The 56,437-nt window shown below is 71.1% G+C and carries 56 protein-coding genes and 2 riboswitches (2 of these 58 cut by a window edge); of the genes, 38 read left to right on the top strand and 18 right to left on the bottom strand.

Going from position 1 to position 56,437, the window contains the following annotated elements; all coding sequences use genetic code 11:
* The 3 genes from BM339_RS32605 to BM339_RS32615 all read left to right on the top strand — a co-directional run.
* Positions 1-145, top strand: the final stretch of a protein-coding gene (locus BM339_RS32605) for a DUF6286 domain-containing protein (RefSeq protein WP_075023353.1). The gene continues 470 nt to the left of window position 1, outside the view; the window shows 145 of its 615 coding nt (coding positions 471-615); its start codon lies off the left edge, out of view; it ends in the stop codon at positions 143-145.
* Between the two features lie 2 nt (positions 146-147).
* Positions 148-699 (top strand): hypothetical protein, encoded by a 552-nt coding sequence (locus BM339_RS32610; RefSeq protein ID WP_021594867.1) that lies wholly within the window; start codon positions 148-150, stop codon positions 697-699.
* Positions 700-1,188: 489 nt separating this feature from the next.
* Complete coding sequence (locus tag BM339_RS32615) at positions 1,189-2,751, top strand: FAD-binding oxidoreductase (protein WP_075023354.1); 1,563 nt, start codon at positions 1,189-1,191, stop codon at positions 2,749-2,751.
* Positions 2,752-2,830: 79 nt separating this feature from the next.
* On the opposite strand, the gene BM339_RS32620 is transcribed toward BM339_RS32615, so the two are convergent.
* On the bottom strand, positions 2,831-4,204 hold the full coding sequence (locus BM339_RS32620) for a cation:dicarboxylate symporter family transporter (RefSeq protein WP_075023355.1): 1,374 nt from the start codon (positions 4,202-4,204) through the stop codon (positions 2,831-2,833).
* A 291-nt stretch (positions 4,205-4,495) separates the two neighbouring features.
* On the opposite strand from BM339_RS32620, the gene BM339_RS50900 reads away from it, so the two are divergent.
* From BM339_RS50900 to BM339_RS32650, 5 genes are all read left to right on the top strand, one after another.
* The gene (locus tag BM339_RS50900) at positions 4,496-6,430 is read left to right on the top strand and encodes a sensor histidine kinase (protein WP_218163817.1); all 1,935 of its coding nucleotides are present in this window, start codon (positions 4,496-4,498) and stop codon (positions 6,428-6,430) included.
* Complete coding sequence (locus BM339_RS32640; RefSeq protein ID WP_075023356.1) at positions 6,427-7,098, top strand: response regulator; 672 nt, start codon at positions 6,427-6,429, stop codon at positions 7,096-7,098. Before BM339_RS50900 ends, BM339_RS32640 begins: the two co-directional genes overlap by 4 nt.
* Positions 7,099-7,145: 47 nt before the next feature.
* Entirely contained in the window at positions 7,146-7,307 is a 162-nt protein-coding gene (locus BM339_RS50240) for a hypothetical protein (protein WP_021594862.1), read from the top strand.
* A gap of 377 nt (positions 7,308-7,684) precedes the next feature.
* Positions 7,685-8,848 (top strand): thiolase family protein, encoded by a 1,164-nt coding sequence (locus tag BM339_RS32645; RefSeq protein WP_075023357.1) that lies wholly within the window; start codon positions 7,685-7,687, stop codon positions 8,846-8,848.
* A gap of 17 nt (positions 8,849-8,865) precedes the next feature.
* Positions 8,866-9,312 carry a winged helix-turn-helix transcriptional regulator gene (locus tag BM339_RS32650; protein WP_021594860.1) on the top strand — a complete coding sequence of 149 codons (447 nt, stop codon included), beginning with the start codon at positions 8,866-8,868 and terminating at the stop codon, positions 9,310-9,312.
* 341 nt (positions 9,313-9,653) lie between these two features.
* On the opposite strand, the gene BM339_RS32655 is transcribed toward BM339_RS32650, so the two are convergent.
* A complete protein-coding gene (locus BM339_RS32655; RefSeq protein ID WP_083598242.1) occupies positions 9,654-10,238 on the bottom strand; it encodes a CGNR zinc finger domain-containing protein in 585 nt (194 codons plus the stop codon).
* A gap of 176 nt (positions 10,239-10,414) precedes the next feature.
* Between BM339_RS32655 and BM339_RS32660 the strand changes: the two genes are divergently transcribed.
* The 4 genes from BM339_RS32660 (at position 10,415) to BM339_RS32675 (ending at position 12,863) form a co-directional block, all read left to right on the top strand.
* On the top strand, positions 10,415-10,864 hold the full coding sequence (locus tag BM339_RS32660; RefSeq protein ID WP_075023358.1) for a VOC family protein: 450 nt from the start codon (positions 10,415-10,417) through the stop codon (positions 10,862-10,864).
* A 46-nt stretch (positions 10,865-10,910) separates the two neighbouring features.
* Positions 10,911-11,801, top strand: coding sequence for a pyridoxamine 5'-phosphate oxidase family protein (locus BM339_RS32665; RefSeq protein WP_075023359.1), 891 nt, complete (start codon positions 10,911-10,913; stop codon positions 11,799-11,801).
* Positions 11,798-12,001: a ferredoxin gene (locus BM339_RS32670; RefSeq protein ID WP_021594856.1), complete on the top strand. Its 204-nt coding sequence runs from the start codon at positions 11,798-11,800 to the stop codon at positions 11,999-12,001. Before BM339_RS32665 ends, BM339_RS32670 begins: the two co-directional genes overlap by 4 nt.
* A gap of 667 nt (positions 12,002-12,668) precedes the next feature.
* Positions 12,669-12,863, top strand: a complete 195-nt coding sequence (locus BM339_RS32675; RefSeq protein ID WP_075023360.1) for a hypothetical protein — start codon at positions 12,669-12,671, stop codon at positions 12,861-12,863.
* A gap of 226 nt (positions 12,864-13,089) precedes the next feature.
* On the opposite strand, the gene BM339_RS32680 is transcribed toward BM339_RS32675, so the two are convergent.
* On the bottom strand, positions 13,090-13,710 hold the full coding sequence (locus BM339_RS32680; protein ID WP_024935453.1) for a LysE family translocator: 621 nt from the start codon (positions 13,708-13,710) through the stop codon (positions 13,090-13,092).
* 386 nt (positions 13,711-14,096) lie between these two features.
* Here BM339_RS32680 and BM339_RS32685 point away from each other — a divergent pair, with 386 nt between their 5' ends.
* The 3 genes from BM339_RS32685 to BM339_RS32695 are packed head-to-tail and all read left to right on the top strand — an operon-like array spanning position 14,097 to position 17,024.
* Positions 14,097-15,500: a hypothetical protein gene (locus BM339_RS32685; RefSeq protein WP_075023361.1), complete on the top strand. Its 1,404-nt coding sequence runs from the start codon at positions 14,097-14,099 to the stop codon at positions 15,498-15,500.
* A 38-nt stretch (positions 15,501-15,538) separates the two neighbouring features.
* Positions 15,539-16,624 carry a vWA domain-containing protein gene (locus BM339_RS32690; protein ID WP_143118701.1) on the top strand — a complete coding sequence of 362 codons (1,086 nt, stop codon included), beginning with the start codon at positions 15,539-15,541 and terminating at the stop codon, positions 16,622-16,624.
* A 25-nt stretch (positions 16,625-16,649) separates the two neighbouring features.
* The gene (locus tag BM339_RS32695; RefSeq protein WP_021594852.1) at positions 16,650-17,024 is read left to right on the top strand and encodes a hypothetical protein; all 375 of its coding nucleotides are present in this window, start codon (positions 16,650-16,652) and stop codon (positions 17,022-17,024) included.
* Between the two features lie 45 nt (positions 17,025-17,069).
* On the opposite strand, the gene BM339_RS32700 is transcribed toward BM339_RS32695, so the two are convergent.
* The 6 genes from BM339_RS32700 to gcvT all read right to left on the bottom strand — a co-directional run bounded on the left by BM339_RS32700 (position 17,070) and on the right by gcvT (position 22,552).
* On the bottom strand, positions 17,070-17,531 hold the full coding sequence (locus BM339_RS32700) for a pyridoxamine 5'-phosphate oxidase family protein (RefSeq protein WP_075023363.1): 462 nt from the start codon (positions 17,529-17,531) through the stop codon (positions 17,070-17,072).
* A 158-nt stretch (positions 17,532-17,689) separates the two neighbouring features.
* Complete coding sequence (locus BM339_RS32705; RefSeq protein WP_021594850.1) at positions 17,690-18,181, bottom strand: hypothetical protein; 492 nt, start codon at positions 18,179-18,181, stop codon at positions 17,690-17,692.
* A gap of 147 nt (positions 18,182-18,328) precedes the next feature.
* Positions 18,329-19,702, bottom strand: coding sequence for an L-serine ammonia-lyase (locus BM339_RS32710; RefSeq protein WP_075023364.1), 1,374 nt, complete (start codon positions 19,700-19,702; stop codon positions 18,329-18,331).
* A gap of 56 nt (positions 19,703-19,758) precedes the next feature.
* Positions 19,759-21,015 carry a serine hydroxymethyltransferase gene (locus BM339_RS32715; protein WP_075023365.1) on the bottom strand — a complete coding sequence of 419 codons (1,257 nt, stop codon included), beginning with the start codon at positions 21,013-21,015 and terminating at the stop codon, positions 19,759-19,761.
* Complete coding sequence (gcvH, locus tag BM339_RS32720) at positions 21,012-21,401, bottom strand: glycine cleavage system protein GcvH (RefSeq protein WP_024935452.1); 390 nt, start codon at positions 21,399-21,401, stop codon at positions 21,012-21,014. The genes BM339_RS32715 and gcvH overlap by 4 nt, the downstream gene beginning before the upstream one ends.
* Before the next feature lie 56 nt (positions 21,402-21,457).
* On the bottom strand, positions 21,458-22,552 hold the full coding sequence (gcvT, locus tag BM339_RS32725) for a glycine cleavage system aminomethyltransferase GcvT (protein WP_075023366.1): 1,095 nt from the start codon (positions 22,550-22,552) through the stop codon (positions 21,458-21,460).
* Positions 22,553-22,625: 73 nt separating this feature from the next.
* A riboswitch (glycine riboswitch) is annotated at positions 22,626-22,713 on the bottom strand.
* A 4-nt stretch (positions 22,714-22,717) separates the two neighbouring features.
* A riboswitch (glycine riboswitch) is annotated at positions 22,718-22,813 on the bottom strand.
* 169 nt (positions 22,814-22,982) lie between these two features.
* Here gcvT and BM339_RS32730 point away from each other — a divergent pair.
* Complete coding sequence (locus tag BM339_RS32730; protein ID WP_075023367.1) at positions 22,983-24,281, top strand: M50 family metallopeptidase; 1,299 nt, start codon at positions 22,983-22,985, stop codon at positions 24,279-24,281.
* A 63-nt stretch (positions 24,282-24,344) separates the two neighbouring features.
* On the opposite strand, the gene cds1 is transcribed toward BM339_RS32730, so the two are convergent.
* Positions 24,345-25,442: an L-cysteine desulfhydrase Cds1 gene (gene cds1 / locus BM339_RS32735; RefSeq protein ID WP_024935451.1), complete on the bottom strand. Its 1,098-nt coding sequence runs from the start codon at positions 25,440-25,442 to the stop codon at positions 24,345-24,347.
* A gap of 88 nt (positions 25,443-25,530) precedes the next feature.
* Here cds1 and BM339_RS52530 point away from each other — a divergent pair, with 88 nt between their 5' ends.
* Positions 25,531-26,727 (top strand): hypothetical protein, encoded by a 1,197-nt coding sequence (locus tag BM339_RS52530; protein ID WP_075023368.1) that lies wholly within the window; start codon positions 25,531-25,533, stop codon positions 26,725-26,727.
* Between the two features lie 155 nt (positions 26,728-26,882).
* On the opposite strand, the gene BM339_RS32745 is transcribed toward BM339_RS52530, so the two are convergent.
* On the bottom strand, positions 26,883-28,409 hold the full coding sequence (locus BM339_RS32745; protein ID WP_075023369.1) for an ATP-dependent DNA ligase: 1,527 nt from the start codon (positions 28,407-28,409) through the stop codon (positions 26,883-26,885).
* A gap of 123 nt (positions 28,410-28,532) precedes the next feature.
* Here BM339_RS32745 and BM339_RS32750 point away from each other — a divergent pair, with 123 nt between their 5' ends.
* Entirely contained in the window at positions 28,533-29,270 is a 738-nt protein-coding gene (locus BM339_RS32750) for a hypothetical protein (RefSeq protein WP_021596439.1), read from the top strand.
* A gap of 564 nt (positions 29,271-29,834) precedes the next feature.
* Here BM339_RS32750 and BM339_RS32755 read toward each other — a convergent pair.
* Complete coding sequence (locus BM339_RS32755; RefSeq protein WP_021596436.1) at positions 29,835-30,695, bottom strand: SDR family NAD(P)-dependent oxidoreductase; 861 nt, start codon at positions 30,693-30,695, stop codon at positions 29,835-29,837.
* Positions 30,696-30,736: 41 nt separating this feature from the next.
* The gene (locus BM339_RS32760; RefSeq protein WP_075023370.1) at positions 30,737-31,843 is read right to left on the bottom strand and encodes a ferritin-like domain-containing protein; all 1,107 of its coding nucleotides are present in this window, start codon (positions 31,841-31,843) and stop codon (positions 30,737-30,739) included.
* Between the two features lie 119 nt (positions 31,844-31,962).
* On the opposite strand from BM339_RS32760, the gene BM339_RS32765 reads away from it, so the two are divergent.
* On the top strand, positions 31,963-32,622 hold the full coding sequence (locus BM339_RS32765) for a TetR/AcrR family transcriptional regulator (protein WP_021596434.1): 660 nt from the start codon (positions 31,963-31,965) through the stop codon (positions 32,620-32,622).
* On the opposite strand, the gene BM339_RS32770 is transcribed toward BM339_RS32765, so the two are convergent.
* The gene (locus BM339_RS32770; RefSeq protein WP_235206432.1) at positions 32,576-33,220 is read right to left on the bottom strand and encodes a TetR/AcrR family transcriptional regulator; all 645 of its coding nucleotides are present in this window, start codon (positions 33,218-33,220) and stop codon (positions 32,576-32,578) included. The two genes, BM339_RS32765 and BM339_RS32770, sit on opposite strands and share 47 nt — an antisense overlap.
* A gap of 83 nt (positions 33,221-33,303) precedes the next feature.
* Here BM339_RS32770 and BM339_RS32775 point away from each other — a divergent pair, with 83 nt between their 5' ends.
* Together BM339_RS32775 and BM339_RS32780 are read left to right on the top strand one after the other, a co-directional pair.
* The gene (locus BM339_RS32775; RefSeq protein WP_075023371.1) at positions 33,304-34,788 is read left to right on the top strand and encodes a flavin-containing monooxygenase; all 1,485 of its coding nucleotides are present in this window, start codon (positions 33,304-33,306) and stop codon (positions 34,786-34,788) included.
* The gene (locus BM339_RS32780) at positions 34,785-35,165 is read left to right on the top strand and encodes a nitroreductase family deazaflavin-dependent oxidoreductase (protein WP_218163818.1); all 381 of its coding nucleotides are present in this window, start codon (positions 34,785-34,787) and stop codon (positions 35,163-35,165) included. The genes BM339_RS32775 and BM339_RS32780 overlap by 4 nt, the downstream gene beginning before the upstream one ends.
* 25 nt (positions 35,166-35,190) lie before the next feature.
* Here BM339_RS32780 and BM339_RS32785 read toward each other — a convergent pair whose 3' ends face one another.
* On the bottom strand, positions 35,191-35,838 hold the full coding sequence (locus BM339_RS32785) for a TetR/AcrR family transcriptional regulator (protein WP_021596430.1): 648 nt from the start codon (positions 35,836-35,838) through the stop codon (positions 35,191-35,193).
* 107 nt (positions 35,839-35,945) lie between these two features.
* A complete protein-coding gene (locus BM339_RS32790; protein ID WP_075023372.1) occupies positions 35,946-37,178 on the bottom strand; it encodes a PucR-like N-terminal domain-containing protein in 1,233 nt (410 codons plus the stop codon).
* 476 nt (positions 37,179-37,654) lie between these two features.
* On the opposite strand from BM339_RS32790, the gene BM339_RS32795 reads away from it, so the two are divergent.
* From BM339_RS32795 to BM339_RS32875, 17 genes are all read left to right on the top strand, one after another.
* The gene (locus BM339_RS32795; protein ID WP_024935445.1) at positions 37,655-38,668 is read left to right on the top strand and encodes an ABC transporter ATP-binding protein; all 1,014 of its coding nucleotides are present in this window, start codon (positions 37,655-37,657) and stop codon (positions 38,666-38,668) included.
* A gap of 53 nt (positions 38,669-38,721) precedes the next feature.
* Positions 38,722-39,510 carry an MlaE family ABC transporter permease gene (locus BM339_RS32800; protein ID WP_075023373.1) on the top strand — a complete coding sequence of 263 codons (789 nt, stop codon included), beginning with the start codon at positions 38,722-38,724 and terminating at the stop codon, positions 39,508-39,510.
* Between the two features lies 1 nt (position 39,511).
* Positions 39,512-40,348: an MlaE family ABC transporter permease gene (locus tag BM339_RS32805; RefSeq protein ID WP_021596426.1), complete on the top strand. Its 837-nt coding sequence runs from the start codon at positions 39,512-39,514 to the stop codon at positions 40,346-40,348.
* Between the two features lies 1 nt (position 40,349).
* Complete coding sequence (locus BM339_RS32810) at positions 40,350-41,627, top strand: MCE family protein (RefSeq protein ID WP_021596425.1); 1,278 nt, start codon at positions 40,350-40,352, stop codon at positions 41,625-41,627.
* Entirely contained in the window at positions 41,624-42,682 is a 1,059-nt protein-coding gene (locus BM339_RS32815) for an MCE family protein (protein ID WP_075023374.1), read from the top strand. The genes BM339_RS32810 and BM339_RS32815 overlap by 4 nt, the downstream gene beginning before the upstream one ends.
* Positions 42,679-43,788: an MCE family protein gene (locus BM339_RS32820; protein ID WP_083598284.1), complete on the top strand. Its 1,110-nt coding sequence runs from the start codon at positions 42,679-42,681 to the stop codon at positions 43,786-43,788. The genes BM339_RS32815 and BM339_RS32820 overlap by 4 nt, the downstream gene beginning before the upstream one ends.
* Before the next feature lie 40 nt (positions 43,789-43,828).
* Complete coding sequence (locus BM339_RS32825) at positions 43,829-45,043, top strand: MCE family protein (RefSeq protein WP_256255563.1); 1,215 nt, start codon at positions 43,829-43,831, stop codon at positions 45,041-45,043.
* A complete protein-coding gene (locus BM339_RS32830; protein ID WP_075023375.1) occupies positions 45,043-46,272 on the top strand; it encodes an MCE family protein in 1,230 nt (409 codons plus the stop codon). The genes BM339_RS32825 and BM339_RS32830 overlap by 1 nt, the downstream gene beginning before the upstream one ends.
* A 1-nt stretch (position 46,273) precedes the next feature.
* A complete protein-coding gene (locus BM339_RS32835; protein ID WP_075023376.1) occupies positions 46,274-47,524 on the top strand; it encodes an MCE family protein in 1,251 nt (416 codons plus the stop codon).
* A complete protein-coding gene (locus BM339_RS32840; protein WP_075023377.1) occupies positions 47,521-48,078 on the top strand; it encodes a hypothetical protein in 558 nt (185 codons plus the stop codon). Before BM339_RS32835 ends, BM339_RS32840 begins: the two co-directional genes overlap by 4 nt.
* Positions 48,075-48,689, top strand: coding sequence for a hypothetical protein (locus BM339_RS32845; RefSeq protein ID WP_021597363.1), 615 nt, complete (start codon positions 48,075-48,077; stop codon positions 48,687-48,689). The genes BM339_RS32840 and BM339_RS32845 overlap by 4 nt, the downstream gene beginning before the upstream one ends.
* Positions 48,690-48,709: 20 nt before the next feature.
* Positions 48,710-49,495 (top strand): hypothetical protein, encoded by a 786-nt coding sequence (locus tag BM339_RS50245; protein ID WP_177287843.1) that lies wholly within the window; start codon positions 48,710-48,712, stop codon positions 49,493-49,495.
* 13 nt (positions 49,496-49,508) lie between these two features.
* On the top strand, positions 49,509-50,060 hold the full coding sequence (locus tag BM339_RS32855; RefSeq protein ID WP_083598248.1) for a hypothetical protein: 552 nt from the start codon (positions 49,509-49,511) through the stop codon (positions 50,058-50,060).
* A gap of 305 nt (positions 50,061-50,365) precedes the next feature.
* Positions 50,366-51,013, top strand: coding sequence for a hypothetical protein (locus tag BM339_RS32860; protein ID WP_021597360.1), 648 nt, complete (start codon positions 50,366-50,368; stop codon positions 51,011-51,013).
* Positions 51,014-51,091: 78 nt separating this feature from the next.
* Positions 51,092-53,215: a hypothetical protein gene (locus BM339_RS32865; RefSeq protein ID WP_075023379.1), complete on the top strand. Its 2,124-nt coding sequence runs from the start codon at positions 51,092-51,094 to the stop codon at positions 53,213-53,215.
* Positions 53,216-53,416: 201 nt separating this feature from the next.
* Complete coding sequence (locus BM339_RS32870; RefSeq protein WP_143118703.1) at positions 53,417-53,926, top strand: hypothetical protein; 510 nt, start codon at positions 53,417-53,419, stop codon at positions 53,924-53,926.
* A gap of 201 nt (positions 53,927-54,127) precedes the next feature.
* Positions 54,128-54,946 (top strand): MDR/zinc-dependent alcohol dehydrogenase-like family protein, encoded by an 819-nt coding sequence (locus tag BM339_RS32875; protein ID WP_075023381.1) that lies wholly within the window; start codon positions 54,128-54,130, stop codon positions 54,944-54,946.
* Positions 54,947-55,138: 192 nt separating this feature from the next.
* Here the strand turns inward: BM339_RS32875 and BM339_RS32880 are convergent, their stop codons facing one another.
* A complete protein-coding gene (locus BM339_RS32880) occupies positions 55,139-55,414 on the bottom strand; it encodes a hypothetical protein (RefSeq protein WP_075023382.1) in 276 nt (91 codons plus the stop codon).
* Between the two features lie 236 nt (positions 55,415-55,650).
* Positions 55,651-56,437: the 3' portion of a hypothetical protein gene (locus tag BM339_RS32885; protein WP_075023383.1), read on the bottom strand. It continues 107 nt past the right edge of the window; 787 of the gene's 894 nt are visible here — the last part of the coding sequence; its start codon lies off the right edge, out of view; its stop codon occupies positions 55,651-55,653.

Raw genomic sequence — 56,437 nt, forward strand, 5'->3', positions numbered from 1 at the left:
CGTCGTCGTCCGGGCGGCCACCGGGTACCGGAACCCGGCGAACATCGCCGATCTCGTCCGGGCCGCGATCGAGGCCCGGCTGGACGGGATCGAGCCGATGCGGCGGCCGGACGTCGACGTCCGGCTCCGCTGGCGGAAGGACTGACGATGAGGATCGCGATCGCAGCCACCGGGGCGGTGCTGCTGCTGGCCGGCGCGTCCGCCCTGGCCGCCGGCCTCGGCGCCTTCGACGCCGTCGCGGAGCGCCCGCTGCTCGACCCGGCGCTGCACCGCTTCGCCGCCGACACGGGATGGTTCCTGCCTGCCGCGGCGGGCGTGGCCGAACTGCTCGCGCTCGCCGGCCAGCTGTGGCTCGTCATGCAGTGCCGCGCCGCCGTCCACCATTGGTGGCCGGACCTGGACCCGGAGACCCGCGCCCGCGCCCGCGCCGCCGCGGACGACCTGACCCGGGACGCGCGCGGGCTGCCCGGCGTCCGCGACACCCGCGTCCGCCTCACCGGGACGGCCGACCGGCCGCGGCTCCGGCTGACCGTGTCCTGCGCGGGCGACACCCTCGTGAGCGAGGTGTACGGGGAACTCGGCGCGGGCCCGGTCGAGCGCTACCGCGACGCGGTCGGCATGCCCGACCTACCGGTAGTGATCCGCTTCCACCCACAGACCAGACGCCGGCACCGCCGCCCCCACCCCGAAACCGCCTAAACCCACCCCCACCGGTCGATATCCACACCCGAGGGACACCTGTGCCCACCCGGCGGGTGTCCGTGCCCGTCCGGCTGGTGTCCCCGAGCCAGCTCGGCCGGTCTTCGTGCCCGCCCGCAGGGCATCTGGGCCCGTCCAGGAGGCACCTGTGCCCGCCCAGCGGGCATCCGCGCCCGATCGGTCGGTTTCCGCGCCCGTCCGGCCGGTATCCGTGCATGCCGCCGGTGTCCGTCCCCGTCCGGCTGGTGTCCGTGCTCGCCCTGCTGGGCATCTGTGCCCGTCCAGGAGGCACCTGTGTTCGCCCGGCGGGCATCCGTGCCCGATCGGTCGGTGTCCGCGCTCGTCCGGCTGGTATCAGCGCCCGCTCAACATTCGTGGGCGCGGCGGCGAGGGAGGGCGCTTGGAGGCCCGGACGGGTGTCCGTGGCCGCCCGGTGATGCTGTCGGCCGGCGCCGGGGACAATGGCCCGGGGCGGAGGAGGGAGCCGGGATGGTGCGGTCGTGGTGGGGATGGGGCTCGGTCGAGGACGCGGTGCGCGGGGCGGAGCTCGACGCGCTGCTGTCCCGGGTCCGGGCGCTGACGTCCGGCGAGCTGACCGGCCACGAACCTCCCGGGATCGGCGAGCTCGGGCTGTCGGATCCGCGCGTCCGGGCGCCGGACGCGCTCGCCGGCCTCTGCTCGGCGGATCCGGAGGACCGGGCCGCGCACGCGCACGGCAAGGCGTTCCGGGACGTCGTCCGCAACCTGCACGGAGACCTGCGGCACGTGCCGGACCTCGTCGCCCGGCCGCGGGACGAGCGCGACCTGGTCGACCTGCTCGACTGGTGCGGCGCCGCCGGCATCGCCGTCATCCCCTACGGCGGCGGCAGCTCGGTGGTCGGCGGCGTCGAGCCGCGGTTCGACGGGCCCGCGGTCACCGTCGACCTCGCCCGGCTGGACCGGATCCTGGAGATCGACCCGGTGAGCCGCGCGGCGCGCGTCCAGGCGGGCGTGTTCGGCCCGCGGCTGGAAGAGGGGCTCCGGCCGCACGGGCTGACGCTCCGGCACTTCCCGCAGTCGTTCGAGTTCTCCACGCTCGGCGGCTGGCTGGCGACCCGGTCCGGCGGCCACTACGCGACCCTCTACACGCACATCGACGACCTCGTCGAGTCGATGCGCGTGGTCACGCCGAGCGGGACCGGCGAGTCGCGGCGGCTGCCGGGCTCCGGCGCCGGGCCGTCCCCGGACGGGCTCTTCCTCGGCAGCGAGGGCACCCTGGGGATCATCACCGAGGCGTGGATGCGGGTCCAGGAGCGTCCCACCCGGCGGGCGAAGGCGGCCGTCCGGTTCGCGGACTACGGCGCCGCGGTGGCGGCCACCCGGGCGGTCGCGCAGAGCGGGCTGAACCCGGCGAACTGCCGGCTGCTCGACGCCGCCGAAGCGCTGATCAACACCGGTGCCGGGGTCGGCGGCGGCCTGCTGCTGCTCGGCTTCGAGTCAGTCGGCCCGCCGGTGCGCGCGTCGCTGGACCAGGCCCTCGACCTGTGCCGCGACCACGGCGGCGAGGCGCCCGAGGAGTCCGCGGGGGAGGGCGCCGGCGACACCTGGCGGGCGTCGTTCCTGCGGATGCCCTACCAGCGGGACGCGCTGGCCCGGCACTCGATGATCGTCGAGACGTTCGAGACGGCCTGCACCTGGAACCGGTTCGAGGAGCTGCACCGCGCGGTCACCGGGGCGGCCCGGCGGGCGATCCGCGAGGTCGCCGGGGACGGCGTCGTCACCTGCCGGTTCACCCACGTCTACCCGGACGGCCCGGCGCCCTACTTCGGTGTCTACGCGCCCGGCCGCTGGGGCTCCACCGTCGCCCAGTGGGACGAGATCAAGACCGCCGTGTCCGAGGCGATCGCGGCGAGCGGCGGCACGATCACCCACCACCACGCCGTCGGCCGGGACCACCGGCCCTGGTACGACCGGCAGCGTCCCGGCCCGTTCGCCGCCGCGCTCACCGCGGCCAAGGCCGCCCTCGACCCGGCCGGCATCCTCAACCCGGGCGTGCTGGTCCCTCCCGCGTGAGACCCGTCCGGCGCCGGACGGCGGAGGCCGCCCAGCGCCGGGAGCGGGGTGCGTGCGCCGGCGCTGGACGGCCGGCCCGTCAGGCCCGGGCGCCGTCCACGACGGTGGCGGCGGGCCGCGGCTCGGGCACCGGCTTCTCGGCCGGGCCGTGGTGGTCGTCCAGCATGGTGGCCTCGTTGAAGGGGTCCTCGCCGGACAGGACGCGGCTGGCCTGCTCGGCGTCGAACTCCTTCGTCCACGTCCCGATCACCACCGTGGCGACCGCGTTGCCGGCGAAGTTGGTCAGGGCGCGGGCCTCGGACATGAACCGGTCGATGCCGACGATGAAGCCTACGCCGTCCACCAGTGCGGGCTTGTGCGACTGGAGCCCGCCGGCGAGGGTGGCCAGGCCCGCGCCGGTCACGCCCGCGGCGCCCTTCGACGCGACGATCATGAAGAGCAGCAGCGGGATCTGCGCGCCGATCGACATCGGCTGGTCCTGCGCGGACGCGATGAACAGCGTCGCCATCGTCAGGTAGATCGCGGTGCCGTCCAGGTTGAAGGAGTACCCGGTCGGGACGGTGATGCCGACGACCGGGCGGCTCACCCCGAAGTGCTCCATCTTGGCGATCAGCCGCGGCAGCGCCGACTCCGACGACGACGTCGACAGGATCAGCAGGAACTCGCGGGCCAGGTAGCGCAGCAGCGCGAACACGCTGATCCGGCTGACCGCCCACAGCATCGCGCCGAGCACCACGAACACGAACACCACGCACGTGGCGTAGAACCCCAGCATGATCACCGCGAGGCTCTTCAGCGCGTCCCAGCCGCTGGAGCCGACCACCGCGGCGATCGCGCCGAACGCGCCGACCGGCGCCGCCCACATGATCATCCAGAGGATGCGGAAGACCAGCCGCTGCAGATGCTCGATGCCCCGCAGGATCGGCGCGCCCGCCGGGCCGAGCCCCTGCAGCGCGAACCCGGTGAGCAGCGCGACCAGCAGCGCCTGCAGCACCTGCCCCTCCGTCAGCGCCGACACCAGCGTGGACGGGATGATGCCGAGCAGGAAGTCGGTGGTGCCCTCGCCGCCCTCGGCCTGCTCCTTGGCCTCGGCGACCGACGACGGATCCAGGTGCAGGCCGTCGCCCGGGTGCAGGACGTTGCCGACCGCGAGCCCGATCGCGAGCGCGAACGTCGACATCACCATGAAGTAGACGATGGTGACCAGGCCGACCTTGCCCACCTTCGCCGCCTTGGTCACCGACCCGATGCCGAGCACGATCGTGCAGAAGATGATCGGTGAGATCATCATCTTGATCAGGTTCACGAACGCGGTGCCGACCGGCTTCAGCTCCTGCGCGAAGTCCGGGGCGACCAGCCCGACGGCGGCGCCGGCGACCACCGCGGCGACCACGGCGAGGTAGAGGTAGTGGACGCGGTCCTTCTTCGGACGGGCGTCGGCGGTGTCGGACACGGGGTCTCCTTCCGTCCACCGGAACGGCGCCCGTCCGCGAGGGCGGCGCCCGGCCGGGACCGGTGAGGCACGGGTCCCGGCCGGGGCGACCGCCGCCCCGTCGGGCGCCCCTGCGCCGCTGGGGCCGGCGCAGGCACACGATGGGCGCCCGAGTTCGGTAAGGCTCGCAGGTCAGGCGATGGGTCGGCGGGGGGTGGGGTGTGCTGCACCCGTGACTATGCGCGGTTCTGTGACGGGGGTCACCCTTGTGTACATTTCGTTCACGGTGGTGTCCGAACGGAGAGAGGGCAGATGCGGCGTCCCCGATGGGCGATGCCGGGCCGCTGGAGCCTGGCGCGGCAGTTGCTCGTGCTGCAGGCCGCGATCGTCGGGCTGCTCGTGGCGGCCGGCGCCATCCTGGCGTACCTGGACTCCGGCCGCGCCGCCGACGACACCGCCCGCCAGACGGTGACGGCGCTCGCGTCCAGCATCGCCGACTCGCAGAACGTGCAGGCCGCGCTCGCGACCCCACAGCCGAGCCGGCTGCTGCAGCCGTACGCCGAGCGCGTCCGCCACGACACCGGCGTCGACTTCATCACGATCATGACCCCGGCCGGGATCCGCTACACCCACCCGAACCCGTCCCGGATCGGCGGCACGTTCGTCGGCAACACCGCCCCCGCCGTCGCCGGCCGCACGTTCTCCGAGACCTACACCGGCACGCTCGGCCCGTCCGTCCGCGCCGTGGCCCCCGTCTTCGGCGAGGACGGCCGCGTCGTCGCACTGGTCTCGGTCGGCATCACCATCCGGGCGATCTCCGCTGAACTGCGCCAGCGCCTGATCTCCCTCGCCGTCGTCGCCGCCGTCGTCCTCGCCGTCGGCATGGCGGGCAGCTACCTCGTCTCCGCCCGCCTCCGCCGCCAGACCCGCGGCGTCGCCCCGGACGAGCTGCGCCAGATGTTCGACTACTACGAGGCCATCCTGCACGCCGTCCGCGAGGGCCTCCTCATCCTCGACCGCACGGGCCGAGTAGTCCTCTGCAACGACGCCGCCCGCGACCTCCTGGACCTAACCCCCCACCCCGCAAACCCCACCGCACCCGCGAGCGCGACGCCTGCGAAACGGCGCGCTACAGCACCCGCGACGAAGGCCCCCACGAACCCGACCGAGGGGCCAGTGAAAAAGAGCGGCGCGCTGCGTGGGACGAAGACCGCCGCAGAGCCCGGCGTGGAGCCTGCAGAACGGCGTGATGTGCCGTACGGAACTGGGGCCGCCGCGAACCCAGGCGGGGAGCCGGTGGAACGGCGTGGTGTGGTGCGTGGGGCTGACAGCGTTGCGAAGGGGCGTGTGGGGGGTCGTTCGGAGCGGGTTGAAGGGAGGACGCGGGGGGTTGTGGCCGCGGGTGATGTGCAGGGGCGGTTGGTGACCGAGTTGGGGTTGCCGGAGGAGCTCGTGGCGACCCTGATGTCGGCGGAGCCGCGGTCGGACGAGATTCACGTGGGCGACACGCGGGTGCTCGTCGTGAACACCTCGCCCGTCAGGTCGCGGGACCGGGCGATGGGGAATGTCGTCACGCTTCGCGACCACACGGAGTTGCAGGGGTTGACGGGGGAGCTGGACACGGTGCGCGGGTTCGCCGAGTCGCTGCGCTCGCAGGCGCATGAGGCGGCGAACCGGCTGCACACGGTGGTGTCGCTCGTGGAGCTGGGCCGTCCGGAGCAGGCCGTGGAGTTCGCGACCGCCGAGCTGGAGACCGCGCAGCGGCTCACCGACCGGGTCGTCGGGTCGGTCACCGAGCCGGTGCTGGCCGCGCTGCTGCTCGGCAAGTCCGCGGAGGCGGGGGAGCGCGGCGTCGAGCTCGTCATCGCCGAGGACGCCGTGATCGAGGCCGTGATCGAGCCCCGCGACCTGGTCACGATCCTCGGCAACCTGATCGACAACGCGGTGGACGCCGCCATCGAGGGCGCCGTCCACCGGCCGCCGCGCGTCGTCGTCGCGGCCCGCGAGGAGGAAGGGGAGCTGGTCTTGGAGGTGTCCGACAGCGGGCCGGGCGTGGACCCGTCGGCCGTGCCCGCGATGTTCCGGCGCGGCTGGACGACCAAGTCGTCCGGCGGACCGGTCGGGCACGGGCTCGGGCTCGCGCTGGTCGGCCAGGCCGTCCGGCGGCACGGCGGCGAGGTCGCGGTCGGCGCCGGCCGCGAGTCCGGCGCCGTCTTCACCGTCCGGCTGCCCGGGGACAAGCGATGATCAGGGTGCTCGTCGTCGAGGACGACCCGGTCGCCGCGGAGGCGCACCGCACCTACGTCGAACGCGTCGCCGGGTTCACGGTCGCGGGGGTCGTCCACTCCGGCGCGGACGCGCTGCGGTTCTGCGAGCGCACCCCGGTCGACGTCGTGCTGCTGGACTTCTACCTGCCCGACACGCACGGCCTCACCGTCTGCCGAGCGCTGCGCGCCGGGGGACGGGACGTGGACGTCATCGCCGTCACGTCCGCTCGGGACCTCGCGGTGATCCGCACCGCCGTGTCGGTCGGGGTGGTCCAGTACCTGCTCAAGCCGTTCACGTTCGCCTCGCTGCGCGACAAGCTCGTCCGGTATGCGCGGTTCCGTGAGCAGGCGGTCGGGACGGGCGAGGTCAGCGGGCAGGCCGACGTGGACGGGATGCTCGCCACGCTCCGCACCCCGGACCACCGGTCGCTGCCCAAGGGCATGAGCGGCGAGACGCTCCAGGCCGTCACGGACGTGCTGGCCCGCGCCGGCGACGGCCTCTCCGCCGCGGCCGCCGCCGACCTCACCGGTGTCTCCCGTGTCACCGCGCGCCGCTACCTGGAGTACCTCGCGGAGAACGGCCTCGCCTACCGCAAGCCCCACTACGGCCAGGTGGGACGACCGGAGGTGCGCTTTTACCCGGGGTGAACGGGGTACCTATGGGACGACAGTGAACCGACATCGGGGGAGTTGTCGTGAACGACAAGCCTGGTAAGCCCGGCGAGACCGCGGGCAAGACGGAGACCGAACGCGATCGCGAGAGGCGGCCGTCCAGCGCCGAGGAGGCCCCGGGGAAGGGGCAGAAGAAGAAACCGGGCGATGCCGCCCGCAAGATGCGCGAGATGTTCAAGGGCTGATCGGGAAACGGTCGGGCGACGCCTTCGATGCTTGACGGCCCCTTGAGATGCTGTTTGGGGTCTATGTCGGTATGCGCCGCTAGTGTCCGAAGTGAATGTGACGTCAAGGAGACCGAGGAGGCGCGCTTGTCCGATCGTGCAGGTCCGGGCGGCTACGCCGAGGGGCTCTTCGACGTACGGAAGGAACAGACGGACCACGGCATGGGCCCCTACCGCTGAGCGGCCCGATGGCCCGGGGGGCGTGGCGATGCGTTGCGGCCCCCGGGTTCTTTCTGCTTCGTTGTGTTACCCAACTCACTAGGCGCAGTGGGTTGTGTTTTCCAACCTTCTAGCCGGATACTGCGAGAGAGAGTTGGAGAACACAACGGAGGTGGGTCATGCGGGACGCGGTGATCGTGGAGGCGGTGCGCACGCCGGTGGGCAAGGGCAAGCCGGACGGGGCCCTGCACGGCGACCACCCGGCCGACCTGCTGGCGCGGACGCTGACGTCGCTGGTCGAGCGCGCGGGCATCGCCCCGGCGACGGTCGACGACGTCATCGGCGGCGTCGTCACCCAGGCCGGCGACCAGGCGCTCAACATCACCCGCACGGCCGTCCTCGCCGCCGGGTTCCCCGAGAGCGTGCCCGCCATGACCGTCGACCGGCAGTGCGGCTCGTCCCAGCAGGCCCTGCACATCGCGGCGCAGGGCGTGCAGAGCGGCGCCTACGACATCGCGATCGCGTGCGGCGTCGAGTCCATGTCCCGGGTGCCGATGGGGTCGAGCGTCCTGCCCGGCAGCGACCCGTTCGGGACGCTGCTCGCCGACCGCTACCCCGACGGCCTCGTCGGACAGGGCATCAGCGCCGAGCTGATCGCCGCCCGCTGGGACCTGGCCCGCGAGGAACTCGACGCCTACGCCTACGAGTCGCACCGCCGCGCCGCCGAGGCGTGGAAGAACGGCGAGTTCGACCGGGAGGTCGCCTGGACGGGGCAGCGCGACGAGACCGTCCGCCCCGGGACCTCGCCGGAGATTCTCGCCCGCCTCAAGCCCGCCTACTACGACGAGCGGACCGCCGAGCGCTTCCCCGAGATCGGCTGGCGGATCACCGCGGGCAATGCCTCCCCGATCAACGACGGCGCCGCCGCCGTCCTGGTCATGGGCGCGGACGTCGCCGAGCGCCTCGGCCTGCGCCCGCGCGCCCGCTTCCACGCGTTCGCCGTGACCGGGGACGACCCGCTGCTGATGCTCACCGCGATCATCCCGGCGACCGAGAAGGTGCTGAAGCGCGGCGGCCTCACCCTCGGCGACATCGACCTGTTCGAGGTGAACGAGGCGTTCGCTCCGGTCGTCCTGGCCTGGCAGCGCGAGACCGGCGCCGACCTGGCGCGCGTCAACGTGCGCGGCGGCGCGATCGCGATCGGCCACCCGCTCGGCGCGAGCGGCGCCCGCATCATGACCACGCTGCTGCACGCTCTCGAAGACCGCGGCGCCCGGTTCGGCCTCCAGACCATGTGCGAGGCGGGCGGCCTGGCCAACGCCACGATCGTCGAGCGGCTCTGACGACTAGGCTTCCCGGTATGCCGAAGGACGCCGACCCGCGCGAATGCTCGATCGCCGACACCCTCGACCTGGTCGGCGAGCGCTGGAGCCTGCTGGCGATCCGGGAGCTGAGCTACGGCGTGCGGCGCTTCGACCAGATCGTCTACAACACGGGGGCGTCCCGCGACATCCTCACGTCCCGGCTCCGCAAGCTGGAGGCGAACGGCATCATCCGCCGCGAGCGCTACAGCGACCACCCGGCCCGCTACGAGTACCACCTGACGCCCGCCGGGGTGGAGCTGTGCGACGTCCTGCTGGTCCTGATGGCCTGGGGCGACCGGCACCTGCATCCGGACGACCCGCCCGTCCAGTGGCAGCACTCCTGCGGCGAGCCGGTCAACCCCCTGGTCATCTGCCGCTACTGCGGCAACGAGGCCCGCCAGGGCGCCCACTCCCCAACCGGCCGAGGCGCCCGCACCGCCTAACCCCACACCAGACCGCCGCGCCCAACAGGCCCCGTGCCCAACAGGCCCCGTGCCCAACAGGCCCCGCGCACGTCCGGCAGGCCCCGCGCATGTCCGGCAGGCCCCGCGCATGTCCGGCAGGCCCCGCGCATGTCCGGCAGGCCCCGCGCACCCTCCGGTGCGCGCCCGGCGGCGGGATCGCCCTGGACGTCCGCCGCCACGATGGCCCCTAGAACTGGGATCGGCGTTCCGCTCCGAGTGAGGTGGGCGCCAACGCTCTCGCGGTCGGTGAAGTGGGCTGGCGCGTTTGCGGGCGTCGTCCCGCGGGCGAGCGTGGGGTCGACGTCCCGCTTCAGGTGGGCTCAGGTGCTGGCGTGTCGGCGGTAGTGCCGGGCGACCCTGGCTCGGTTGCCGCAGCCCGCCGAGCACCAGCCGCGCCGCGGGTGCGAACGGTGGAAGTAGAGCACGCAGCCGGGCCCGTAGCAGGCGCCGAGCCTGACCTCTGGGCGCTCGGAGAACAGGTCGGCGGCTTCGAGCGCGATCACGGCGAGTTCGCGATCGAAGCCGTCGGAGCCGAACCGCCAGTCCCGGTGGAACCCGTGCCCGTCCCCCTGCCTTAGTTCGGGGACGCACGTCGCGGTGAAGCCGTTCAGGGTCGCCAGCGCGTCCTCGATCGTCAGGTCGCCGACCAGGGCGGCCGGCCGTTCGTCGCCCACCGCGGTCGCGGCGATCCGGCGCAGCGCGTCGCGCAGTTCCCGGGCCCGGAGCAGGTCGCCGTCGCCGAGCGGGCCGGGCGTCTCGATCCCGCATTGCCGCGCCCACTGGTCCAGCCGCCCGGTCGTCGTCAGGGCGTCGTGCCCCCGGCCCTTGTCGGCCCAGATCGTGTTCATCAGGCGCACCGGTCTCGGTTCGGACGGGTAGAGGTCGGGCACCTCGTCGGCCGTCACGTCTCCTCCTCGGTCGCGTCTCGGCGTGGTCCGGCCTGTCGCTGACCCTTCTAATGTATCAGCGCTTGCTTCCCATTAGATTCACCTCTACGGTTGAGCCTAATGGCAAGCGTGCTCCTAACCGTTAGCCGTCCGCTCGAGGGGTGGCGGGGACACGTGCCGACCTGGAGGTCACTATGAGTAACCCGGCACTCAAGACGGGCCACGTCGCGCTGAACGTGGCGGACTTGAACCGGTCGATCGAGTTCTACGCGGCGCTGTTCGACTTCGAAGTCCTGGCCCGCTCGGACGCCGACCGGAAGTACGCCTTCCTGGGCGAGGACGGCGTCGTGCGCCTCACCCTGTGGCAGCAGAGCGAGGGTGCCTTCCCCACCGGCCTGCCCGGTCTGCACCATTTGTCGTTCGAGGTTCCGACGATCGATGCCGTGCGCCGTGCCGAGGAGACGCTCAAGACGCTCGGGGTCGAGTTCGCCTATGACGGCATCGTCGCCCATGCCGAGGGGGCGGCCTCCGGCGGCATCTTCTTCACCGACCCCGACGGCATCCGGCTTGAGATCTACGCCGCCACCGGCGTCAACGGCACTACCGCCCCCGTCCTAGGGGCGCCCACCTGCGGCTTCTTCTAAACCCGGGGATGGCCCTTCCCCAGAACGTGAAAGGAGGATCGACCGGATGTTTCATCCAGGCGAGGTGGACGTCCAGCGGCGGGCAGGCTTCCGTGCCGACGCGCACGGCAGTGCCCGTGTCGCGAACACGATCCCCGAGGTGGCCGGACGGTTCCTGGCAGGCCAGAGGATGATCGTCGTATCGGCCGAACATCAGGGCTCGCTCTGGACCACGCTGCTCGTCGGCCAACCCGGCTTCATCAGCGTCCCGGACGAGTCGACGCTGCACATCGATGCGGCCCTTCCGGCGGTCGACCCGCTCGTCGAGGCGTTCACCGCCCCCGTCGAGGTCGGCATGATCGCCATCGAGCCCGAGAAGCGCCGGCGCATGCGCGTCAACGGACGGGCCCGCCCCGCGGACCGTGGAGGGCTGCTCGTCCATACCGACCAGGTCTACTCGAACTGCCCGAAGTACATCCAAACCCGCAGCGTCGAGGCGGTGCGGCGGTCCGGGCCCACGGCGCGGACGGAGGGCTCGGATCTGAACGCGACCCAGCTCGCGTGGATCCGCGCGGCCGACACGTTCTTCGTCGGCACCGGCGCGCCCGGCCTCGGTGTGGACGCCTCCCACCGCGGCGGCGCCCCCGGCTTCCTCGACGCCGCCCCCGACCGCGTCAGTTGGCCTGACTACACCGGCAACTCGATGTACATGACCCTGGGGAACCTCGCTTTGAACCCTCGGGCCTCCCTGCTCTTCATCGACTGGACGGCCGGGCACACCCTCCATCTCACCGGCACGGCCACGGTCGACTGGGACGAGGACAGGGCCGCACATCGCCCCGGAGCCCAGCGATTCGTCGACTTCCACATTGACCACGTGATCCAGCTCGACCATCGCGTCGGACTCCGGTGGCGGCTGGATGGGCTCTCCCGATTCAACCCACCACCGAGAGGATGACGATGCAGATCAGCGTCGACCGGGACGTCTGCGAGACCCACGCCCAGTGCGTGTTCACGGCCCCCGAGGTCTTCGAACTGGACGAGGACGACGAACTCGTCTACGACCCCGCACCCGACGCCCAGCACGACGACGCCGTGCACCGCGCGGCAGTCGCCTGCCCCGTCCAAGCGATCAGCCCGCGAACCGACCGAACATAGAGGGCGGTGCGGGCATGGCCGGTCCTGGCACCGCAACCGAGCTTCCCATGTGGGGCTGGCCGTCCCGGCGAAGGCGTTGTGCCCGGCGTGGACGGCCTCGCCGCGCGCCGGGCATCGCAGCCGCCGTGGACGTCGCCTGGTAGCCCTTTCCGCTTCTCGACGGCTGGCACGTCTGTGTCGAGTACGGCACCAATGTCGCCGAGCGGGGCGTCCGCTCCCACGTTCTGGACGGATCTGTACGACAGGCGGCTGCAGTCGGTCGGCTTCACGCAGTGGAAGCGGGCCTCGTGGAAGGAGACGTTGCGTCCGAGACGGGCGCCGCGGAGCCGCGCAGCGCGTGGGCGCGTCCCACACCGCGACGGTCTCCGCCAGCGCGCGGATCGCCCGCACCCCGTCGCCCCCGCCAGGTCGCAGCAGCGTGCGGAGGATGTTGAGGGTCGTGGCGTTGCCCGCGCGGTTCGGGCCGAGTAAACCGAAGATGTCTCCCGGCCGCACGGAGAGCTCGATCCCCGCACGATCTACTGCTGCGCCCATTGCGCCCGCGCCGAGGAGCCCGAGCGTCGCGGTTCACGAGGTGTTGCCGAAGAGCCGCGGGTCGTTGGACGACAGGCCGCCGAGGAAGCGCACGCCGTCGAAGGATCTGTCGCCCTCGCCACAGCAGCCGCGCATGCCCGCGTCCGACGTCAGGACGGCGCCGCCGAAGCGCTTCCGGCCGAAGCGGGACGCCCGTCCGGGTGCGTATCTCGACCGCGCGATCGACCGGGACCAGGCCGGACGGTTCCTCGGGGGCGCGCCGCGCGACGGTCGGCTGGTCGGGGCGATCGACGGCGGAGGCGTCCGCGCTCTCGTCTGGTACGGCTGACGCCGGGGGAACGCAGGCGGCGTCGGTGTCCAGGAGGGTGGGCCTGTCGTGGCGGCTGGGGCGGCCTCGTCCCGTATGGGTTCGGCGCGGCGAGCGGCCCACCATTGGACGAGGTCGTCGCGGGGTACGCGCCAGCGGTGCTAGGAGCGTGGCGGTGGCGTCCTACCTGCTGACGCCCGGCGGTCGAGCGGGGCTTCGGGCCCGCTCAGCGATCCGCGTCCTCGGCTCAGCGTTCGGTGGCTAGGCGGGTGCCGAGGCCGATGAAGAGGGTTCCGACGGTGATGTTGAGTCGGCGTCGGGCGGCATGTCGGTTGCGGAGCCAGTCGCCGATGCGTCCGGCGAGGACGCCGACCGTGCCGTCTACCAGGAACTCCAGCACGATCAGGATGGCGCCGAGGATCGCGAACTGCGCCCACACGTGCCCGAGCGCCGGATCGATGAACTGGGGCAGGAACGCGATCGTGAAGGTGACCATCTTCGGGTTCAGCAGATTGGTCACCAGCCCGTTGAGATAGGCCCGGCGTCCGGAGACCCCGGCCGGTGCCGTGTCCACGTCGTTGCGGTGCCGCAGGGTCTGGACGCCCAGGTAGATCAGATAGGCGGCACCGACGATCCGGACCACCGTGAACGCGACCGGCACCGCCGCGAAGAGTGCGGCCAGCCCCGCCGCGGCCACCGCGACGTGCACCGCCTCGCTCGTCGCGACCCCCGCCGTGGCGAGAAGTCCCGCCCGAGCGCCGCCCCGCATCCCGCACCCGAGGATGAACAGCATGTCGGGCCCGGGGATCACCATGGCGACGACCGAGGTCACGAAGAAGATCGCGAGAAGATGCGCATCGACCGGCATGCCGCCGATCATCACATGCCCCACCTGCGAGTGAAACCGGATAAGGCGGAAGAAGCGCGCGGCGCTCGCGCTTGGCTGTGCGTCCCTGCCAGGGCCGTCTGGTCCGGCTGGTCGGCCGGTGAAGCACTGGCGTCGATCTCGTTGACATGCCGCTGTTCCGCTGGCTCGGGGAAGGATTCCATCGGTGCCTCGCGTGCTTGTTCGACGTCGGGCCGTTGGTGACGGGTCAACTTGCCAGCGGGTTGAGGGGGCCGCCCCTTCCACGATTGGGGAGAGAGCACGCGTTGTCGGTGCCGTTTTCTTGTGGCCGCTTGCGGTCGGGTGATAGCGCTACGTCTTTGCGGAATCACCCATAGTGATCTTCTTGTCCTGAAGATGATGCCGGTATGACGCGGCGCGTGATGGCATCGGGCGGTGGCCTGGTGACGGTCGGGGGGCTCGCAGGGACCGCACTCTACTTCGCGGTGGCCGGACCGGAGGACGTTGGAAGGCCGGTCACCGTGGTCGGCCTGGCCGTCGCGGTGGTCGGGCTCGGGGTCGCCGCGTACGGGACGGTCGCCGACCGGCGCGCACGACGACGGGTGATCGATGATGACGTTCCTCCAGGGGACGGCTCACCACCATCGGTGAGACACGTGACGGTGAGGGACAGCCACGGAGTCATCGTCGGGGACGAGGCGTACCAGGAGAACAACTATCGGATCGACGTCCCGGCGGCCCTGTCGGCGTTGCTGGTGACGCTGGTCGCCTCGGCGCTGGCCGTGGGCGCTGGGTGGCTCTATCTCGGCTGGTTCTCGCCGAGTTTCGCGCCGAACTACCGGACTCAGTTCCTGGTCGACGCGGCCGAGAGCACCGACCCGGCGGAGCTCACCGCGGTGACGTCCTCGCTGGGCAAGGCGCTGGAGAACTCCGGTGACGGCGACGCCTTGTCGCTCCGCCGGTTCGGTGGTGAGTGCGGCGAATCGGGGAACACGGCCAGGCTGGCCGATTTCGGGACGGGCAACCGTCAGGCGATCACGGCTTCCGCGGCCCGGATGCGGCCCGGGGGCGAGCCGACACTGGTGCGCGGGATCGTGGAGGCGGTGGAGGACTTCTCCAGACCGCTCGACGCCAAGGCCCGTCAGGTCAACCGGATCATCGTGGTCACCCGGCACGGCGTGGACGCCTGCGAGGACGACCCCGCCTATGTCGAGAAGGAGATCAGGGAGCGGATCGGCTCGGCCGGCCTGTCGCTGGAGTTCCGGCTGGTCGGTTACCAGGTGCCGGGCGCCCAGCGGGCGAGGCTCGACCGCATCGCCGCGGCGGCCAAGGCGCCGCCGCCGGTCCATGCGAAGAACGCTTCCGACCTTGAGCGGACCTTGGACTGGTACTCCAACACCGAACCGGTCCTCAAGGGCGCCCAGGCGATCGTGGACTCCCTCAACGCCACGGTGACACAGGTGAACACGGCCGTTCAGGCGATCGTCGACGGGCGCTTGGACGTCGCCGACGGCATGCTCGGCCGGGCCAGGCGAGCGGCCGGAGGTTCCGACCCGCGGTTCGACGACCTGAAGGGCCGGGCCAAGGGCGCCGATGCCCGCGGTGTGCGCGATCGGGCCGTCTCGCTGCGAGAGAAGCGAAGACGGGTGGTCGCGGCGGCCGACGACTTGCTCAAGACCGCACGCTCCGGGGCTCCGCTCGACGCGCGGCTGGCGCGCTTCCAGCACATCGCGGCTGACTACAACAACGAGGTGAACGGCATGAATCGGGCCCTTGCCGCCCTTCGCGCGAAGCTGATGAAGACCTCGTGAACGGGCTCGGAGGCGCAACGCGCCGACGCCGGTCGCGGGTGCTGCTGGTCGTGCTGACGGCCGCGGTGCTGCTGATCGGTGTCCTGGCCTTCCTGGTGGTGCGGGCCGTTCCGGACTACCGGACCGCGTTCCTCATCGACGCCTCGCTTCCCAAGGACGGCGCGAACTTCACCGCGGTCACCAGGGCCGTCGGTTCCGCCGCGGACAATTCCGCCGATGACGACTCGTTGTCCCTGCGCAGATTCGGCGGTACCTGCGGCGACAAGAGGAACACTGCCTCCGTCGTGGACGCCGGTACAGGACGGGGACGGAAAATCAGCTCCTCGGTGAGCACGCTGAAACCGTCCGGCAGAGCCACGCTGGGAAGCGGCATCCTCGCCGCGATCGACGACTTCTCCGGCCACTATCCGTTCCGGGGCCGCAAATTGAACCGGATCATCGTGGTGGCCTCGCGCGGCACCGATGCCTGCGCGCAGGATCAGGCGGCACTCCGGCAGGCGGTCCGCAAGAAGGCGGAGGAGAGCGGGGTGAAGCTGGACTTCCGCTTCATCGGCTACAAGGTGCCGAAGGACGAACGGCGGTCGCTCACCCGGCTCGGCGCCACGATCAAGGCGCCCAAGCCACGGTTCGTCACCACACCGGCCGGGCTTACCACGACCCTCAAAGAGCTCACCGTCCCGCCGTCTCCGGATGCCAAGCGCGTAGAGGCGCCGACGGAGACCGCTAAGCCCTCCACGCCGCCGGCGCCTCTGGCCGATGGCATGCACCGCGTGTACATCCGGCGCATCGACGCGGAAAGGCGCACGCTCACGGTCGACGAGTTCGAGCGTCTGACGGGAGCCGCTGCGCACGAAGCCGCGCGAGAAGACGGCCGGGAATTCGCCCCGAACGACATCTATTTGCGAAACACCAGCACGAAGACCGTCGATGTCCAGGTCGCGTCCAAGGCGTTGATCAATATCAACCAGCTGGCCAGGGACCCCCAGGTCGGGCCGGCCGAAGGGCTGAATGTCACGTTGGCGAAGCTGGCCGCCCTGCATTCGTCCACGTCGGAGAACATCGAGTTCGAACTCACCATGGCGGACGGCCGGGTCGCCAAGCTGCATGAGATCTGGCATCCCTGACAGCACCGAAGAACGGAGAAATCGCATGGAACCGGTGACGGTCATTGTCGCCGCGCTCAGCGCGGGTGCGGCGGCAGGTCTCGGCGACACCGCCGCCGACGCCGTCCGGGACGCCTACGGCAAACTGCGGGAACTGGTCGCGGCACGGCTGGCGGGTGGGGGCGCCGCCGAGGTCGCCCTCGCAGAACACCAGAACGACCCGGATACCTGGGAGGCTCCGCTGGCCAGGGCACTCCTGGATCGGGGTGTGGAGGGCGACACCGAAGTTCTGGCGGCCGCCCGGGCGGTTCTCGAACTTCTCGGTCACGGTCGTGTGGCCGAGTACAACGTCACGGTGACCGGATCGCAGGGTGTGCAGGTCGGTGACAACGCACGACAGGTCAACAACTTCGGGCAGTAATGCCCAGCCGTGGATCGTGTCCTGCGGGCGGGGAAGGGACGGCGGCTAATCCAGCCATGTGCCGTCGCGCATGATGACTCTGCCGTGCAGTTCCGGCTCGCCGCGCCAGGCGCGCACGATTTTCGGGACCACGCGGACATAGATGAATGACTCTTCCTCCGTGCGCGGGTCCCATCCGAATTTGGCGGTGAAGGCTTCCGCTGCGTCTCCGGGTACGTCCTGGTCCAGGAAGCATTCGGCGTCGCCCTGGAGGAGTACCACGTCGAGGGTGTCCGGCAGCGCCAGGCGCACGCGCGGCTCCTCGCGGACGTTCCGTGCGGTCGCGGACGTGGCGCTGGTGCACATCCACACCGCCTGCCCGTCCCACACGAACCACAGCGGGATCTGGTGCGGGCCGTGCTCGGGGTGTGCCGTCGCCACCCATATGTCCCGCTCGGTCCGGAGCCGTTCAAGGGTGTCGCGCCTGCGCTCGGCCGCCTCGCGGCGAACGATGCCCGTGCTCTGCATGAGTGCCGACCCTAGCCAGCAGACTCGCAGCGCACATGAGGCGAAGGACCTACTCCCGGCGACCGAGGAACCTCTCAGCCTTCCAACCGGGCTGCTCAGCGAGGCGGTGCGCGGTGCCCTGCTTGGGGCATCGCGCACCTGCGCCGTCAGCGACCGCGTCAGGGCGTGCGGGTGCGTACGCGACCGACCACGGTGGCGATGACCGCGAAGACCAGGCCGGTCCCCACACCGATGATCGTGGCGATTCCCACCGTGTAGCCGCGAAGGGCGAGTTCCTGGAACGCCGGGCTGAACTTCTCGGCGAAGTCCGATGCACCGGCCGTCGGCTTGTTCCCGTACCCCGCGGCCGCGTTCCAGAGCACCTGGTGGACGATCGACAGCGAGAGCGCGTACAGCGCACCGAGGACGACGAAATCCATGAACGGCTTGCTGGTCCTGCGGAAGACCGCCACCGCGAGCCAGGCGGCGAACGGGGCCAGGGCCAGGAAGTAGTACAGCAGACCGCTTTCCGGCTCAACGATGTCCAGGTCGGCGAGAACGGTCCGAGGCAGCCCGACGGCGACCAAGGCCAGCATCAGTCCGGCGGGCATGTCCGTCAGCCGCATCGGCCGGGGCGCCTTCGTCTCCGTGCGGGTCAGCAGGGTGTTCATGGGCTTTCTCCTCTTTCGACTGCACGTCAGTCTCGCCGGGAGCCCAAGGCCGGACATCTGCTCGGAGGAGACACCCGCACTACCGCAGCCGAGGTACGCCGCATGCCGCCGGGTACTCCCGTCACCGGTCCAGGCCGTCCTGCGGCGTCAGCATTCGATGACGTTGACGGCCAGGCCGCCCCGCGACGTCTCCTTGTACTTGTCGAGCATGTCGCGGCCGGTGTCGCGCATCGTCTTGATGGCCTTGTCGAGGGAGACGAAGTGGCGGCCGTCGCCGCGGAGGGAGATGCGGGCGGCGCTGATGGCCTTGATGGCGCCGACGGCGTTGCGCTCGATGCAGGGGACCTGGACGAGGCCGCCGACCGGGTCGCAGGTGAGCCCGAGGTTGTGCTCGATGCCGATCTCGGCGGCGTTCTCGACCTGCTCGGGGGCGCCGCCGAGGACCTCGGTGAGGGCGGCGGCGGCCATGGAGCAGGCGGAGCCGACCTCGCCCTGGCAGCCGACCTCGGCGCCGGAGATGGACGCGTTCTGCTTGAACAGGACGCCGATCGCGCCCGCTGCCAGCAGGAAGCGGACGACGCCGGCGTCGTCGCAGCCGGAGACGAAGCGGTCGTAGTAGTGCAGGACGGCCGGGATGATCCCGGCGGCGCCGTTCGTGGGGGCGGTGACGATGCGGCCGCCGGCGGCGTTCTCCTCGTTGACGGCGAGGGCGAAGAGGGTGACCCAGTCCATGGCGTGGAGGGGGTCGGAGGCCTTCTCGGTCGAGAGCTGCCGGTGGAGCTGCGGTGCGCGGCGGCGGACCTTCAGGCCGCCCGGCAGTAGGCCCTCGCGGGTGCAGCCCCGGGTCACGCAGGCGCGCATCACGTGCCAGAGGTCCAGGAGGCCGTCGTGGATCTCGGTGGCGGTGCGGCCGAACGCCCTCTCGTTCTCCAGCATGAGCGCGGAGATCGACAGGCCCGTCTCCCTGCAGCGTTCGAGGAGTTCGGCGGCCGTCTCGAAGGGGTGGGGCAGGACGGTGTCGTCGGGCTTGATGCGGTCGGCGCCCGTGGCGTTCTCGTCCACGATGAAGCCGCCGCCGACGGAGTAGTAGACCTTCGAGCGCAGTTCGCCGCCGGCGGCGTCCAGGGCCGTGAAGAGCATGCCGTTGGGGTGGCCCGGCAGGGACTTCTTGCGCTCGAAATGCAGGTGCTCGTTGACCACGAAGGGGATGTCGTGGTCGCCGAAGAGGCGCAGGGCGCCGCGCTCGCGGATCGCCGCGAGGCGTTCGTCGACGCGGTCGACGTCGACCAGCTCGGGTTTGTCGCCCTCAAGGCCGAGGATGACGGCCTTGTCGCTGCCGTGCCCCTTACCCGTGAGGCCGAGAGAGCCGTACAGGACGACCTGGACGGAGGCCGTCTTCTCCAGCAGGCCGTCCTGGCCGAGGCCGCGGGCGAAACGGTGCGCGGCGGCCATCGGGCCGCCCGTGTGGGACGACGACGGCCCGATACCGATCTTGAACAGGTCGAAGACGCTGATGGCCATGCGCTACCTCGGTGCGGCCGCGCCCCCTCCCGGGCAGGGGAGGGGGCGCCCGGACGTCACAGGTTCGGGTACAGGGGATGCGCGTCCGCGAGGGCCTTCACGCGGGCCGCGAGGGCGTCGCGGTCGAAGCCCGGCTGGAGGGCCAGCGCGATGACGTCCGCGACCTCGGCGAAGTCCGCGGCGCTGAAGCCGCGGGTGGCGAGGGCGGGCGTGCCGATCCGCAGGCCGGACGTCACCATCGGCGGGCGCGGGTCGTTCGGCACCGCGTTGCGGTTGACGGTGATGCCGATGTCGTGCAGGCGGTCCTCGGCGTCCCGCCCGGTGAGGTCGGAGTCCACCAGGTCGACCAGGACGAGGTGGACGTCCGTCCCGCCGGTGAGCACCTTCACGCCGGCCTTGGCGGAGTCCTCGGCCAGCAGCCGCTCGGCGAGGATCTTCGCGCCCTCGACGGTGGCCGCCTGCCGGGCCCTGAACCCGTCCGACGCGGCGATCTTGAGTGCGACGGCCTTGGCGGCGATCACGTGCTCCAGCGGGCCGCCCTGCATGCCCGGGAACACCGCGGAGTTGATCTTCTTGCCGTACTCCTCGCGGGCCAGGATCAGGCCGCCGCGCGGGCCGCCGAGCGTCTTGTGCGTGGTGGTCGTGACGATGTCGGCGTGCGGCACCGGCGACGGGTGCAGGCCCGCCGCGACGAGCCCGGCGAAGTGCGCCATGTCGACCATCAGCAGCGCCCCGACCGAGTCGGCGATCCGCCGGAACGCCGGGAAGTCGAGCTGCCGCGGGTAGGCCGACCAGCCCGCCACGATCATCTTCGGCCGGTGCTCCGCCGCGAGCGCGGCCACCTCGTCCATGTCGACCAGGCCGTCCTCGCCCCGGACGTGGTACGGAACCACGTTCAGCACCTTGCCGGAGTAGTTCAGCCGCATCCCGTGCGTGAGGTGCCCGCCGTGCGCGAGGTCGAGGCCGAGGATCGTGTCGCCGTGCTGGAGCAGCGCGAAGTAGACCGCCGTGTTCGCCTGCGCCCCGCTGTGCGGCTGGACGTTGGCGTGGTCCGCGCCGAACAGCGCCTTGGCCCGGTCGATCGCGAGCTGCTCGGTGACGTCGACGTGCTCGCAGCCCCCGTAGTAGCGCCGGCCCGGGTAGCCCTCGGCGTACTTGTTCGTCAGGACGGAGCCCTGCGCCTCCAGCACCGAGACCGGGGCGAAGTTCTCCGACGCGATCATCTCGAGGGTCTGCTGCTGCCGCCGCAGCTCCGCCGCGACCGCCTCGGCGACCTCCGGGTCGGCCGCCGCGAGGGAGTCGTCCAGGCTCATGATTCCTCGATCAGCTTGTCGTAGGCGGCGGAGTCGAGCAGGTCGCCGGGCTCCTCCGAGATCCGGACCTTGAAGATCCAGCCCTCGCCGTACGGGTCGTCGTTGATGACCTTCGGCTCGTCCACCACGGCGCTGTTGATCGCGGTGATCTCGCCGCTGACGGGGGAGTAGATGTCGCTGACCGACTTGGTCGACTCCACCTCGCCGCACGGCTCGCCCGCCTCGACGGTGTCGCCCTCGGACGGCTGCAGCTCCAGGTAGACGATCTCACCGAGCGCGTCGGCGGCGTGCGCGGTGATGCCGACCGTGACGATGCCGTCCTCGCCGCCGAGGCCCGACACCCACTCGTGCTCCTCGCTGTAGCGGAGCTCCTCAGGAACGCTCACGATCACTTCTCTCTTCTCAATGTGGGGGCCGACCCCCACACCCCCGGACAACTACTTCAGGAACGCTTGTAGAACGGCAGGTTCACCACGTCCACGGGCTCGTGCCGGCCGCGGACGTCCACGGCGAGGTCCGTCTCCCCGACGCCGCTGTCGAGGTACGCCATGGCGATCGGCGTGCCCAGTGTGGGCGACGGGGCGCCGCTCGTCACGACCCCGCACGGCGTGCCGCCGGACGTGACGACCTGGTATCCCTTGCGGGGCGCGCGCCGGCCCCGCGCCACCAGTCCGACGAGCCTACGGCCCGGCGGGGTCTGCGCCTGCGCCGCCAGGGCGGTCTTACCCACGAAGTCGCCCGGCTTGTCCAGCTTCACGACCCGGCCGAGGCCCGCCTCGAACGGGGTGGTCTCGGCGGTCAGCTCGTTGCCGTACAGCGGCATGCCCGCCTCCAGGCGCAGCGTGTCGCGGGCCGACAGCCCCGCCGGGACGACCCCGTCCACCGCGGCGAGCGCCTTCCACAGCGGGACGGCGTCCGCGGCGTCGACGAACAGCTCGAATCCGTCCTCGCCCGTGTAGCCGGTGCGCGCGATGAGCGCGTCGACGCCCGCGACCCGGTCGGCGAGGATCGCGTAGTACTTGAGGTCCGCGAGCGGCGCGCCGGTCAGGCCTTCGAGGATCGACTGGGAACGCGGGCCCTGGAGGGCGATCAGCGCGTACGACGCGGACCGGTCGTCCACGGCCGCCTCGAAGTTCGCGGCGCGCTCGGCCAGCGCGTCCCGGACGACGTCCGCGTTCGCGGCGTTCGCGACGACCATCCAGGTCTCGTCCGCGAGCCGGTAGACGATCAGGTCGTCCAGGACGCCGCCGTCCTGCCCGCAGATCATCGTGTAGCGGGCCTTGCCGACCGGCATCGGCGACAGGTTCCCGACCAGCGCGAAGTCGAGCGCCGCGCCCGCGCCCGGACCGGAGAGGAAGATCTCTCCCATGTGCGACAGGTCGAACAGCCCGGCCCCGGTGCGTACGGCCTGGTGCTCGGCGGTCTCGCTCGCGTAGCGCAGCGGCATCAGGTAACCGGCGAAGTCGACGAGGTTCGCGCCGAGGTCCTCATGGACGTCGTGCAGCGGCGTCTTCTTCGCAGTCGAATCGGCGGACATGGGTTGGGCTCCTTCGTCACGGGCGCACGTGGTCCATCGTCCCACCCGCGCACCGGGCGTCTCGGTGCCTCCCCCTCTGTCATCGGCGCCTGAGAGCTTCACCCGCCTGCGCGGCGGGCTTTCACCTTCGGCGGGGGACGTGAGTCCCCGCTTTCCAGAGGTCGCCTGGCCCGTGCGGTCCGTGGGCCTGAGAGGTTCCGGGGAGGATTTGCTCCTTCGGCGTCCCCGGCCGGCTGCAGGGGACTCTCCCGCACGGGATGATCGGCGGGCCTCATTATTGCATTTCCCTCCCGGCGCGGGCGACGCCCCGCTGCGCATGCTCAGCAGTTCACTCCGGGCTTCAACCGGAATGCGGCGCGCTAACGTACTCTGAGGTGATTGCCAACGCTCACCCCCCGGCGCGGGGTGCACGACCGGAGGGGCACGACGCATGGTCTACTACCTGGCTGGGGCGTTGATCCTCTTCTTCGGCCTGCTGGTGTCCATCGCGTTGCACGAACTCGGGCACTTCTCGTTCGCCAAGCTGTTCAAGGTCCGGACGACCCAGTTCATGGTCGGGTTCGGCCCGACGATGTGGTCCCGGCACCGGGGCGAGACCGAGTACGGCGTCAAGTGGATCCCGCTCGGCGGCTACATCCGCATGATCGGGATGCTGCCGCCGCGCAAGGGCGACGCCCCGGGGCAGGTCCGCCGGGTCAGCACCGGCCCGTGGCAGGGGCTCATCGAGAACGCCCGCGGCGCGGCGCTGGAGGAGGTCGGCCCCGGCGACGAGGACCGCGTCTTCTATGCCAAGAAGTGGTGGCAGAAGCTGCTGATCATGTTCGGCGGCCCCGCGATGAACCTGCTGCTGTCGGTGATGTTCTTCGCGATCCTGCTGATGGGCATCGGCACCAACCAGCCGCAGCCGGTGATCAAGGAGGTCGCCGAGTGCATGGTGCCGGCGAGCTCCGAGGCCACCACGTGCCCGGCGGACGCGGCGCCGACGCCCGCCCGGCAGGTCGGGCTCCAGCCGGGCGACCGGATCGTGGCGTTCGACGGCCAGAAGATCGACGACTACGCGCAGCTGCAGAAGCTCATCCGCGGGGACGGCGGGCAGACCGTCCCGATGACCGTCCAGCGGGACGGGCGGGAGCTGGCGCTGAACGTCCCGATCACCCGTAACCAGATGTACGACCTGGAGGACGAGGACAAGGTCGTCAACGTCGGGTTCCTCGGGATCACGCCGGACAGCGCGATCGAGCGGCAGGGCCCCGGCGCGGTCGCCAGCACGATGGGCGACCTGACCGCGCGCACCACGGGCGCGCTGCTCCGGATGCCGCAGAAGATGGTCGGCGTCTGGAACGCGGCCTTCGGCGGCGACGAGCGCGACCCGAACGGCCCGATCGGCGTCGTCGGCGTCAGCCGCATCGGCGGCGAGGTCGCCGCGTCCGAGGACTTCTCCGGGATGGAGAAGGTCTCCTTCTTCGTGATGCTGCTCGGCTCGCTGAACCTCGCGGTCGGCCTGTTCAACCTGGTCCCGCTGCTGCCGCTGGACGGCGGCCACATCGCCGGCGCGCTGCTGGAGGCGATCAAGAAGGCGTTCGCGAAGATCTTCCGCAGGCCCGACCCCGGCTACGTGGACGTCGCCAAGGCGCTGCCGGTGACCTACGTGATGGCGGTCGTCCTGATCGTCATGGGCGGCCTGCTCATCTACGCCGACCTGTTCAACCCGGTCCGTGTCACGGGATAGCCGTCACGCTGTCGGCCGTCATGGGGTCGGCCGTCATGGGGTCGGCCGTCATGGGGTCGGCCGTCACGCGATGTCCGGCATCTCGCCGGTCTTGAGGAAGCCGTTCAGCGCGGCCAGGTACGGCGCGATGTCGAGGCCCTGCGCCGCGAGCCACGCGTCCGAGCGGTACGTGTGCGCGTAGCGCTCGCCACCGTCGCAGATCAGCGTGACGACGCTCCCGCGCTCCCCGCGCGCCCGCATCTCCGCGATCAGTTCCGCCGCGCCCCACATGTTGGTGCCGGTGGAGCCGCCCACGTCCCGGCCGCTGACCTCGCTCGTCCAGCGCATCGCCGCGACCGACGCCGCGTCCGGCACCCGGATCATCCGGTCGATCACCGTCGGCAGGAACGACGGCTCGACGCGCGGGCGCCCGATGCCCTCGATCCGCGAGCCCGCCGCGGTCCGCTCCGGGTCGCCGTCGGCGAACGAGCCGTGGAACGCCGAGCCCTCCGGGTCGACGACGGCGAGGCGCGTCTGGAACATCCGGTACCGCGCGTACCGGCCGATCGTCGCGGACGTCCCGCCGGTGCCCGCGCCGACGACGATCCAGGACGGTTCCGGGAACCGCTCCAGCCGCATCTGCTCGAAGATCGACTCGGCGATGTTGTTGTTGCCGCGCCAGTCCGTCGCCCGCTCGGCGTAGGTGAACTGGTCCATGAAGTGGCCGCCGCACTCGGCGGCGAGCCGGCGCGACTCGTCGTAGATCGAGGACGGGTCGTCCACCAGATGGCAGCGGCCGCCGTGGAACTCGATGAGCTGGATCTTCTCCGGGCTGGTGGACGCGGGCATCACCGCGACGAACGGCAGGCCGAGCAGCCGCGCGAAGTACGCCTCCGACACCGCGGTCGACCCGCTGGACGCCTCGATGATCGTCGTGTCCGCGTGGATCCAGCCGTTCGCCAGCGCGTAGAGGAACAACGAGCGCGCGAGCCGGTGTTTCAATGAACCCGTCGGGTGGACGGACTCGTCCTTCAGGTAGAGGTCGATGCCCCACTCCGGCGGCAGCGGGAACACGTGCAGGTGCGTGTCGGCGCTGCGGTTGGCGTCGGCGTCGACGAGCCGGATCGCCTCGGCGGTCCACGCCCGGTACCCGGGGTCGCAGCGATCCACGGTGCGGCTCACGGCGGTGCCCTCCTCGATCGTCGTCGATCGGCCGGGTCCCACGATATCCGCGCATGTCGCAGGGCATCATGGAGGCTGCGGGGGGCAGATGATCGAGATGTTCGACGAACGCATCGTGGCCACCGGGCGGCTGCCGCTGTTCGGTTTCTTCGTCGCGTTCATCATCACGTTCGTGCTGACGCGGATCAACGTCCGGCTGATCCGCGCGAACGTGCGGTGGTGGTTCCGCAACATCACGGCCGGTGACCTGCACATCCACCACGTGGTGTTCGGCGTCGTGCTGATGCTGCTGGGCGGGGTGGCGAGCCTCGCCGTCCCGGACGCCTACGTCGGCCTCGACCTGGTGGCGGCCGCCGTGTTCGGCATGGGCTCCGCCCTCGTCCTGGACGAGTTCGCCCTGATCCTGCACCTCAGCGACGTGTACTGGACGGAGAAGGGCCGCGCGTCCGTCGACGCCGTGTTCGTCGCGATCGCGGTGACGGGGCTGCTGCTGCTCGGCATCCGCCCGCTCGGCTACGAGGGGATCGCGCCCGACCCGGGCACCGGCGTCCTCACCCGCGTCTACGTCGCCTCCCTGGTCGTCAACCTCGTGTTCGCCGTGGTGACGCTGCTGAAGGGCAAGATCTGGACGGGTCTCATCGGCCTGTTCGTGCCCGCGCTGCTGATCGTCGGGGCGATCCGGGTGGCGCGGCCCGGCTCGCCCTGGTCGCGCTGGCGCTACGGCCCCGACTCGCGCAAGTACCAGCGGGCCGTCCGGCGGGAGAGGCTGTTCCGGCGGCCGCTGATCCGCGCCAAGATCTGGGTGCAGGAGTTCATCGCGGGACGGCACGACCTCATCCCGCCGGAGCTGCTGCAGCGCCGCGCCGAGGCCGCCGAGCGGGCCCGCCGCCGGCGGCTGGCCCGCGCCGAACGCCGCGCCGCGGCCCGTGCCGGGCGCAGGGCCGCGGCGCGCGCGGAACGCCGGTCCGGGCGCCGGTCGGGGCGGCGGGGCGCCCGCAGGGCCGCGCCGGAGGGGGAGCGCGGTCCCCTCGGCGGCCCTCTCGTCCGTGCCCAGCGCACCGCCGGGATCTGGGCCGAACGCCGGTCCGGGACCCGCGCCCGGAGTCGCACCTTCTCCCGCACCCGCCGCAAGGCCGCGTCCCGCGTGCGGACCCGCGCCGTGCCCAGGCGCAGACGCCCCGGCCCGGAGGAGGACGCACCGCCGGGGCCTCCGCCAGAGGAACGGACAGGCCCCCCGGCGGGGACGCCCGGTGCCGTGAACGAGCGCGGCCGGCCCAGTCCGTGACGCGCTAGTCCGTGGCGGGCCAGTCCGTGGCGGGCCAGTCCGTGACGCGCTAGTCCGTGACGCGCTAGTCCGTGGCGGGTTAGTTCGTGGCGGGCCAGTCCGTGACGCGCTAGTCCGTGGCGGGTTGGTCCGTGGCGGGGTTGGTCCGTGGCGGGCTAGTCCATGATGGGGGCGACAGCGCGGACGGTGTCGATCGTGTCGGCCTCGGAGGCGGCCTTGTCGGGGCGGTAGCGCAGGACGCGCGCGAAGCGCAGCGCGATGCCGCCGGGATAGCGCGGGCTGTGCTGGACCCCGTCGAACGCGATCTCGACGACCAGCTCCGGGCGGACGTGCACGGTCCAGGAGTCCTCGCGCACCGCCAGCTCGCGGAGCTTCTCGGTCTGCCAGGCGAGCAGCTCGTCGGTGAGGCCCTTGAACGTCTTGCCGAGCATGACGAACCCGCCGGTCTCGGGGTCGCGGGCGCCGAGGTGCAGGTTGGACAGCAGGCCCTGGCGGCGCCCGTGCCCCCACTCGACGGCGAGGACGACGAGGTCGAGGGTGTGCCGCGGCTTCACCTTGATCCATCCGGCGCCGCGCCGGCCCGCCGTGTAGGGGGTGTCGAGGGACTTCACCACGACGCCCTCGTGCCCGCGCGCGACCGCCTCGTCGAAGACCTCCTTGGCCCGTGCGGGGTCGCCGGTCACCACCCGCGGCATCCGCAGCTCCTCGGGCACCACCCGGGCCAGCGCCGCGTTCCGGTCGGCGCCGGGGGCGTCCAGCAGGTCGGTGCCGTCCAGGTGCAGGACGTCGAAGAGGTACACGCTCAACGGGACGGGCTCGGTGTTCTTCGCCGTCCGGGTCGCGGTGCGGGCCGCGGTCACCTGGAAGGGATGGGGGCGGCCGTCCGGCCGGAGCGCGATCAGCTCGCCGTCGAAGACCGCGGCGCGGGCGGGCAGGCCCCGCACCGCCTCGACGACCTCGGGCAGCCGGGCGGTGATCTCGTCGAGCGTCCGGGTGAACACCCGCACCTCGCCGCCGGACACGTGCACCTGCGCGCGGATCCCGTCCAGCTTCCACTCGACGGCCGCCTCCGCCTTGAGCTTGCCGAACGCCTCGTCGACGGACGGCGCCGACGCCGCGAGCATCGGCTTGACCGGACGCCCGACCTCCAGGGTGAACCCGCGCAGCGCGTCGACCCCGCCGGCGAGCGCGGCGGTGGCGACCGGGCCGAGCGACCCGCGCAGCATGACCGCGCGCCGCACCTCGGCGGACGGCACGCCGGCCGCCGCCGCGATCGCCTCGGCCATCACCCCGTCCAGCGCGCCCTGCCGCAGTTCGCCCGCCAGCAGCCGGATGAGGAAGCCCTGCTCGGCGCGGGTCGCGCGGCCGAGCAGCGCCGCGACCAGCTCGCGCCGCCGGGCGACCGACCCGGTGCCCGACACCGCGCCGATCTCGGTGAACGCCGCGTCCACCTCCGTGACGGTCAGCGACGGCCGCGCCGCGGGCTCCGGGACGTCCCGCAGCGCGGCGTACCCCACCCCGATCTGGCGTTGCGGCAGCTCACCCGACAGGTAGGCGACCACGGTCGCGGCCTCGCCGGGCTCGGCCGCGCGCAGGCACTCCGCGAGCGCGGTTACCTTGGCCTTGCGGCCCGCGGTGCCCGCGACCGCCTCCGACGTCCGCGTGATGTCCGCTATCAGCACCCCTTCATTGTGACCACGGGGTCTGACGATCGGCACCCGCCGGGGGCCTGGTCAGGGGCGGCGGGGCTGGCTACGTTGGCGAGAGGCGGACCTGTGTCCAGACGGGGGAGTGAGGAGCGGGGCGTGGGCCTTCAGCGTCCGGTCGAGCCGTTCCACCGGCCGTACGCCGGGCCGGAGCCGCCGGCCCCGGCCCGCCGGCCGAAGCGGCTGCTCGTGCTGCTGGTGGGCGTCGTCGCGTTCGCGGTGGCGGCGGTGACGGTGTTCCTGATGGCGCCCGGCCGGCGCGACGGCGGCACGGACAGGGCCGCCGTCACGCCCCGGGGCAGCGCGTCGGCGCCGGCGGCCCCGATGCAGCAGGGCCGGGTCGTGAAGGCGCTCCCGGCGCCCTGCGGGACGGTGTCGGCGGCCACCGTCGAGAAGGCCGTCCCGAAGGCGTCGAAGCGGCAGAACGCGAACTCGACGCTCACCACGTGCACGTTCTCCTCGACCGGCTCGGCCTTCCGCTGGCTGCGGGTGGAGGCGCACCTGTACGCGCCGGCCGACACCGCGACACCGGTGCAGGACGCCGAGGGCTTCTACGACGCGCAGTGGGCCCAGGCGCACGACGCCCCGCTCGTCCGCACCATCACGCTGGAGCGCGCCACCGGGATCGGGGACGAGGCGTACCGCTGGTTCAAGGCCGACGAGGGGCAGCCGACCGTGGTCGGGCAGGTCACGGCGCGGACCCGCAACGCCGTCTTCACGGTCAGCTACAGCGAGCGGGCGCCCGCGGCGGCGGAGCGGGACGCCCGGGAGCGGGCCTGCCTCGCCACGGCGACGGCCGCCGCCCGCGAGGTCCTCGCCGCACTGAATCATTTCTGACCTGAATCGGCCGATCATGGCATATTCACTGTCAACAGCTTCTAAGGTGTTTCGTAAAGGGGAGGAATGCCGATCAAGCTCCCGGTCCAGGTCGGATGGTCGGCATATGAGAAAGCCTGGGAGGAGGAGGTCGACGCCGTGACCGTCCAAGCGGTAGGGGTGTCCTGGGTGTAGGTGAGGACCAGGTCAGGCCATTGAACTCGACGATGGGCCGCGGAGTGGACCCCGCTCCGCGGCCCTTATCGCGTTCTGGGAGTGGACCAGCGCCCGCAATTTACCGAAGCATTTTCTAACAACCGGTTCGACGTCAAGATAATTGGCCGCCGGGTAGAACCGGTTACCGTTCCAGGAGCCCGGTGCGTATCCACACGTCACGCGCCCGCCCGTCCAGGAAACCGACCCCGTCGAAGAACAAGGTGCACTTCCGAACCACCCACCCCATCACCCCGCGCCCGTTGATCCGATGCCGGAACTGACGCTGCCCGCGCTCCGCGAGGGTTCCCTGACCGATGTACGCGGGGAGAGGATCGTTGTCAGGTCGCATGGTTTGGTTGAGCGCGGGAGCTAGGACTTGGTGGGGATCCTGGCCAGGAGGCGTAGGGATGCGGGGGACACCCTGGACAGGGTGTGCAGGAGGTGGCCCTCGACGTTCACGGGGACCACGGGCTTGTTCTTGACGATGGCGTGGACGACCCGCTCGGCGACCTTCTCCGGCGGGTAGTTGCGCAGCCTGATGGCCTTGGTGCCGCGGTCGCGCAGGCGGCTCAGGGCGGGGGCGTCGTCCCCCACGTAGCGTGCGTTCCTGACGATGTCGGTGCTGACGAAGCCGGGGCAGACGGCGGTGACGCCGATCCGTGACCCCGCCAGTTCGGCGCGCAGGCACTCGCTGAGCATGAGGACGCCGGCCTTCGTCGTGCAGTAGGCCGGCATCGCCCGCCACGGCGCGAACGCGGCGGCGGACGCGATGTTGACGATGTGGCCGCCGAAGTTCGGCTTGTCGGGCTTGTTCGGCAGGGCGTGGACGCGGTCGCGCATCTGCCGACCGAACAGCCGACAGCCGTGCACGACGCCCCACAGGTTCACCCCGAGGATGTGCTCCCAGTCCTCCACGCCGGTGTCGAGGAAGGAGCCGGCGACCGCGATGCCCGCGTTGTTGACGACGATGTCGGGGACCCGGTGGGCCTCCTTCACCTCGGCGGCGAAGGCCTCCATGGCGGCGGCGTCCGCCACGTCCACCTCGTAGGCGGTGCCGCCCGCGCCGAGCGTCTTGGCGAGGACGGCGGTCCGCTCGGCGGCGGGCAGGTCGATGTCCGCGGCGACGACGCTCGCGCCCCCCTCGGCCAGTGCGAGGGCGACGGCCCGCCCGATTCCGCCGCCGGCTCCGGTGACGACGGCGAGGGCGCCGTCGAAGCGCGCGAGTGGCATCACAACCTCCGAGGTGTCCGGGTCGAGTGATCCAACCGTACTCAGCCCGCCGCGGCGTCGGCGATCACGGCGTCGACCTCGGCCTTGCGGTCGGCCTCCTCGGCGGCGAACCGCTCGGTGTCCAGCTTCTCGGCGATCTCCTCGTCCTGGTTCATGAGGGCGTCGAGGTCGGCCTTGGGCATGTCCAGGACGCCCATGTCGTCGTAGGTCCGCTGGATGCGCTCGCTCCACAGCCCGATGTCCCTCACGCACGGGACGATCCGGCTGAACAGCAGGCTCTGGAACATCCTCATGTAGGGGGAGTTCTCCACCAGCTCGTCGACCTCCTTCGGGTCGATGCCGAAGTTGGTCCAGATCTCCCTGCCGCGGATGCGGTCGCGCATCAGGTAGCAGCCCTCGATGACGAAGTCCTCGCGCTCGCGGAGCTCGGCGGGCGAGAGCTGCTTGTAGTAGTCGCGGAGGGCCAGGCGGCCGAACGCGACGTGGCGCGCCTCGTCCTGCATGACGTAGGCGAGGATCTGCTTGGGCAGCGGTTTGGTGGTGATGTCGCGGATGACGCCGAACGCGGCGAGCGCGAGGCCCTCGACGAGCACCTGCATGCCGAGGTAGGGCATGTCCCAGCGGGAGTCGGTGAGGGTCTCGTCCAGCAGGTCCTGCAGCTTGGTGTTGATCGGGTAGACCATCCCGACCTTCTCGTGCAGGAACCGCGTGAACAGCTCCACGTGGCGCGCCTCGTCCATCGCCTGGGTGGCGGAGTAGAACTTGGAGTCGAGGTCGGGCACCGACTCCACGATCCGGGCGGCGGTGACCATCGCGCCCTGCTCGCCGTGCACGAACTGGGAGAACTGCCACGACGTGGAGTGCCGCCGCAGTTCGCCGCGCTCCTTCTCCGACAGCATGTCCCAGTACTTCGTCCCGTAGATGGCGAGGGACTGGTCGGGGACGCCGAGGATGTCGTGCGGATCGACCTCGACGTCCCAGTCGATGCGCTTGGCGGCGTCCCACTGCTTGTCCTTGCCCTTCTGGTAGAGGGCGAGGAGACGGTCGCGCCCGTCGTCGTACTCCCAGGTGAACCTGGCGTCGCCGGCCATCGGGACGTTCCAGGTCTCGGCCGGGACGGGGTCGGTGTAGAGGTCGTGTGTCGACAAGGGAGCTCCTCCCCGAGCCGCAGACGTACGATGTACGTCTTACGTACAATGTACGTACGGTGGCATGGGACACTGAGCGGTGTCAACGGCGGGAGGGAGCGGAAGCGATGGTGAGGCGCGTGACCTCCGACACCCCGCGTCCGGGCCTGACCCGCGCGCGCATCGTGCAGGCGGCCGTCGCGCTGATCGAGCGGGAGGGCGCGGACGCGCTGTCGATGCGCCGCGTCGCGGCCGAGCTGGACGTCGCCGTCATGTCCCTCTACAACCACGTCCCGAACAAGGGCGCGCTGCTGGAGGGCGTCGCCGAGCACGTCGTGGCGGGCCTGGAGCTGCACGACGACCCGTCCGAGCCGTGGCAGGAACGCGCCCGCGCCCTCGTCCGGGCGTTCCGCAAGGTCGCCCACGACAACCCGCGCTGCATGTCGATCGTCCTCACCCACAAGGTCGACACCCCGGTCGGGCTGCGCCCCGCCGAGCGCGCCCTGGCGCTCGCCGCCGCGGCCGGGTTCGACGGGGAGACGTCCGTGCGCATCATGCGCGCCCTCCTCGCCTACGCGCTCGGCGCCCAGCTGCGCGAGATCGGTATGGCGAAGATGCTCGGGCACCTGGCCGAGAACGGCGCCGAGTCGTGGACGCGACTCGACCCGGAGGAGTTCCCGCACGTCCTCGCCTACGGTCCCGCGCTGGCCGACGTCGATCCCGAGACCGACTTCGAGTTCGGCCTCGACCTGCTCATCGGGGCTCTGGAGGCGCTTCCCCGGCGGACAGGTACGGGCTGAGGCCCTTCCAGCAGAAATCGGTCATGTAGCGGGCCGCGTCCTTCGCCGACACGTCGGGCCGGCTCGTCTGCCACTGCGCGAGCCGCTCGCTCGCGCCGATGATGATCTCGGTGTAGGCGGCCACGGCGCCGGACGGCGCGGACGGCGCGAACGTCGCGAGCACCCCGGCGATCAGCGTGCTCTGCTGCCGCCGCGTCGACTCGACGGCCTCGATGGTCTCCGGCGAGGCGGCCGTCGGCTCGCGCAGCAGCATCGCGAACGACCTGCTGTGCTCGTCGATGAACTCGAAGTAGGCGACCATGCCGCGCCAGAGGATGTCCTCGGGGGTGGTCGCGCCCGCCATGGCCTTCCGCGTGACGTCGAACAGCTCGGCCTTGGACCGGCTCACGCAGGCGACGAGCAGCCCGTCCTTGGAGCCGAAGTACTCGTAGAGCATCGGCTTGGAGACCCCGCACCGCTCGGCGATCTCGTCCATGGAGGTGGCCTGGAAGCCGCGCTCGCCGAACACCTGCTCCGCCACGTCCAGCATCTGCCGCTCGCGCTCGGCCCGGGACATCCGGCGCCGGTGCGACGGGGGCCGCGATGTGGCGCCACTCACAGAAGAATCCCCTCTGTTGGACCTACCGTCAGTAACCTACTCCGGGTAACTTACCGGCAGTAGGTTATCCGAGAGGAGGGGTCATGAGCGAGCGCGCCCCGGCGATCGTCATCATCGGCTCGGGATTCGCCGGCCTCGGCATGGCGATCCGGCTCAAGCGGTCCGGCTTCCACGACTTCGCCGTCCTGGAGAAGAGCGACGCGCTCGGCGGGACGTGGCACGACAACACCTACCCGGGCTGCGCCTGCGACGTCCCCTCCCACATGTACTCCTTCTCCTTCGAGCTGAACCCGCGCTGGACGCGCATGTTCGCGCCGCAGCCGGAGATCCGCGCCTACATGGAGCGCACCGCCGACAAGTACGGGGTGCGCCGGCACATCCGCTTCGGCGCGGCCGTCGACTCCATGGAGTACGACGACGCCGCCCGCCGCTGGAACGTCACGCTCGCCGACGGGTCCGTCCTCACCCCGAAGGCCATCGTGTCCGGCATCGGCGCCCTGCACGTCCCGTCCTATCCGGAGCTGCCGGGCATCGAGCGGTTCCAGGGGACGGCCTTCCACTCCGCCGAGTGGGACCACTCCTACGACCTCGCGGGCAAGCGGGTCGCCGTCATCGGGACGGGCGCGTCCGCGATCCAGTTCGTCCCGAAGGTCGCCGAGCAGGCGGCCGACCTCGTGGTGTTCCAGCGGACGCCGCCGTGGATCCAGCCCAAGCCGGACGTCGCCATCCCGGCGCCCGTCCGCACCCTCTTCGCGCGGGTCCCGGGCGCCGCCCGCGCCTTCCGCGGCGGCATCTACTGGGCGCTGGAGGCCCGCGCCGTCGGCTTCACCATCGACCCGCGCCTGTCCGGGCCGCAGGAGCGCCTCGCCCGCCGGCACATGGAGAGGCAGATCCCCGACCCGGAACTGCGCGCCAAGGTGACGCCGGACTACCGGATCGGCTGCAAGCGGATCCTGCTGTCCAACGACTACTATCCGGCGCTCGCCCGCCCCGACGTGGAGGTCGAGACGTCCGGCGTCGCCGAGGTCCGGCAGAACTCGATCGTCACCGAGGACGGACGCGAGTACGAGGTCGACTGCATCATCTACGGCACCGGCTTCAGGGTGACCGACGCCATCACCGACCTGCGCGTCACCGGCCGCAACGGCACCAAGCTCCAGGAGATCTGGGCCGACGGCGTCGAGGCGCACCGCGGCACCACGATCCCCGGCATGCCGAACTTCTTCATGCTGCTCGGCCCGAACACCGGCCTCGGCCACAACTCCGTCGTCTTCATGATCGAAGTTCAGATCCAGCACGTGCTGAGCTGCCTGCGGCTGCTCCAGGAGACCGGCAGCGACACGATCGAGCCGAAGCCCGAGGCCCTCCGCCGCTTCAACGACCGCATGCAGAAGCGGCTGCGCCGCGCCGTCTGGAACGAGGGCGGCTGCAAGAGCTGGTACCTGGACGAGAACGGCGTCAACCGCGCCCTCTGGCCGGGCCACACGTTCGAGTTCTGGGCGAGCACCCCCGCACGGCGAAGCCGGACGAGTTCGTCCTCACCCGCTGAGGTAGGCATGGGGTCATGATGAAACCGCTGATGCCGCGATCGCTCGCCCGCTTCAACAGGGTCGTCACGAACCGGGTGCAGGGCGTCTACGCCCCCTACCTGCCGCCCTTCGCGATGATCGTGCACCGGGGCCGCCGCTCGGGCCGCGAGTACCGGACGCCGGTCACCGCGTTCCGCAGCGGCGGCCGGCTCATCGTCGGCCTCCCGTACGGCCGGGACGCCGACTGGGTCCGCAACCTGCTCGCCGAGGGACGCGGCGGCGTGGAACGCCTCGGCCGCGTCCGCCGGATAGGCAACCCGCGCGTGCTGACCGCCGCCGACTCCGCCGAACTCCCGCCCCCGGCCCGCCTCGCCACCCGCCACATGGACATCCTCGTCGCCGACCTCGAGGACTGACCGAACCGCGGCGAGGCGGCCCGGGTTACTTGGCGGTGGCGAAGATGGGGCGGAAGCCCGCGATGAGCTGGCGGATCACCGGGCGCTGCTCGGCGGGGGTGCGGCCGCGCAGGTCGTGGATGGGGTCGAGGCCGTCGTAGTACGGGGCGAGCGCGAGGAACGGCAGGACGGTCATCAGCCAGGTGGCGAGGACGTCGAGGTCGGCGTCCTCGCGGATGTCGCCCTGCGCCTTCCACAGGTGCAGCGTCGGGTGGATGACCTGCAGGTAGTGCTGGTTGGCGGTGTCGCGGACGACGGAGCGGACGCTGTTGTCGAGCTCGAAGTTCGTCGCCGCGGTGACGCCGCGCTCAAGCGGGTGGTCGGCCATGTACTCGGTCCAGTCGCACAGGACGTCGAACAGCCACTCGTCGAAGGTCTGGTCGAAGTCGATGCGCTCGATGCGGCGCTCCATCTCCTCGCGGATGCGGCGGGACGTCTCGTCGCAGACGAACGCGAAGAACTCCAGCTTGTCGCTGAAGTACTGGAAGAGCGAGCCCTTGGCGATGCCGGCCTCGCGGGCGATGGTGTTGAGGCTGCCGGTCGAGTACCCGTGCTCCCCGAACTCGCGCATCGCCACTTCGAGCACGCGCTCGCGCTTGGCGACGTTCAGGCGGAACCAGGTCGACGTCGGCATGGACCCCTTCGACTTTCCGTCATGAGCCGGTAACCAGAAGGTCAGGATAACGGTCCGTGGCGTCCCGTGTGACCCGAAGCGTCACCGGCGCCCCATGCCGGGCGCGGTCACCGGTCGCCGGGGACGCTCCGGCGGCCGGGCCTGCGGCGCCGGTACAGGCTCGCGGCGCGGAGGGTGGCGTCGAGGGAGAAGCGGGCGTCGGCGTCCTCCAGGCTGTCGCCGAGGTAGCTCTCCAGCTGGCGGAGCCGGTACCGGACGGTCTGGGGGTGGATCTTGAGCCGCTCGCCGATGTCGACCGCGGTCGCCCGGGTGGTGACGGACTCGGCGAGCGTCTCGACGAGGCGTTTGCGCTGCCCGTCCGACACGTCCCGCAGCGGTTCCAGATGCCGGCGGGTGAGCTCCTCGATCAGCGGCGGGTCGGACAGCAGCCACATGGTCATCAGGTGGTTCTGGCACGGGATGAGGGAGGCGTCCGGGATGACGCCCTCCTCGGCGAGGGCGAGGACGCGGCGGGCCCAGCGCAGCGAGTGGGTCGCGCGTTCCAGCGGCAGGGTGAGGCCGAGGACGCAGCTCGCGTCGGCCAGGGCGGCGTGCAGCATGGCCTGGCGTTCCGCGGTGAGCGGTCCGGGGACGAGCAGGCACGGTTCGGCCGAGTCGAAGTCGATGAGGACGTCGGCGTCGAGCGCGGAGCGGGTGCAGGGCGCCTCGGGGTGGATGGCGACGAGGGTGGCCTCCGCCGGGAGCGGCCACCAGCCGGTGGACTTGGCGAGGTCCTCGATGGCCTCGGGGACGACGGCGGGACGCTGCAGGATGAGGTGCAGCAGCCGGCGCCGCTCCTCGCGGCGGCGCACGTCCGCGTGGCAGGTGGCCTGCTGGTAGCCGAGGCGGGCCTGCGCGACGGCCTCGTCCAGGTAGACGAGCATGGCGTCGACGGTGGTCGCCACGACCGAGGTGGGGATCCGCTCGCGCTCGGCGACGATGACCGTGCGGCGCCAGGCGACGTGGAAGGCGATCCGGGTCGCGGCCTGGAGGTGGTCGAGGGTGCGCCCCTCGACGGCCTCGAAGTGCCCGAAGGCGCGGCAGGTCTCGTCGCGCTGGGCGGTGGCGGCGGCGGGGTCGGCGTCCCTGTCGGCGAAGGAGGCCAGCAGCAGGCCGATGCCGTGCCGGAGGAGCTGGTCGTAGGCGGAGCGCTCCGGCCGGTCGTACTCCGGGATCGCCCGCTTGATCTCGGTGACGATCTCCCGCGCCACATCGGCCAGCTCCGCCCGCAGCAGGCCCAGGAAATCGGCGGAGGTGATCTGACTCCGGTCGTGTTCGGACAATTCCAATGCCTGGGACATGGGAAAGAGAAACCTCCGCATCGGGGCCGGCCGGGCATCCGGCGCCGCGCCTTCCGTCCCGGCCGGGACGGCGGTGCCGGGTGGCGTGTGCCGAACGGAAGGGCGACACCCTGGGGCGAGATCGGAAACACCGCGAACATAAAGTCGACCGTCGCCGCTGGCAAGGGTCGGCGGCGTGATCGGGTGCGGTTCGGTGCGGTTTTGCGCGCGATGTGACAAGAACGGCGTTCGGTTGCTGGCCCGGTGACAACCGGAGGCCGGCAGGCCCCTGGGGCAGGGGGCTGCGGGCCATCATGTTACCGCCCGGTAGTCACTGGGCGGCGAATCCCGGCCGAGCGGAGACTAAGCCGGTGACAAAAACGGCCGCCATTTATCGAATTGCGTCCTGAACCCCGTGCGACCCTATTGAATGCGAGAGCTACTCGGCCGTAACGTTCCGCCGGACAGAGCAGCCTTATCGCGAGTGGCGGTGTTCGTTGGGAATTGAAGTCGTCGTGGAGGGCCTGACCAAAGCCTTCGGCACGCAGACGATCTGGCGCGGCGTCACCCTGACGCTGCCCGCCGGTGAGGTGAGCGTGCTGCTCGGGCCTTCCGGCACGGGCAAGACGGTCTTCCTCAAGTCGCTGGTCGGGCTGCTCAAGCCCGAGGAGGGCCGGGTGCTGATCGACGGCGTCGACATGGTCAACGACCCCGACCGCACGGTCTTCGAGGCCCGCAAGCGGTTCGGCCTGATGTTCCAGGACGGCGCCCTCTTCGGGTCCATGCCCCTCTACGACAACATCGCGTTCCCGCTCCGCGAGCACACCCGCAAGAAGGAGTCCGAGATCCGGCGGATCGTGATGGAGCGCATGGAGATGGTCGGGCTCGCCGGCGAGGAGCGCAAGCTGCCCGGCCAGATCTCCGGCGGCATGCGCAAGCGCGCCGGCCTCGCCCGCGCCCTCGTCCTCGACCCGGAGATCATCCTGTGCGACGAGCCCGACTCCGGCCTGGACCCCGTCCGCACCGCGCACATCTCCCAGCTGCTGATCGACGTCAACGCGCGGATCGACGCGACCATGCTGATCGTCACGCACAACATCGACATCGCGGCGACCGTCCCGGACAACATCGGGATGCTGTACCGCCGCGACCTCATCGCGTTCGGCCCCCGCGAGGCGCTGCTCACCAGCGACGAGCCGGCCGTCACGCAGTTCCTGCACGGCGACACCCGCGGGCCGATCGGGATGTCGGAGGAGAAGGACGCCGCGCTGCTCGCCGCCGAGGCCGCCGCGGCCGCGGCCGCCCAGACCAACGGCCCGGCGCGCGGCCGCCGCACCATCGAGATCCCGCCGCAGCTGCGTCCCACCGCCGGGATGCCGCCCCGGCAGGCCGAGCGCCGGCACGCGCTGCGCGTCGACGCGATGCTCCCGCGGCTCTCCCACCAGGCGCAGCAGGCGATCTGGGCCAACCGCAGGCACGTGGCGGAAGGCGGCGGCGATGGCGCGAACTGACGAGCCGACCGCACCGCGCGGCGACGCGCGCGGGCCCGAGGAAGGAGACGCGCGTGGCGGCACCTGACACCGCCGTCCCCGGCGCCGGCGCGCTGCGCCAGGTCGGGCGGCTGTTCGCGCTCGCCGGGACGGTGCTGGCGATGACGTTCCGCCGGCCCTTCCAGCTCCGCGAGCTGATCCAGCAGTTCTGGTTCATCGCGTCGGTGGCCATCCTGCCGACCGCGCTCGTGTCCATCCCGTTCGGCGCGGTCATCTCGCTCCAGGTCGGGTCGCTGGCCAAGCAGCTCGGCGCGCAGTCGCTCACCGGCGGCGCCAGCGTCCTCGCGGTGGTGCAGCAGGCGAGCCCGCTGATCGTGGCGCTGCTGATCTCCGGCGCGGCCGGGTCGGCGATCTGCGCCGACCTCGGCTCCCGGACGATCCGCGAGGAGATGGACGCGATGGAGGTGATGGGCGTCTCGCCCGTCCAGCGCCTCGTCGTCCCGCGCGTGCTGGCCTGCATGGCCGTCGCGGTGCTGCTCAACGGCCTGGTCTCCGTCGTCGGCGTCGCCGGCGGCTACTTCTTCAACGTGATGATGCAGGACGGGACGCCGGGCGCCTACCTCGCCTCGTTCTCCGCCCTCGCGCAGCTGCCCGACCTGTACGTCAGCGAGCTGAAGGCGCTGCTGTTCGGGTTCATCGCCGGGGTGGTGGCCGCATACCGCGGGCTGAACCCGAGCCCCGGCCCGAAGGGCGTCGGCGACGCGGTCAACCAGTCGGTCGTCATCACGTTCCTGCTGCTGTTCTTCGTCAACCTCGTGCTGACGGCGATCTACCTCCAGGTCGTCCCCCCGAAGGGGGCGTGACGTGGCGATCCCCGGTGCGCGCCGGTTCCGGCCGGTCAAGCTCGTCTCCTGGCTGGACGATCCCGGCGACCAGCTCGGCTTCTACGTCCGGGCGCTGCTGTGGACGCCGCGCGCCCTGCGCCGCTACCTGCGCGAGTCGCTGCGGCTGCTCGGCGAGGTCGCCTTCGGCAGCGGCGCGCTCGCGGTCATCGGCGGCACCGTCGGCGTGATGATCGGCATGACGGTGTTCACCGGCGTGGTCGTCGGGTTGCAGGGCTACGCCGCGCTCGACCAGATCGGGTCCGCCGCGTTCACCGGCTTCGTGTCGGCCTACTTCAACACCCGGGAGATCGCGCCACTGGTGTCCGGCCTGGCGCTGTCGGCGACGGTCGGCGCGGGCTTCACCGCCCAGCTCGGCGCGATGCGGATCAACGAGGAGATCGACGCCCTGGAGGGCATGGGCATCCAGTCGGTGCCCTACCTGGTGACCACCCGCATCATCGCGGGCAGCGTGGCGATCGTCCCGCTGTACGGGATCGGGCTGCTCAGCTCCTACGTCGCGTCCAGACAGGTGACGCTCTGGTTCAACGGGCAGTCGGCAGGCACTTACGACCACTACTTCAACATCTTCCTCGCCCCCGAGGACGTGGTCCTGTCGTTCGTCAAGGTGCTCATCTTCAGCGTCATGGTCGTGCTGGCGCACTGCTACTACGGCTACCGCGCGGTCGGCGGCCCCGCCGGCGTGGGCGTCGCCGTCGGCCGCGCGGTCCGCACCGCGATCGTGCTGATCAGCGTGACGGACTTCTTCATCAGCCTCGCCATCTGGGGCGCGACGACGACGGTGAAGGTGACGGGCTGACATGGCTAGACGCACCACCCGGCACGTCGTCGGGCAGCGCCTCACCGGCGTGGCGTTCCTGCTCGTCCCGGCGCTGCTGATCTGGCTGTCGATCGCGATCTACAACAAGCAGTTCACCGACGTGACGACGGTGACGCTGCGCACCGGGACGGCCGGCCACGAGATGCACCCGCTCGCGGACGTGAAGGTCCGCGGCGTCGTCGTCGGCGAGGTCCGCTCCATCACCGCGGACGGGGCGGGCGCGAAGCTCGAACTGGCGCTGAAGCCGGGGACGACCGACCGCGTCCCGTCGGACGTCCAGGCGCGGCTGCTGCCGACGACGGTGTTCGGCGCCCGGTTCGTGTCGCTCGTCCCGCCGGACGGGTCGACGGCCCCGCCGATCGCGGAGGGCGCGGTCATCTCCGAGGACCGCAGCAGGAACGCGGTGGAGCTGTCGGAGGTGCTCAACCACACGATGGACCTGCTGAACACCGTCCAGCCGGCCAAGCTGTCGGCGACGCTGAACGCCATGTCGCGGGCGCTGGAGGGGCGCGGCGACCAGATCGGCCGCAACTTCGAGCAGCTCGACGCGTTCCTGACCAGGCTCAACCCCGAGGTCCCGGCGCTCGCCCGCAACCTCGACGAGCTGGCGGAGTTCTCGCGGCACGCCTCCGACGCCGCCCCCGACCTGCTCCAGGCGCTCACCGACTTCACCGTCACCAGCCGGACGATCGTCGAGCAGCGCCTCGCCCTCGCGAGCCTGTACGACACGGTCTCGGCATCGTCCGCCGATCTCGACGACTTCCTGCGCGCCAACTCCGGGAACATCATCGAGCTGGCGTCGGCGAGCCGCGGCAGCCTGGACCTGCTGCGCCGCTACGCCCCGGCCGCGCCCTGCACGTTCCGGACGTTCGCCGAGTTCGTCCCGAAGATGGACAAGGTCCTCGGCAAGGGCACGGACCGGCACGGCGTCCACGGCGTGGTCGTGTCGATCCCGCACAAGGGCCGCTACGTGCCGGGCAGGGACGCGCCCCGCTACGACGGCGGCGACGGGCCGCACTGCCCGAGCGTCCCGTACCTGGCGTCCGGGAACGGGGTGCGGGTGCTGCCCGCCGGCGGCGCCCCGGGCGGCGGCGGCGCGGCCGGGAGCGGCCTCGGGCCCGCGAACTCGGCGTCGGAGAACGACCTGGTCAACGAGCTCGCCGGGCCGTCGCTCGACGAGGTCCCCGAGGAGCTGCCGGACTGGTCAAGCGTGCTGGTCGGGCCGATCTACCGGGGCACGGAGGTGACGGTCAGGTGAGGCTCGCAGGACAGGGGCTCAAGGGCCTGGGGTTCCCGCTCGTCAGCTCGCTGATCTTCATCGGGGTGACGGTGCTGGCGACGCTGCTGCTGGCGTCCAGCATCACCGGCGCCACCAGCGGCGACCGCGTCACCTACTACGCCAAGTTCACCGACGTCGCCGGGCTGCATCCCGGGCACGGCGTGCGGATCGCGGGCGTCGAGGTCGGCCAGGTCGAGGAGATCGAGGTCAGCGACCGGCGGCTCGCCCGGGTGACGTTCTCCGTCGACCGGGACCGGACGATCCCCGCCTCGGCCACCGCCGCGGTCAAGTACCTCAACCTGGTCGGCGGCCGGTACATCGCGCTCGGCCAGGGCACCGGCTCGCCCGGCCAGGTGCTGAAACGCGGCGGGACGATCCCCGTCGGGCGCACCACCGGGACGCTCAACCTCACCCAGCTGTTCCAGGGCTTCCAGCCGCTGATGCAGGCGCTGTCGCCCGGGGACGCCAACCGGCTCTCGGAGTCGATCGTCAAGGTGCTCCAGGGGGAGAGCGGCACCGTCGAGAGCCTGCTGCGCACGGTCGGGCAGCTGACGAGCACGCTCGCCGCCAAGGACCGGGTGATCGGCCAGGTCATCACGAACCTCGACAGCATCGTCCAGACCGTCAACGGGCGCGACCGGCAGCTCGTCGACCTGATCACGACGCTGCGCCGGTTCACCTCCGGCCTGGCCGCCGACCGCCGGCCGATCGGCGAGGCGCTCGGGTCGATCGCCGACCTGACCAGCGCCACCGCCGGGCTGCTCCAGGTCGCGCGGGACCCGCTGAAGGACGACATCGTCCAGCTCGGCCGGCTCAGCGACAACCTGAACCGCGACGAGCCGCTGCTGGAGCGGTTCCTCCGGCGGACGCCCGAGAAGCTCTCGACGTTCGGCCGGGTGGGCTCCTACGGGTCGTGGATGAACTTCTACCAGTGCGAGGTCCAGCTGATCGGCGTGACGTACGCCGGTTCCGACGTCACGGACCAGCCGCCGCCGACCGGCCTCCCGATCAAGGACGCGAGGTGCCGCGGATGACGCCCCCGAACCCGCCGGGCGGGCCGACACCGCCGCCGCGTCCCGTGCCGCGCGCCCTGCCCCGCCTGAAGACGGGCCGGCCGCGGCTGAAGCCGCTGCGCGAACGCAACCCGATCGGGGTCGCGGCCGTCGGCGTCGCCCTGCTCCTGGTGCTCGGCATGCTCGCGTTCCGCGCCGACGACCTGCCCGTCATCGGCGGCGGGACGACCTACAGCGCGTACTTCTCCGAGGCCGCCGGGCTGAAGGACGGCCAGGAGGTCCGCGTCGCCGGCGTGAAGGTCGGCAAGGTCACCGCCGTCGAGCTCGAAGGGAACAAGGTCAAGGTGACGTTCCGGGTCAAGGACACCTGGGTCGGGAACGCCACCCGCGCCATGATCATGATCAAGACCCTGCTGGGCTCGAAGTACCTCCAGCTCGACCCGCTCGGCTACCGGAGGCAGGACCCGCGCGAGACCATCCCGCTCGACCGGACCGTCGCCCCCTACGACGTCACGACCGCCTTCGAGGACCTCGGCCGGACGTTCGACCGGCTCGACACGGCCAAGCTCGCGGCGAGCCTGGAGACGATCTCCAAGACGTTCGAGGATACCCCGCCGAGCGTCCGCGTCGCGCTGCACGGCCTGTCGTCGCTGTCGAACACCATCGCGTCCCGGGACGCCGAGCTGGCCCGCCTCCTCGCCGGGACGAAGCAGCTGTCCGGCACGATCGCCGCGCAGAACGCCCAGTTCCAGACCCTCTTCAAGGACGGCAACCTGCTGCTCGGCGAGCTGCGCCGGCGGCGCGACGCGATCCACGCGCTGCTCGTCGGCACGAACCGCCTCGCGCGGGAGCTGATCGGCCTCGTCGACGACAACCGCCGCACCCTGGGCCCGACGCTCGCCTCCCTCGACCGGGTCACGACCGTCCTCGAACGCAACCAGAAGAACCTGGACCGGGCGCTGGAGACCGCCGCCCCCTACATGCGCGTCGTCGCCAACTCGACCGGCAACGGCCGCTGGGTGGACGGCTACCTGTGCGGCACCGTCCCCAAGGAGTACCTGGAGAACGGCGCGTGGAAACCGCCCGTCACGGGCTGCGAGCCTCCGCGTCTGACGGGAGGCCGGTGACATGAGGGCTGATGGCAGGGCATCCTCCACGACACGCACGGTGAAGCTCCCCAGGCTCGGTTCGCCGATCCGCGACCACCGCACGCGGGTGCTCCAGGCGCTCATCGCGACCTTCGTCCTCCTGGTCGCGATCGCGCTGGTCCCGCTGCTGACCGGCGGGCCGACGCACCGGATCACCGCGTACTTCGCCACCGCCATCGGCGTCTACCCCGGCTCGGACGTCCGCGTCCTCGGCGTGAAGGTCGGGTCGATCGACTCCGTCGAACCGCTCGGGAACCGGGTCAGGGTCGACATGCGGGTGGACGACGAGGTGGACGTCCCCGCCGAGGCCCGCGCCGTCGTCATCGCGCCGAACCTCGTCTCCGACCGGTACGTCCAGCTCGACCCCGCCTACGGCGGCGGCCCGAAGATGGCCGACGGCGCGTCCATCGACGTGAGCCGCACCGCGACGCCGCTCGAACTCGACCAGCTCTACGACGCGGTGCGCAAGTTCTCGGGCGACCTCGGCCCGCAGGGCCTGAACGCCCAGGGCGCGCTGTCGGACGTCGTCCGGGTCGGCGCCGCCAACCTCGGCGGCAACGGCAGGGCGCTCAACACCACGATCGCCGACCTCGGCAAGGCGTCCCAGACCCTGGCCGACACCAGCGGCGACCTGTACGCCACCGTCGCCAACCTCAACAAGTTCAGCGAGATGCTCCGCGCGAACGACGGGCAGATCCGGCTGGCCGAGAACCAGCTCGCCGAGGTGAGCGGGTTCCTCGCCGCCGACCGGGAGGAGCTCGGCGCGGCGCTGCGGAGCCTCGCGCTGGCGCTCGCCGAGGTGAAGGGGTTCGTGTCCGACAACCGCGCGGCGCTGAAGAAGAACGTCGGCAGGCTCGCCGGGATCACCCAGGTCCTGGTCGACCAGCGGGCGTCCCTCGCCGAGATCCTCGACACCGCGCCGCTGCTGACGCAGAACGCGCTGAACGCCTACGACCCGAAGACCCGCTCGCTGATGACCCGCGGCAACCTCCTGGAGATCACCAAGGCGTTCGGCGGCACGAGCGGGCCGGGCGTCGACCCGCCCGGCGCCGACCAGCGGCCGGTGTGCGCGGCGGCGGCGTCCGCGACGAGGGCGCTGCGCGAGCAGTGCGAGCGCCTGGAGAAGGGCGGGCTGGTCGCCGTCCCGCCGGCGCAGGCGCCCGGCGTCCCGCCGCTGCCGCTTCCGCCGGCCGGGCCGACCTACGCCGGCCCCGGCGGAGAGGGAGGCCGCTGATGCGCGCGCCCAGGCTCCTCGCGGCCCTCATCGCCGGCACCGTCCTCGCGGCGGGCTGCTCGACGCGGATCGAGGACATCCCGCTGCCCGGCGGCGCCGACCTCGGCGACCACCCGTACACGGTGAAGGTGCAGTTCGAGGACGTGCTGAACCTCGTCCCGCAGGCCGCGGTCCGGGTCAACGACGTCCCGGTCGGGCGGGTGAAGAAGGTGTCGCTGCCGAAGGACGCCTGGAACGCCGAGGTGACGCTCGTCGTGAACGGCGACGTGCGCCTGCCGGCGAACGCGACCGCGAACCTGGAGCAGTCGAGCCTGCTGGGGGAGAAGTACATCAAGCTCGCCGCGCCCGCCACGGCGCCGTCCTCGCGGCGGCTGACCGACGGCGCCACGATCCCGGTGTCCCGCACGACCCGCAACGCCGACACCGAGGAGGTGTTCGGCGCGCTGTCGCTGCTGCTGTCGGGCGGCGGGCTCCCGCAGATCCGGACGATCAACAAGGAGCTGAACCAGGCGCTCGGCGGGCGGGAGGACAAGGTCCGCTCCGCGCTGGAGAACCTCAACGGCCTCACCAGCACGCTGAACCGCAACCGGCGGTCGATCGTGGACGCGCTCGACGGGCTCAACCGGCTGTCGTCCACGGTCGCGACCCGCAACGGGCAGGTCGAGACCGTCCTGGACGACCTCTCACCCGGCCTGAAGGTGCTGGACGAGCAGCGCGGCAAGCTCGTCGAGCTGCTGCGGCGGCTGGAGAAGCTGTCGGACGTCGCCGTCAGGACCATCGACGCCAGCAAGGAGGACACGGTCGCGAACCTCCGCTCGCTGTCGGTCATCCTGCGCAAGCTCGCCGATTCCGGGCGGGATCTGCCCAAGTCCCTTGAGGTCCTGCTCACCTACCCGTTCACCGACGAGGCGCTCAAGGCCGTCAAGGGCGACTACCTCAACGGCTACCTCACCGTCGTCGCCGCCGAGGGCAACGACTGCGTCATCCCGCCGGTGAAGGAGCTGAAGCCGAAGAGCCTCGCGGAGGCGCGCGCCCTGGCCGCCCCGCCCGCCGGCCCGCAGCCGGTGCCGTGCCCGAACATCGCGGGCGGCGGCGGATCCCAGCCGTCCGCCACGCCGGACCCGGCGACGCCGACGCCGGTCGCGCCGCGATCACCCTCCGGCGGCTCCGGTGACGGGCCCGGCGATGGGCCCGCCCTTCCGCTCCCGACCCTCGGGGAGGGGGACTGACATGCTTACCCTGGTCACCCGCATCAAGATCGTCGTGTTCGCCGTCATCGCGATCCTGGTGGTCGGCTACATCGGCGTCACCTACGCCGACCTCGGCCGCTACGTCGGGATGCGCGGGTACTACACCGTCCGGCTCGACCTGGCCACCGCCGGCGGCCTCTTCGAGGGCTCCGCCGTCTCCTACCGGGGCGTGACCGTCGGCAAGGTCGGCACGCTCGACCTCAGCCGGGACGGCGTCATCGCCGAACTCCGGATCGACGACTCGTCCCCGAAGATCCCCGGCAATCTGCAGGCGGTCGTCGCGAACCGCTCCGCCGTGGGCGAGCAGTACGTCGACCTGCGGCCCGCCGCCGACTCCGGGCCCTACCTGGCGCAGGGCTCCACGATCCCGCGCAGCGTCACCGTCACCCCGGCGCCGGTGAACGAGACGCTCAAGAGCGTCAACGACCTCGCCGCCTCGCTGCCGCTCGACGACACGAAGGTGCTCATCGACGAGCTGGGCCTGGCGTTCGCCGGGCAGGGCCCGCACCTCCAGCAGCTCCTCGACACGAGCGCCCGGTTCGTGTCGGCGTCCGACGCGGCGTTCCCGGACTCGCGCGCACTGATCCACAACGGCCGGGCGGTGCTCCGGACGCAGAACGAGATGTCGGCCGCGTTCAAGGCGTTCGCGTCCAGCTCCAGCCTGCTGGCGCGGCAGCTCCGCGACTCCGACACCGACCTGCGCAGGCTCATCGCGGCCGGGCCCGGAGCGGCGAACGAGCTGTCCGGCCTGCTGCGCGACCTGGACCCGAGCCTCAGCGTCCTGCTGGCGAACCTCCTCACCACGGCCCGGGTCGGCGAGCCGCGGCAGGCCGCCATCGAGGAACTGCTGGCGAACCTCCCGAACGTCGCGGGCGTGGGGTCCAGCATCGTGTCCGGCGGCAAGCTCCGGCTCGGCCTGGTGAACACGTTCTTCAACCCGCAGCCCTGCACCCGCGGCTACGGGAAGACCCGCTACCGCAACGGCCTCGACCTGTCGCCCGCGCCGGGGTTCAACACCGGCGCGCACTGCGCCGAGAGCCCGAGCACCGGCATCAACGTCCGCGGCGCCGCCAACGCACCACGCGAGGGCGTCCCGGCACCGGCCAAGCCCGGAACCCTGAGCGGAGCGGGCACGACGGACCTTCTCAACTCGCTCGGCCTCACCGGGCTGGCGCGACCGGCGCCGTCCGGGGACCTGGCCGCCCTCCTCGGCCTGGGAGGCCCGCGATGACCGGCGTGGCGGCGGCGCTTCGCAGGCCGGGCTCGCCGATCCGGTGGGCGCGCCCGGCGGGCCACGTCCTCACGGCCGCCGCCGCGGTCTTCCTGTGCCTGTCGCTCTGGTCGCTGTTCCAGTCCGGGCGGGGCGCCGACCACGACCTGGCCGCCGCGCGGGACGAGGTGAGCCGGACCGCCGTCCGCGACCTCGCACTGATCAACAGCATCGACCCCAAGGTGGCCGAGCTGGACCTGCAGCACTGGCTGGACGTCGCCACCGGCCCGTTCGCCGACGCGCTGAAACGCGACATGCCCGCCGCGCGCGCGAGGTTCGCCAAGCAGACGGCCCGCTCGCACGGGCGCGTCACCGCGCTCGCCGTCACCGGCCTCGACCGGTCCGCCGGCGAGGCGACCGTCATCGCCTCCGTCCGGGTCTTCACCGAGCCGGCCGGCGACTCCGCCCAGGGCACCGAGCAGCGCAAACGCTACGAGGTCGGGATGCGGCGGGTCGGCGGGACGTGGAAGATCAGCTCGCTGAACCCGCTGGCGCCCGGGGGGAGCAGGCCGTGAGCGTCACCGAGGAACGGCCCGCGCGGCGCCGCCCCGTCCCGCGGAAGGGCCCGCGAAAGGACCCGCGGAAGAACAAGGCCGCCCGGCGCTCGCTCGGCTCAGCGCTGAAGCGGGCCGCCGGGCTGGGGTGGCCGGTGACCCTCGCCCTGGCGATCTGCCTGTCCGCCCTCGCCGTCGACGGCTGGGCCGGCAGGCGGAGCGAGCGGTCACCGGCCGCCAACCGCGCCCTCGTCGACAAAACCCGGACCGCCAGGGTCGTCGCGGACGTCTCGGCGAAGGTCGAGCGGATCTTCACCTACGTCCACACGGACCCGGCCGCGACCGAACGGGCCGCGAGCGCCGTCCTCACCGGGCGGGCCATCGGCGACTACCGGCGGCTGTTCGGCCTGGTCGAGCAGAACGCCCCGGTCATGAGGCTCGCCCTCACCACGAAGGTCACCAAGGCCGGGCTCATCGAGCTCACCCGTGACGGGACGGCGGTCCTGCTGGTCATGCTCGACCAGACGACCACCCGCGACGGCAAGGCGACCGGCTCGCCCGTCGCGGCCCAGCTCATCGTCACGGCCCGCGACGACCACGGCTGGCGCATCAGCGACCTCCGGGCCGCCTGAAGGAAAGGGGTGGAATTCAGGTGACCGAGACCAGAACCGCCGACCCGGCGGCAGAAGAGCAGGAAGCCCGCACAGAAGAACCCGAGGCGGCGGAACAGCCCGAGGCGGCGGAACAGCCCGAGGCGGCGGAACAGCCCGAGGCGGCGGAAGAACCCGAGGCGGCGGAACAGCCCGAGGCGGCGGAAGAACCCGAGGCGGCGGAAGCATCCGAAGCGGCGGAAGAGCCTCGACGGACCGGGGCGTCCGACGAGCCGCCGCGGCGGGAGAAGAAGGACGCCGCCGAACCGTCCCGCGGGCTCTTCGCGGATCCGCTGGTCAGGGTGGCCTTGGCGGTGACCGTGATCGCCGCCGGTGTGTGCGCGTGGTTCGGCTACTCGTACCGCACCGCGTCCAGTGACGGCTCGCTCGCCTTCGCCGCCGAGCGCGACAAGGTCCTCGCCGCGGCGGACCAGGCGATCGTCAACCTCAACACCCTCGACTACCGCGACGTCGACGCGGGGCTGAAGGTCTGGCGGGACTCGTCGACCGCCCAGCTCTACGACGAGATCGTCCAGGGCGGCGCACGGCTCAAGAGCGATATCCAGAAGGCGAAGACGACCAGCACGGCGAAGATACGGGAATCGGCCCTCACCGAACTCGACATCCGCGCCGGAAAGGCCGCCGTCATCGCCGCCGTCAGTATTTCGATCAGCGGGGCGGACGGAAAGCCGGTGAACAATCTGCGCCGGTTCACCGGTCAGCTCACCAGAACGTCCGCGGGCTGGAAACTGTCGGCCCTCGGACAGGCCCCGACCGGAACGTCCTGACGAGGAGAGTCGCATGGCAGCGATCAGCACGCTCGGGCGCGCGGTTCCGGGATCCGGCCGCAACCGCCTCGTCACATTTCTCGGCGCCCTGGCCATCGCGTTCGGTGTCACCGCCGCATGGCTGCACGGCCAGGCCGGCGAACGGACCGGCGCGGCGTCCGCCAAGAATGAGGCGCTGAGCGACAACGGCCGGACAAGCGAGGTGAAGGGGCAGATCACCACGGCGGTGAACACAGCCTTCTCCTACAACTACGCCGACGTGGCGAAAACCGAGAAGGCCGCCCAGGACGTCCTCACCGGTAAAGCCGTCCAGCAGTACAACCAGCTCTTCGCGCTGGTCCACAGGCAGGCGCCCCAGCAGAAACAGGTCCTGACCACCACCGTCACCGACTCGGCGGTCACGTCCCTGACCAGGGACCGCGCCCGCCTGCTGATCTTCGCCGACCAGCGCAACACCCGGACCGACAAGGACAAGACCAGCTACTCCGCCGCCGTCTTCGCCGTCGACGCCGTCCAGATGAACGGACAATGGAAGATCGACAACATCGACACTCTCGGCGCCTGACCGCAATGCGCGCGATTCGTGGCCGCTGACAATACAGGGATGCTCGATTGCTAAGTCGATGACAAAACCAAAAAAACGGTGGTGGAGGCATCGGAAAGGTGTCAATCGGGCCTTGATTTACTTGTTACCAGTGCGTATCTTACAGGTATATATAGGGCAGGACAGGGTGGTCGTCTGATGGAGTCGAGGGTTTCGGCTCCATGGGTCCTGCTCCCCGCTGAACAGGAGGAGTCACACCCAGGAAACCGCAGTCAGTATCCCCACTAGCCGACAGAAACCACCCTCTGAAGGGAAGCAGAACTGACATGCGAAAGCTCACCCGAAACGCTCTTGCCGCGACCGCCGTCATGGTCACCGGTCTCGGTCTGATGTCCACCCCGGCCTACGCGGCCGACCCGTGGACCGTCTCGCCGGGCGGCGCCATCTCCGGCACCAACCTCGGTCCGCTCACCGCGATCGACATGACCACCGGCGCGGCGATCGTGTGCGACTCGTCCACGGCCAGTGGGTCGGCGAAGAGCGGGTCCAACCTGCCCGGCGCCGGCATCGCGCAGCTGGACAGCGTGTCGTTCTCCACCCCGGGCAACCCGAACAACTGGTGCACCGGGCCGGTGGGGATCGTGGTCCAGGTGACGGCGACGGGCACGCCCTGGCAGTTCAACGCCCAGGACTACGACGGTGCCGGGGTCACGACCGGCACGCTGACCGGCGTCCAGGCGAGCATCCACGGCAGCGACGAGTGCGACGCCACCGTCGCGGGCCCCGGCAGCGACACCGGGACGATCGACGGCACGTACGACAACTCCGACGGAACGCTCCGCGTGTCCGGCGGCAACCTCGAGGTCAAGACCGTCGACGCGGACTGCGACCCGAGCCTGATCAACGCGGGCGACCAGGTCCTGCTCGACGGCGCCTACCAGGTCTCGCCGCTCCAGATGATCACGCACCCGTGATGACCGCGACCTGACGCTCCCCCCCGAGGGCCGCATTCGCGCCGAGCGCGCGAATGCGGCCCCCTCCGACGATTGGACGTGGACATGTTGCAGTACGGCCGCCGCCTCGCCTCGCTCGCGGCCACCGCGGCCGTGGCGACGGCGCTGGCCGTCGTCGGCATGCCGGGCGCGGGCCCGTCGGCGTCCGCCGACATCGGCGCCGAGCTGCCCTTCCTGTGCACCACGCCGACGGGAACGCAGCGGGTCGACGTCGCGGTGAAGGCGAGCGCGCCGGCCGCCGGGCGCGTCGGCGAACCCGTGCAACCGGGCACGGTCGCGATCAGCGCGAACGTCCCCTCCACGCTCCTGCGCGGACCGGCCGAGCCGGCGGGCGGCGGTACGGCGGATCCCGTGGCACCCGGCGTTCAGGCGATGGCCGGTGTCACCGGGACGGCGCGGCTGGACGTGGACATCGTCCAGGGCACCCGCGTCCTCGACGCCGGCTGGCCCGTGTTCGCCCTCGCCGCCGAGGGGCCGTCCACCGGCGAGGCGGTGCGGCTCACCGGCCATGGCGTGACGTCCCCGATCACCCCTTCCGCGCCGGGCCAGCTGGCCTGGCGGGCACGCGGCCTGACACTCGTCCTCGACGACTCCGAGGGGACGGCCGGGAAGCCGGTCTCGTTGAACTGCACCCCGCCGCGCAGTCCGCGGCTCGGAAGCGTCTCGGTGCGGGGTCGGACCCCGGCCGCGGCCGGGGTCCCGGCCACGGGGCAGGGCATCGCGCCGCAGGCGGAACCGCCAAGCACCCTCGAATGCTTCGAGATCCCGCCGCCGCCGGTGAACCCCGGCGACGATCCCGAGTACAGCCTGAACCTGGACGAGAAACTCTACGAGATCTTCAACAAGCCGGAACGTCCCAGCACGGGCATCGCGCGGGTTCCCCCGGAGGGGTATGACCCCGGCCTACCCTATTGTGCGCGCGGCGCCGGATTCGCCAATATCAAGAAACTCGGCAGCGCCACCCCCATTGCGGCGGAAAGCGTCTTCAGGCGAGGGGTGGTCACCTATCGCGCCAATCCTCCCACGACCGGCACGAACTACCTTGAGCAGCAGGGCTATGTGCTCAACACCACCGTGCCGAGCAGAGCCACGATCCTGTCGCTCGGTTTCATGCCCACGACGGCGGCGGCGGAGACGGTGCAGCTCCGCGCGCCCGGCGACCCCATCAACCGCAAGGTCGGAAACCTGCGCATCGTCGCGCCATTGCAGGCGCCCAACGTCCGCCCGCCAGGTGTGGAGAGCAGCAACGCCTGGATGCGCCAGTACGTAGCCGTGCGCGTCAAGGACGTGTCGGTCAACGGCACCGCCCTGAACGTGGGACAGAACTGCGGCAGCGGTCGGACCCTGCTGTCGCTCTCCTCGTTCATGGGCGATGAGGAAACGGGATTCATCAGACCCGACGACGGCCAGACCTTCACCGGGGAAATGGATATTCCGGCGTTCTCCCATTGCGGTGTGGGCGAGGACCTGAGCCCGCTGTTCACGGCGAGCATCTCCGGCTCCGGCAACTACGCGAAGATCGAGTCCGGCCCCTGGTGCAGGCCGTCGGAGACGCGGGACTGCGACGCCGATCCCGAAGAACCGCAGACCTGGACGATCTCACCGGGCGGAGACGTCACGGCCACGGTCGCCCCGTTCGTCATCGCGGGGACCGGCGCCTCCCAGATCCGCTGCGAGGCGGCCGCGCTGCGGTTCCACCTCGACAAACAGCACTGGCGCCAGCGCTTCATGCTGGCCGAGGTTACCCCCACGTTCACCGGCTGCGTGCTCTCGGCATCCGGACGCGAGTTCCCCCTCGCCCTCTCCGTGGCTTCGAACTGGTGGTTCAACGGACGGCCCATCGTGAACGACACGGTGACCCTGGAACTCAACGGCATTCTCATCAACGCGTCCGGGAAGATCCCCGCCACCGCCACCGGCGAAGTGCCGAGCACCTCCTGCGCCATCCGCATCGGAAACATCCCCGCTCTGGCCTCGACGGAGGAGACGTACGCCGGGCTGGTCGGCGGATACGCGAACGGCACGTTCACCGCCAGCGCCTCGATGCGAGTCACGAACAAGACGACATGCCCGTCCTGGACGGGCTTCTCGAGAGCGGGATTCGGGCGGATCACGAACGCCGCGTTCGCCTGGGACCCGCCGCAGAACTTCACGCTCAAATAGCGGGTCGTGCCCGTTCGCCACCACCCCGGTCCGGGCACGCACCCGCCGGTCCGCCGCAGGCCGCGCACCTGCGGCGGACCGGCCTGAGACTCCCGACGAAAGGGTGGCCGTATGAAAGTGCTTGCCCTGACAGCCATTCTCGCCGCCCTCCTGCCGGCGTCGGCCCCAGAGGACACCTGGACGGTCACACCGGGAGGATCCGTGACGGCCACGGCACCGGTGGAGATTCGCAATACCGACCGGGGCTGGAGCATCGACTGCGCCGGCGCCACCTTCACCGGATCCGCCGAATCCGGAGCCGGGGACACGACGGAACCGCTCATCGAATTCGACGAGGCCACCTTCCAGGACTGCACCGGCCCGGACGGCGTCGGATACACGGTCACGATGACCAGCGGCGTCCAGCTGGAGATGTACGCCTCGTCCTACGACGCCGGAACAGGCAAGACGACGGGCACCCTCTTCGGCTTCCACCTCAACCTCGTCGGGACGAACAGGTGCCAGGCGGATATAGCGGATCCCACCGGCAACCTCGGAACGGCCGACGCGGCCTTCACCAACGGAAGCAGCGTGCTCAGACTCGACAGCGGGAACATGGGCGTCACTTTCGTCAACTTCGCCTGTCCAAGCGGATTCATCGCAACCGAAGACCGGATCGTGGTCGCCGCACGACTAACGGTGACCCCTCCCCAAACGATTTCCAGCCCCTGACAACCGCCGCCGAAATGCATCCCCGCTGACAATGCGACCACTCGCACAAAAGCTCTTTCTGGCACCCGCTGACAAGATCGAAGATTTGCCTCAAAAATGCGCACCGCCATGTATTGAACCATCAATATGGCGGGCTTACTCTCCCCCTAGGAATCAAGGATCGAAGTCCCTCGTATTCGCGCAGAAAGAAAGGACCCGACCGTGAAGCTCGCCCGTCCCGTCAAGCGCGTGACCCGGCTCGCGCTTTCCGCCGCCGCCCTGGGCGCGGCGCTGACCGTGGGCGCGGGGACCGCGGCGCAGGCCGCCCCCGCCGCGCCCGCCGCCAACCCCGACCCGATCCCGGACACCTTCGACTTCTCCGACTGCCCGCCGCTTCCCGAGGGCTCCGACCCGCGCCTGTCCAGGTGCGTCTCCGTGATCGTCACCAGCGGGACCTTCCATGTCGGCGCCTTCGACCAGGCGATCGACAAGCCGATCCGCATGACGTTCGCGAACGCCTACAACCCGCAGACCTTCAAGTACACCGCGGTGTTCGGGAAGATGCGCGCGGAGCGGATGCTCGTCCAGCCCGGCCTGTTCGGCGACCCGCTGCTGACCGCGGTGTACGCGCAGCCCGAGTACGCCGGCGTCTTCGACCAGCCGACGAGCGCGGACTTCCACATCAAGGTCGGCCTGAAGATCCGGCTGGTCAACCCGTTCCTCGGCTCCAACTGCCGGGTCGGCAGCGACAGCAACCCGATCACTCTCGAACTCACCACCGCCACCACCTCGCCACCGGCCCCGAACACCCCGATCACCGGCGAGCCGGCGAGGGTCGTCCGCACCGACCCGCCGCCCACCGTGCGGTCCGCCAAGCACGTCGACAACTCGTTCTCGGTGCCCGGCGCGAAGGGCTGCGTCTTCGGCGGCGGCATCGCCGACTGGCTCGTCAACCAGGTCGGCGGCTTCCCGTCGGCGGCCGGCAAGAACACCGTCATCTTCAACGAGTACCTGGCCCTGAAGCCCTACAGCGAACTCTGACCGCCCCAAGCCCGTGCCCGCGGCACCCCCGCGGGCACGGCCGCCCTCAAGTTCGGCCCGGTCACCCCTACAGCCTTCACCTCACCGACCTTGTCAACTTGACCACCGGCGCGGCCGTGGTGTGCGAGGGCGGGACGTTCCACGGCGATCCCCAGCCTCAGCTACAGCGACGCGTAGAGGGCCCACGCGGCCTCAGGCAAAAACCTCGTCGATAGTCTGAGCGACGGCAACACGCCGCACCCACATGCGAAGCTGCTGAAGATCTCGGCAGTCGGTAATACGCCGACGAAGCTCCTCATCGACGTCGAACCCACGCGCCTCCAGCACAACAAGAAGTATCTCGATCGCACCCTCAATCCTGCCTTCGGCCTCACCTTTAAGCCTGGCTTCGGCTTTGGCCCGAGCCTTGCCTTCGGCGATGTACTTTGAGGCGAAGTCGCTTTTCCGATCGTAGGTGCCCTCTTGCATGATCTCCCGTTCAGTCTCGTACGGCTACGGGGTGCCGCAAGCGTGGTGGCGAGGGATGCCAGCCGTGCCCGCGCCTGGCTCAGCGAATCGGGTGTGTGTAGGCCGAGACCCAGCTCGAAGCCTGGAGATCGCGCGAGCCGCGCTGCTGTTCTTCCCGCGCTTGGAGGGTGGTGTCTCGCGGTGGTGACGATTCGCCCGCCAGGCAGTCTGTGCATCCTGGCGGGCGGGGTGTCAGGTCAGGTGAAGATCTCGTCGAGGGTTTGGGCGGTGGCTGCGCGTCGGACCCAGTTGTCGAGCTGCTGGAGGTCTTTGCAGTTTGTGATGCGCTGGCGGAGGTCGTCGTCGATGGTGAAGCCGCGCGCCTCTAGGACGACGAGGAGCACCTTGATCTCACCCTCAACTTCGCCCTCGATCCTGCCTTCGGCTTTGCCCTCGGCTTTGCCTTCGGCTATGTGTTTGAGGGCGAAGTCGCTTTTCCACTCGTAGGTGCCGGCTTGCATGATCTCCTCCAGGCAGTCTCGTGCGGCTTCGGAGAGCTGTGACCGCACGTAGTCATGGTACAGCTCGCCCTTGTCCCGGTCCGTGACCTCCAGCGCCTCGGCGAAGGCCGTCAGGACGGCTTCGCGGTCGGGGCCGTCGGCGTTGGCGAGGGTGCTCAGGACGGTCAGTTCCGGGAGCGAGCGGGCCTTGTTCAGGTCGGTGACGGCGGGAGCCTTCGTGAGGTCCAGTACCCAGGGGCGCAGGACCCAGCCCTCGTGTCCGCTTTCGATGGGTTCGCGGCACCAGGTGGCCGTTCGCTTGTTCGGGCACAGGACGAGGAGCGTGACCGGGCACTTACGGCGGGCGCGGAGTGTGGACAGGTAGACCGGCCAGCTGAAGCGTTTGCGCTCGTCCGGCTTGCGCTGGACCTCTACGACGATCGCGAGGTCTGGGCGGTGGGGGTCGCCTAGGAGGACGGTCGAGTCGCACCGGTATTCGGTGGGGTTGCAGTCGGTGAGCGTCTCCGATCCATGGGAGATCTGT

The sequence above is a fragment of the Actinomadura madurae genome, assembly GCF_900115095.1.
Lineage (GTDB): Bacteria > Actinomycetota > Actinomycetes > Streptosporangiales > Streptosporangiaceae > Spirillospora > Spirillospora madurae.

Bases quoted from the DNA above. Each gene is read 5' to 3' on its own strand.
- BM339_RS32610 (WP_021594867.1), top strand. From the start codon at position 148: ATGAGGATCGCGATCGCAGCCACCGGGGCGGTGCTGCTGCTGGCCGGC.
- BM339_RS32615 (WP_075023354.1), top strand. From the start codon at position 1,189: ATGGTGCGGTCGTGGTGGGGATGGGGCTCGGTCGAGGACGCGGTGCGC.
- BM339_RS50900 (WP_218163817.1), top strand. From the start codon at position 4,496: ATGCGGCGTCCCCGATGGGCGATGCCGGGCCGCTGGAGCCTGGCGCGG.
- BM339_RS32640 (WP_075023356.1), top strand. From the start codon at position 6,427: ATGATCAGGGTGCTCGTCGTCGAGGACGACCCGGTCGCCGCGGAGGCG.
- BM339_RS32645 (WP_075023357.1), top strand. From the start codon at position 7,685: ATGCGGGACGCGGTGATCGTGGAGGCGGTGCGCACGCCGGTGGGCAAG.
- BM339_RS32650 (WP_021594860.1), top strand. From the start codon at position 8,866: ATGCCGAAGGACGCCGACCCGCGCGAATGCTCGATCGCCGACACCCTC.
- BM339_RS32660 (WP_075023358.1), top strand. From the start codon at position 10,415: ATGAGTAACCCGGCACTCAAGACGGGCCACGTCGCGCTGAACGTGGCG.
- BM339_RS32665 (WP_075023359.1), top strand. From the start codon at position 10,911: ATGTTTCATCCAGGCGAGGTGGACGTCCAGCGGCGGGCAGGCTTCCGT.
- BM339_RS32670 (WP_021594856.1), top strand. From the start codon at position 11,798: ATGACGATGCAGATCAGCGTCGACCGGGACGTCTGCGAGACCCACGCC.
- BM339_RS32675 (WP_075023360.1), top strand. From the start codon at position 12,669: ATGCCCGCGTCCGACGTCAGGACGGCGCCGCCGAAGCGCTTCCGGCCG.
- BM339_RS32680 (WP_024935453.1), bottom strand. From the start codon at position 13,710: ATGCCGGTCGATGCGCATCTTCTCGCGATCTTCTTCGTGACCTCGGTC.
- BM339_RS32685 (WP_075023361.1), top strand. From the start codon at position 14,097: ATGACGCGGCGCGTGATGGCATCGGGCGGTGGCCTGGTGACGGTCGGG.
- BM339_RS32695 (WP_021594852.1), top strand. From the start codon at position 16,650: ATGGAACCGGTGACGGTCATTGTCGCCGCGCTCAGCGCGGGTGCGGCG.
- BM339_RS32700 (WP_075023363.1), bottom strand. From the start codon at position 17,531: ATGCAGAGCACGGGCATCGTTCGCCGCGAGGCGGCCGAGCGCAGGCGC.
- BM339_RS32705 (WP_021594850.1), bottom strand. From the start codon at position 18,181: ATGAACACCCTGCTGACCCGCACGGAGACGAAGGCGCCCCGGCCGATG.
- BM339_RS32710 (WP_075023364.1), bottom strand. From the start codon at position 19,702: ATGGCCATCAGCGTCTTCGACCTGTTCAAGATCGGTATCGGGCCGTCG.
- BM339_RS32715 (WP_075023365.1), bottom strand. From the start codon at position 21,015: ATGAGCCTGGACGACTCCCTCGCGGCGGCCGACCCGGAGGTCGCCGAG.
- gcvT (WP_075023366.1), bottom strand. From the start codon at position 22,552: ATGTCCGCCGATTCGACTGCGAAGAAGACGCCGCTGCACGACGTCCAT.
- BM339_RS32730 (WP_075023367.1), top strand. From the start codon at position 22,983: ATGGTCTACTACCTGGCTGGGGCGTTGATCCTCTTCTTCGGCCTGCTG.
- BM339_RS52530 (WP_075023368.1), top strand. From the start codon at position 25,531: ATGATCGAGATGTTCGACGAACGCATCGTGGCCACCGGGCGGCTGCCG.
- BM339_RS32755 (WP_021596436.1), bottom strand. From the start codon at position 30,695: ATGCCACTCGCGCGCTTCGACGGCGCCCTCGCCGTCGTCACCGGAGCC.
- BM339_RS32775 (WP_075023371.1), top strand. From the start codon at position 33,304: ATGAGCGAGCGCGCCCCGGCGATCGTCATCATCGGCTCGGGATTCGCC.
- BM339_RS32780 (WP_218163818.1), top strand. From the start codon at position 34,785: ATGATGAAACCGCTGATGCCGCGATCGCTCGCCCGCTTCAACAGGGTC.
- BM339_RS32785 (WP_021596430.1), bottom strand. From the start codon at position 35,838: ATGCCGACGTCGACCTGGTTCCGCCTGAACGTCGCCAAGCGCGAGCGC.
- BM339_RS32790 (WP_075023372.1), bottom strand. From the start codon at position 37,178: ATGTCCCAGGCATTGGAATTGTCCGAACACGACCGGAGTCAGATCACC.
- BM339_RS32810 (WP_021596425.1), top strand. From the start codon at position 40,350: ATGGCTAGACGCACCACCCGGCACGTCGTCGGGCAGCGCCTCACCGGC.
- BM339_RS32820 (WP_083598284.1), top strand. From the start codon at position 42,679: ATGACGCCCCCGAACCCGCCGGGCGGGCCGACACCGCCGCCGCGTCCC.
- BM339_RS32830 (WP_075023375.1), top strand. From the start codon at position 45,043: ATGCGCGCGCCCAGGCTCCTCGCGGCCCTCATCGCCGGCACCGTCCTC.
- BM339_RS32835 (WP_075023376.1), top strand. From the start codon at position 46,274: ATGCTTACCCTGGTCACCCGCATCAAGATCGTCGTGTTCGCCGTCATC.
- BM339_RS32840 (WP_075023377.1), top strand. From the start codon at position 47,521: ATGACCGGCGTGGCGGCGGCGCTTCGCAGGCCGGGCTCGCCGATCCGG.
- BM339_RS32855 (WP_083598248.1), top strand. From the start codon at position 49,509: ATGGCAGCGATCAGCACGCTCGGGCGCGCGGTTCCGGGATCCGGCCGC.
- BM339_RS32860 (WP_021597360.1), top strand. From the start codon at position 50,366: ATGCGAAAGCTCACCCGAAACGCTCTTGCCGCGACCGCCGTCATGGTC.
- BM339_RS32880 (WP_075023382.1), bottom strand. From the start codon at position 55,414: ATGCAAGAGGGCACCTACGATCGGAAAAGCGACTTCGCCTCAAAGTAC.